Raw genomic sequence first — 57671 nt, 5'->3', positions numbered from 1 at the left:
TCAACACGTGAAAGAATGAGCTTGATTCTGGCCCAGCTGCAAGAATCTGGCGACGAAAGCGTGAATTTTGTAGATTTGTTTGATGTTAATGAAGGTAAAGCAGGGGTTGTAGTTAGTTTCCTTGCTATTTTGGAGCTTTTAAAAGAATCATTAATAAAGTGCATTCAAACTACCGCTTTTGGTACAATTTCGGTTAAACTAGTACGATGAAAAAAATTGATGATAAGCAAGTGGTTAAATTAATTGAGGCTGCAGTTTTTGTCGCTGATAAACCCTTGTCTAAAAATCAAATTAAATCAACGGTTTTGAGCCCTTATCAGGTAAGTGCTCAACAGTTTAACCGGGCAATTAAACAATTAATTGCTGATTACCAAGACCGAGGCATTGTATTTTTAGAAGTTGCTTCTGGTTATAGATTTCAAGCAATTGATGAAGTTGCTGAGGAATTATCATTACTTTTTCAAGAAAAAGCACCGAAATATTCTCGAGCATTACTTGAGACATTAGCGTTAATTGCCTATAAACAGCCTATAACGCGTGGTGAGATTGAAGAAGTACGCGGTGTTGCTGTGAGTAGTCACATTATGAAAACACTGCAAGATCGAGAGTGGATCAAAGTTGTTGGCAATAAAGAAGTGCCAGGTAGACCTGCGTTATACGCGACAACGAAAGCATTTCTCGATTATTTTTCGTTAACGTCGTTAGCTCAATTACCGGAGCTAATGCCAGTTCCTACAATGAACTTGGCAGATGACCTAACTCCCATTAAAGAGTCAGCAGACAGTGCCTAAGGTAAACACTACTGACGTAAGAGATTAAGACTATGTCTGAAAAGTTGCAAAAAGTACTCGCTAGAGCAGGTAAAGGTTCACGTCGTGAGATGGAATCGGTTATCAGTCAAGGCCGTGTAAGCGTTGATGGTAAAACTGCATTTTTAGGTGACCGAGTGGAAGGCACGGAGCAAATTCGTGTTGACGGTCATGTTGTAAATCTTCAATCTAAAGACCAAGAAATTTGCCGAATCTTGATGTATAACAAGCCAGAAGGCGAAATGTGTACACGTAAAGATCCTGAAGGTCGTCCAACTGTTTTCGATCGTTTACCAAAATTAGAAAATGGTCGTTGGGTTGCTGTTGGTCGTTTAGATATAAACACGCAAGGAATGCTACTTTTCACAACGGATGGTGAGCTCGCCAATCGACTCATGCACCCATCTCGCAAAGTAGAGCGTGAATATGCAGTGCGTGTTTTTGGTGAAGTTGACGACGCTATGCTTCAGCGTTTACGCAATGGTGTAAAGCTAGAAGATGGGCCCGCGAAATTCAATAAGATCACTTATCGTGGTGGTGAAGGCCGAAACCACTGGTTCCATGTTGTGCTAACGGAAGGACGAAACCGTGAAGTTCGTCGTTTATGGGAAAGCCAAGATGTGCAAGTGAGCCGTCTAATTCGTGTACGTTACGGTGATATTACTTTACAACGCCAATTACCACTTGGTGGGTGGGTTGAACTCGGTCTTAAGGACGTAAACTATTACCGTAAGCTTGTTCAGTTGCCACCGGAGACGCAATCAAAAGTCAAAGTGGATGAAAAAGCGATTGATAATGCGAAGAACCGTCGAATTCGTCGTTCGGTTAAAAAACATCACATGCGTCAACAACAATCAAATCGTAGACGCAGAAATTAAGCAAGGGTCTTTTTCCTGTCGTTGAGCATTACCTTGGTAGTGCTCATTTTCCCTAAAGCCCAACGTAAAAGTGTGTAACTTGATGGAACATCAAATTTTAACGGTAGAAAGCCAAGCTGACCTTATTGAACTGTGTGAACAGCTAAGCCACTCGGCGGTAATTGCGGTAGATACTGAGTTTGTAAGAACAAGAACGTTATTCCCCAAATTAGGTTTGCTACAAGTGGGTAATGCAGAGATAACTGCATGCATTGATCCAATCTCAGTAGACGATTTGACACCGTTTTGGCAATTACTGACAAATGAAAATATCTTAAAGATTTTACATGCTTGTTCAGAAGATTTAGAGGTTTTCTCTACGAGTGGCAACATTGTCATTAAGAACATGATTGATACTCAAGTGATGATGGCATTTTTGGGGCACGGAATTTCACTTGGTTATGCGGCGATGGTTAAGCATTTTACTGGCGTTGAGCTGGATAAAACTGAATCACGCACCGATTGGACGAAGCGTCCGTTAACCGATAAGCAAATCGAATACGCAGCGGCAGACGTATACCACCTTTATCGTTTATTTCCTAAACTACTGGCTGAAATTGAGCAACAAGGGTACTGGGTCGCCGTGCAGGAAGAGTCTCAAAACCTGATCAACAAGAAAGCAGCTGGTGTTCAACCTGAATTGCTTTATCAAGACGTTAAATTAGCGTGGAAACTTGCACCTAGTGCGTTAAATCGATTAAAACATCTTGCTATTTGGCGGTATGAACAAGCCGTAAAACGTGATCTGCCGATTAGTTTTGTCGCTAAAGATCCAACGCTTTATGCACTAGCGCTGCACGATCCTAAAAGTGTTTCTGCCATGTTAAGCCTCGAAGGTTGTGACATGCAAGATGTTCGCTATAAAGGCAAAGCAATGTTGGCTGTGCTGAAAAATGCGAAAGCCATTTCAGCCGATGATTACCCCCAAAAGATTCAACGTTTAGACACTGCAGCCGGTTATAAGCAGATATTTAAACGATTGAAGAACTTTTTATCTGAACAAGCTGAAGTTCATCATGTACCTATGGCTGTTCTAGCATCTAAAAAGCAGATGAATCAACTGCTTAAGTGGCAATTTAATCTTAATGATTATCGTCAAACAAACGACCGTGTCGATCTATTATCAGGTTGGCGCAATCGTTTAATAGGCGAGTCATTAGCGAAATTTATTGCCAATAATTACCAATAATTTATATTACATTTTCTATTTTACGCGAAAGGTTGTAGCCATGTTATGTGCGGTTTATAAAAGCCCAAAAAAAGCGCAGACTTATTTATTTGTTGAAAAAAGAGATGATTTTTCTCGAGTACCTGATCCATTACTTAATACTTTCGGTAAACCAGAATTAGTCACATTAGTTAATTTAGCGAGTAAAGAAAAATTAGCTTTTGCTGATATTGATAAAGTGAAATCAGAGCTTGTGGACAATGGATTTTATTTACAATTGCCGCCACCACAAGAAGATCTATTAAAAGAGCATTTAAAAGCCCAGGGTCGTTCAGAATATGAATAAAATGAATGCATTAGTTAAATTCGTTGCTGCTTCTGCAATCGGATTGAGTTTTTCTTTTTCTACGTTTGCCAATGAACAAAAGCCAACATTTGAGCAGTACATAGAGCAAATTAAACAAGAAGCATTGGCTAAAGGTTATAGTGAACAATTCGTTGATAATAGCTTTGCAAACGTTACCTTTCACAAACGTGCGGTTAAAGCCGATCGTAATCAACCAGAAACCGTCGAAACGCTCGATACTTACTTACCAAAACGCGTACCGGAATGGAAAGTAAATCGCGCACGAAAGTTGTACAAAGAAAACCTTGAACTGCTGACTAAAGTTGGTAATGAATATGGTGTGCAACCTCGTTTCATCGTCGCACTTTGGGGACTGGAAACAAACTTTGGCCGTATCATGGGCAACTACAATGTCATTTCTGCTTTGTCGACGTTAGCTTATGAAGGTCGTCGTGAAGCTTTCTTTAAAAAGCAATTGTTTGCTGCATTGCAAATTCTAGAAGAAGGCCATATCAAGGTTGAAAACATGAAAGGGTCTTGGGCCGGAGCAATGGGCCAAAACCAATTCATGCCAACGTCATTCCTTGCGTACGCAGTTGACGGTGACGGTGATGGGAAGAAGGATATTTGGGGCAATAAGTCAGATGTTTTTGCTTCAATGGCTAACTACTTAAAAACAGAAGGTTGGAACAAAGAATTAACCTGGGGACGCCAAGTTAAGTTACCTGAAGGCTTTGACATTGCGCATGCGGTTCCTCGTAACACGGGCAGTCGTAAAAATTGGCTAAATGCTATGGATACACACGCAAAAACGTTAGCGGAGTGGCAAGCTTTAGGTGTTCGTCGTGCTGATGGGCGTGATTTGCCGAAAGTTGATATTAAAGCAGCGATGGTATTTCCTGATGATGAAAACGGTCGTGTTTATTTAGCTTATGATAATTATAAATCACTCATGCACTGGAACTTTTCATACTATTTTGTGAGTTCTGTCGGTGTCTTGTCTGATCGCATCAAGTTTCCTGCGATCAAATAGAGTGTTGTAGATGGCAAAGAATAAAGCTCGTGCAAAACCAAAGGCGAAAGTATCTGCAATTTCGCCATTTTGGGAAACCAAATCACTAGAAGAGATGACTCGTCAAGAGTGGGAGTCTCTTTGTGATGGTTGTGCAAAATGCTGTTTGCATAAGTTTATTGATGATCCTGATGTGGACGAAGCAGACGAGCTCAAGCCAACAGATCATATCCAAGAGCATGAGCAGATGGTTCATAGCTCTATTGTGTGCCATTTGTTAAATGACAAAACATGTCAATGTACGCAATATGAAAAACGCACGGTATTGGTTCCCGATTGCGTTAGATTAACGCAAGATAACATTGATGATGTTTTCTTCATGCCACCAAGTTGTACTTATCGACGAATTAAAGAAGGCAGGGGAATGCCGTCTTGGCATCCATTGCTCCATGGTGGGAAAAAAAACAAGATGCACGCGGCGGGCATGTCTGTTCGCGGTAAAGTCGTTAAAGATAATGAAGTGTCATTAGATGACTTTGAAAAATATATTGTCACATGGCCACTTAACGATATCGATTAATTAAGAACGCTGAATTTATTCAGCGTTTTTTTTGATTCGTGATTTGCAACATGGTTTTGCCACACGCTTTTATCTTGTCGCGCCAAACAAATACACCTCGTGATTTTCTACCTTGCCGAATACCCCCAGAACGTTAGATGTTAACGCTTAGTTATTTTTAACAAATCTATCTTTTGTAAAAAACTTGATCTAAATCAAATGAAAACCATTCTCATTTGCGTTTGGGTTGTGTATGATGCGCGCCATAAAGTTGTAAATAACATGTAAAACCCTCCCATTATAAGGTCTGAGTATGAACAAGTCGTTGTCATTGCTTTATGTCGCAATGTTTGTAGCACCAAGTGTTTCTTTTGCCCAATCTCCAAGTACTAGCGCTTCTCAAGAAGCAGATATTGAAGTTATCGAAGTTGTTAATTTAAGAACTAAGCTCGAACAAGCGGGTCGATTAAAAGATGTCATCCAGCAAACAGAAGTGCTTGATGCGCTGAATATTGAAAAGAAAAACGCGTTAAACCTGACATCCGCAATTAATAATGAACCGGGCGTTAATGTTTCTAATGAATGTTCAATGTGTGGTGTAAAGCGCATAATGTTAAACGGCATGAAGGGCGAGCACACGACCATTTTAGTTGACGGTTTGCCGACACATACGCTGATTTCTGGCTTCTACGGTGTAGATGCTATCGCTACTACGGGTGTCGACCGTATTGAAGTTGCTCGTGGTGCAGGCGCATCACTCATTGCGCCTGAAGCCATTGGTGGTACGGTAAACATCATTACAAAACAAGCCTATGAAAACAAAGCGAGCTTTGATTATGCTGTTGGCTCACACGATTTTACGGCCATGAAAGGCCTTGGGACTGCAGTTTCAGAAGATGGTAAAACGGCGCTTACGTTTGTTGCCCAATACGACAAACAAGAACAGGAAGACCATGACGACAATGGTGTATCTGAAGCACCATTTATGGAAAATGTATCCGTATCTGCACTTGTAAGTCATGATTTAAATGACAGAAATAACATCCAAGTCCGTCTTGCACAAATTCAATCTGAAGTCTTTGGTGGCCCTGTTGTTGGTGACAATGTAGGTTCAATTGGTCAAGCTTTAGCGTCATATGACGGTGAAGAATCTGAGATGCTTTTTGAAGATAACGATGTAAGAAAACAATACATTGGTAAGGCTTGGGAAACCACGGAATGGATTGATACAACGCGTCAAGAAGCGTACGTAAAATGGCTAAATGAATTGACGGACTATACCACCGCTGAACTTGCCGTAAGTTACGCGAAGCATGAACAGGATTCATTCTATGAAGGGATTGATTATCAAGCAAAGGATACAATGACCTACGTTCGCGCAAAATTTGATACTGAGTTGAATGGCGAGCACTTTATTACTTATGGTGCCGATTTACGAACAGAAGAAATGCGTTCAAATACTGAAGCTTTAGCTGCCGTTGCAGCCTATCAATCTGATTCTTTTGACTATGACGTTTATGGCGTATTTATCCAAGATACATGGACACCGATTGATGAGTTCGAATTAGCTCTGGCTGTTCGATTAGATCAGGTAACGGCAGATTTTACAGATCCTGAAAAGGTTGGCACTGAAATCGATGAGGTGTTTGTTGCACCGCGCGTTGATATGCGTTATTTCCATAACGACGAGTTGACTTCTCGCCTTTCAGTAGGCCGCGGATATAGAGCGCCACTATCATTCTTCGAAACCGATCACGGTATTTTAGATGCAGAGTTAGGTTATCAAATTGATATTGACAGTCTTGAAGAGTCATTGTCTATTAGCTACTCACTAAACTATGACACAGACATGTTAGCCGCCACGTTATCTGCTGCGCATTCTCGCGTAGATAACTTAGCAAGCCTGGAAGAAACAGATGAAGGTGTGCCGTTGCTGACACAGCTTGATGATACAGCGCATGTAACAACGGTTGACTTTACGGTTGGTTATAACATTACTGAAAACTTAACGGTGAATGTTGGCGGTGAAGTCTTTAATTATGATGATAACTTTAAATCGTCGTATGCCATTGCGCCTGTTGAAAGTCGTGCGTCGTTCGAAGTTGATTACACAATAGGTGATTTGAACCTTTACTGGAGTACGGTGTGGTTCGGTTCGAAAGATTTATCAGAATATGGTTATGAAGGTTTTAATATCGCAAGTGACCCGAGCTCAGTTAAAACGTTGAGTGGTTCAGCATTTTCTTCATCTGATGTTAAAGCACAATATAAACTGACGACAAATGTCAAAGTATACGCTGGTGTTTCAAATATCTTTGGTTACACACAAGTTGAAGAAGGTGATACGCCATTGTTCTTTGATGCAGATGGTGGCTATGACGTTGCCTATATTTATGGCCCACTTCACGGTCGTGAATTCTATGCAGGCATCGAGGTTAAGTTATAGTGAAAGCGACAATCGCTTTACTACCAGCATTAGCGACATTGTTCGCTAGTGCGGTAGTTGCCAACAGCTTTTCACAAAGTTTGGTCGAAAAATACCACTTAAAACCGCTGTTGGCTCATCAAGCTCCATTGGCCAATGCTCAGGGGCGCTTTACTATTGCAATGGTGTTTCAACCTGATTGCCCTTGGTGCAAAAAGCAAGCATCTTGGCTTAACAACGCTCAAGCACAATGCAGTGATAAGCTAAATATCGTGTTGTTAGGCAACAATGGCAGTAATCGTGAGCTAAAACGAGAACTTAAACACTACCATAGTGACATTCCGGCCTACAAACCTAACCGTAAGTTATTTGTCGCTGTGGGTGGTATTGAAGCTTCACCAACCACCTTGGTTTTTGATGCAGAGGGTAAGTTACTTGCAAAGCGCCGCGGATATACCGACAGTGATACATTGTCAGTCGTTGCTAGCCAACTCACCCAAGGTAGTTGTGCAATTTAAATAGGCTTAAGATGCTGGGCAAAATGTTCGGCATTTTTTACATAATGACTGGCTGATAGTTGAAGTAAGCCTTTAGTTTTTTCATCGAGTGGCTTAACTATTTTAGCTGGTGAGCCTAGTACCATATGTCCATCAGGAATCTCCATTCCCTCTGTCACTAACGCATTGGCACCAATCAAACAATTTTTTCCTATTTTAGCGCCATTGAGTACTACCGCATTCATGCCGATAAGACTATTTTCACCGATCGTGCAGCCATGTAGCATCACTTTGTGACCAACGGTTACGTTTTTGCCAATCTCGAGTGGAAAATTCTCATCAACATGCAAAATGCTACCGTCTTGAATATTACTGTTCTCGCCAATGACGACGTCATCACAATCGGCACGAATGACAACGTTAAACCAAACACTGGCATTGTCTTTCAATGTGACTCGACCAATAACTGATGCGGTTGGCGCAATAAAGCAGGTTTCTGCGATGGTTGGGATATGGTTTGCAAGTTGAAAAATCATAACTTTCCTTTTTATTTTCATCGTAACGATTTGGCTGAACTATGTCACTTATAACCATATTTCATCAATAAATAGTGAAAATAATATAAGTTAAAACAAAATGCTGTATATAAAACAGACGTAAAGTGGTAAAACAATAATCACATGCGTACAACAATTACAATAAGAAACAAAGTACTTATCGAAGAATAGGTACTATCGCATGAACAATACCAATTGTTCCAATTGGTAAAGAATAATAATTTTCACAGGAACATAAGGTGCCTCATGAGAATAGGAATACCCAAAGAAACCACATCGGGGGAGAATCGCGTAGCAGCATCACCAACTTCAATCAAAGCGTTGATAAAGTTGGGTTTCGATGTTGTAGTTGAAAAAGGAGCGGGTCGAAAGGCAAGCTTCAATGATGCTGATCTTGTAGAAGCCGGCGCAACTATACTATCTACCGACGAAACATGGCAAAGCGATATTATTTATAAAGTTAATGCGCCGACAATCGATGAAGTCGCATTGATGAAAGATAATGCAACACTTGTCAGTTTTATCGCCCCAGCACAAAACAAAGACTTACTGGATGCGCTAGTAAACAAATCAATCAACACTTTAGCGATGGACATGGTGCCACGAATGACACGCTCGCAGTCACTCGACGCATTAAGCTCTATGGCTAACATTGCTGGTTATCGTGCAGTAGTTGAAGCAACTCACCATTTTGGCCGCTTTTTAACTGGACAGATTACCGCCGCAGGTAATTTGCCACCTGCAAAAGTGATGGTCATTGGTGCAGGTGTTGCTGGTCTAGCTGCAATCGGCACCGCTGGTAGTTTAGGTGCTGTTGTTCGTGCATTTGATACCCGACCAGAAGTAAAAGAACAAATCGAGAGTATGGGCGCTGAGTTCCTAGAACTTGATTATGAAGAAGAGGAAGATACCGGCTCTGGCGATGGCTATGCGAAAGAAATGAGCCAAGCCTTCATTGATGCGGAAATGGCATTATTTGCCGCGCAAGCTCAAGAAGTCGATATCATCATTACAACGGCAATGATTCCTGGTAAACCTGCGCCTAAATTAATTACGGCTGACATGGTTAAGTCAATGAAACCAGGCAGCATTATTGTTGATTTAGCGGCCGCTGGTGGCGGTAACTGTGAATTAACTAAGCCTGGCAAGGTGTCAACTGTTGCTGGCGTTAAGATCATAGGTTACACCGATTTAGTGTCGCGCTTACCAAATCAATCTTCAGCGTTATACGCAAATAACTTAGTTAATTTGACTAAACTTACTTGCCCTGAAAAAGATGGTGAGTTTGTTATTGATTTTGATGATCAAGTGATCAGGAATATGACGGTTGTTCATCAAGGTGAAGTCACTTTCCCACCACCACCAATTCAAGTCAGTGCAGCGCCTGCTCAACCGAAAGCGAAGCCTGAGGTTAAAGTAGAGGAAAGCGAGGCTGTCACTGAAAAAGACAAGTCGAAAAAATACTGGGCGATGACGTTAGCCGCTGGTGTATTTGGTTGGATTGCAAGTGTTGCTCCTGCTGACTTTCTGTCGCACTTCACGGTGTTCGTATTAGCTTGTGTTGTTGGCTACTACGTTGTTTGGAACGTTAGTCATTCGTTGCATACACCATTGATGAGTGTGACCAATGCAATATCAGGCATCATTATTGTTGGAGCGCTCCTTCAGGTAGGGAATGATAGTTTGCTGATTCAAGTGTTATCGGCCTTTGCCATTCTAATTGCCACGATTAATATCGTGGGTGGTTTTGTGGTAACAGACCGCATGTTGAAGATGTTCAGGAAGTAGGGGAGCACAATGGAAATTTCTCAAGGTTTAATTACCGCAGCATACATTGTGGCTGCCTTATTGTTTATTTTCAGCTTAAGTGGCTTGAGTAAACAAGAAACTGCACAAGAAGGTAACTGGTACGGCATCGTTGGTATGGCTATCGCTTTACTTGCGACGATCGCTGATCCTCGCGTTGACAATGTTGGGGTGATTATTGTTGCCATGCTCATTGGTGGCACAGTTGGCTTAAAGCTGGCTAAAAAAGTTGAAATGACGCAAATGCCTGAGCTGGTTGCTATTTTACATAGCTTCGTAGGTTTGGCAGCAGTATTAGTGGGTTATAACAGCTACTTTGAAATGAAAGATAGTATGCAAGTCACGTTAACTGACGCCCAGCACGTTGCTCATAACATTCATATGGTTGAAGTCTTTTTAGGTGTATTCATTGGTGCAGTAACCTTTACGGGGTCAGTTGTTGCTTTTGGTAAGTTAAGAGGCGTTATTAACTCTGCAGCGCTAATGTTGCCACATCGCCACAAGATGAATTTGGCAGCTGGCGTTATCAGCTTTTTATTGATGATTAGCTTTGTTAATCAAGGTGGTGCGAATACACCACTATTTATTATGACGCTAATTGCATTGGTATTTGGTTGGCACCTAGTAGCATCAATTGGTGGCGCTGATATGCCAGTGGTTGTCTCAATGCTTAACTCATACTCAGGCTGGGCAGCTGCCGCAGCAGGCTTTATGTTGAGCAATGACTTATTGATTATTACAGGTGCATTAGTTGGCTCGTCAGGCGCTATTCTTTCATACATCATGTGTAAGGCAATGAACCGCTCGTTCATTAGTGTAATAGCTGGTGGCTTTGGTACTGACGTCAAGGTGGATACTGACACTGATTATGGTGAACACGTTGAAATTCAAGCAGATGGTGTGGCTGAGCAATTAAAGAATGCTAAATCCGTGATTATCACGCCTGGCTATGGTATGGCGGTAGCGCAAGCGCAGTACCCTGTGCATGAATTAACCCAAAAGCTTAAATCGATGGGTGTTGAAGTACGATTTGGTATTCATCCGGTAGCTGGTCGTTTGCCAGGTCACATGAATGTACTGCTTGCTGAAGCAAAAGTGCCATATGACATTGTCTTAGGCATGGAAGAAATCAATGACGATTTCCCTGAAACTGATGTTGTGTTAGTTATTGGTGCCAATGACACGGTGAACCCAGCAGCAGCTGAAGATCCGAGTAGCCCGATTGCTGGTATGCCAGTATTAGAGGTGTGGAATGCTAAAAACGTTGTTGTGTTTAAGCGTTCAATGAATACAGGTTATGCTGGTGTGCAGAACCCACTGTTCTTTAAAGACAATACTCAAATGTTATTTGGTGATGCCAAATCTTCAGTAGAAGAAATTAGTAAAGCACTCTAACGTGATATCAATATTAAAAAAGCCCGCATGATGCGGGCTTTTTTATGCGTACTACATCAATAGCTAGTAAAAAAATTTATCAGTTATAACAACTTGGCTACATACCTCGGCAAAAATTTTGTTATGGTAGGGGGATATAAGCAAGTTAGGTTTTATTATGATTGAACAATGGGTTAATACCATTAACGGGTATTTATGGAATGAAATATTAATTTACGTACTAATCGGTTGTGGTATTTGGTTTAGTTATAGATTAAGAGGCATTCAATTTACTCGTTTCGGTCATATGTTTTCTGTCCTGAAAATGAGCACAAAAGCTTCTAGCCAAGGTATTTCTTCATTTCAAGCACTATGTACTACATTAGCTGCGCGAGTCGGTACCGGTAACTTAATGGGCGTAGCCGTTGCAATTACATTGGGTGGCGCAGGTGCCGTTTTTTGGATGTGGGTGATTGCCTTTTTAGGGATGGCGACGGCATTTGTTGAGAGTGCTTTAGGTCAACTTTACAAAGAAAAAGATGAGAAGGGTGAGTTTAGAGGTGGTCCAGCGTATTACATGCGCAAAGGCCTTAATAGCAAAGCGATGGCGATTACCTTTTCTCTGTGCTTGTTCTTTGGCTATGGATTCGTCTTTAGTGCTGTACAGGCAAACTCTATTGCCCAAGCATTTGAAGGTTCCTTTGGTTTTGAACCACTACATACCGGTATCGTTATTACCATTGTCGCCACGGCAATTATTTTAGGTGGTTTACGTCAAATCGCACGCTTTGCTGAGATAACTGTTCCTTTTATGGGCGTGGCTTATGTACTTGTTGTCGGAGCTGTCCTTGTGCTGAATATCGACCAAGTACCTGCGGTATTTTATAGCATTATTGCTTCTGCATTTGGTTTCGAAGAGGTTGCTGGTGGTGTTTTTGGCGCAGCGCTTCAAGGTATTAAACGTGGTTTGTATTCCAATGAGGCAGGTATGGGTAGTTCACCAAATGCCGCAGCTGCAGCTGTACCTTATCCGCCACACCCAGTATCACAAGGTTTTATTCAAATGTTGGCGGTATTTTTCGATACCATAATCATTTGTTCGTGTACTGCATTCGTTATTTTACTGTCAAAAGATGCGATTACCTCGGCTGAAGGCATTCAATTGACCCAACAAGCATTGTCTGCGCAAGTTGGTGGTTGGGGTACTGAGTTCATTTCATTGGCAATTTTAGTGTTCGGTTTTACATCTATCGTTGCTAATTTTGCATATGCGGATAACAACTTAAAGTATATCAATCTCGATAACTTTGCTGGTCGCTGGTTCTTACGCATTGGATTTTTGGTGATGCTTGTTGTTGGCTCGCAGGCAACATTAACTCAGGTAATTGCGCTGGCTGATATGTCTGTGGCGATGATGACTCTAGTCAATGTGACGGCTATTGTGCTATTGACTAAGGCTGTTGTGTATATCACTAAAGATTATGATAAGCAGTTAGCGTCTGGGAATATCCCAACGTTTAAGGTCAGTGATGAGCAAGAACAGGATCTGAAACTGACTCAAGGTATTTGGTCAAAGTAAGAATTATTTTTTTTTGTTGAATAGGTTGCGAGTTAATTCCTAAACCGACGTTTAGGTTAAATCTTGTGATTAGCACTACACTGTTAAGACTCAATAAAAATAATTTGAGGCTTGATAATGTTACAGGTAACTTTGCAACCTAACTACGGCATTGCCATTTTAGCACCGGATGGGGCATTGACAGAGGAAGATTTTTTGGCGGCGAAAGCCATTATCGATCCTTATATTGCCGAGACTGGCGGTTTAAAGGGAGTGATGATTTACACGCAGGACTTTCCAGGCTGGGAGAGTTTTAATGCGTTGCTCACCCACTTAAGCTTTGTCAAAGAACATCATAAGTATATACGGCGGGTGGCGTTAGTCACTGACTCTGTGATGGGCAATCTTGTCACGCCATTGCTTACGCACTTTGTAAGCGCGGAGATCCAGATTTTTCCTTATGATGACGCTGAAAGTGCCAAGGCATGGTTACTTGAACAATAATAAATAAGCACTATTTTGCTGATTGTTTGTTATAATCGCGCCGATTTTCATCTAGAGGTACAAACATGAGTGTTGATGCAATTGGTTTATCAGCTGATTTATTGAAGGCAGTAAAAGCCTGTGGTTATAAAAATCTAACACCAATCCAGCAAAAATCTATCCCACAAATTCGTAGGGGTGGCGACTTGCTTGCAAGTGCTCAAACGGGTACCGGTAAAACCGCTGCGTTTTCTTTACCATTAATCGATATTATCGCTGAGAAAAAAGCTAAGGGTAATGACAATGTTAAGGTCCTTATTCTGACGCCAACACGTGAGCTCGCTCAGCAAGTTCATGAAAATATCACTGCATACACTCAATTTATGCCAATAAATGTGGGTGTAGTTTATGGTGGTGGCGCTATGCCAAGTCAAACGAAAATGTTAAAACAGGGTGTCGATATTTTGGTTGCTACACCAGGTCGTTTGTTAGAGCATACTACGCTTAGTAACGTGAGTTTGTCGGGCGTTGAACACGTGGTTTTAGATGAAGCTGACCGTATGCTAGATATGGGCTTCTTAAAAGATATTGAGCGTATTTTTGATCTCATCAAACACACGCACCAAACACTTATGTATTCAGCCACGTTTTCAAGCAAAGTGAAAACGCTAGCGAATCAAATCCTCCACACACCAAAAACCATTGAGGTTGCGAAGCAAAACTCAACATCAGGTAAAGTAAAGCAAGCCGTATATATCGTTGCGGAGTCTCGCAAGCGAGAACTCCTTTCTGAGATTATTGGTGTGAATAATTGGCAACAAGTGCTTGTATTCGCTGGTACAAAAGAAAGTGCCAATATTCTTGCCAAAGAGTTAAAACTTGATGGTATCAAAGCAGCGTTGTGTCATGGTGACAAGTCTCAAGGTGCACGTAATAAAGCGTTAGAGCAATTTGCAGAAGGAAAGGTTAGGGTGCTGGTAGCTACCGATGTGGCGGCTCGCGGTTTAGATATTCCTGATTTACCATACGTGGTGAACTTTCACTTACCATTTCTTGCCGAAGATTATGTTCATCGTGTTGGCCGTACGGGACGAGCAGGTAAAAATGGTACCGCTATTTCACTGGTTTCACCAAAAGATGAGAAGTTCTTAGCCAATATTGAAAGCTTTGTTAAGCGTAAGTTTGAACGCATTGTGTTACCTGGCTACGAGATGACGGCGGCTCAGGAAGCTGAAAATTCGACAAAAGCTTTCGAAAAATCAACACAAAACCGTTATAAAACAACACAAGCTAAAAATCGCAAAATTGCGCAAAAGCGCAAACAAACTTCTCCTAAGGCGGGCCAAACTAAAGGGCGTGGCAAACGTCGTTAATGGACTTTGCAAACGAGCAACAAATAAAAACGATGATCGGTATTCCTTTTGAATACCGGCATGCCTGCTGGTTTTGCGCAGAGCCAGCAAATCGTTTGTTTTCATTTCCTCACCATAAACACCTTGTCATTAATTGTATTCATCCAGATCTTACGTTACCCAGTTGTGATGAGTGCTATACCTTTGCTCATGGCGCAAAAGTTGATGACATTTTTGCTGTTCGCAGTAGTGTCAAACAACAACTTATTAAGCATTATCGTAAAGACTTAGCTATTGGCCTAAATTGGACGAAACAAGAGCTTGAAGAGAGTGAATTTGACGGTGGAAATTTTGAGGGATTCAAACGCAGTGCTTGGTTTATGTATGAAGTTGCAAAAGATAGAGTAAATTTTAAGTCGTGGCCTATTGAAGTCAACGGTGTGGCGATAGAGAACTTCCTAACCGATCGCGAATTCACTTTTGACGGTATGTCGTTTCCTCATGTTGATCAGGCAATTTTACACTATGCGCGCGTGTTTCGGTTAGACAGGCACTTTCTCAAGCGACTGGTGTATCAACTATCGAGTGATAAGTTTGCTCGCGCAGTGAGTATCGCGAGAATTAATATTGACGCGACAGAGCAAGAAAAATCAGCGCTACTTAAACAACTTCTTTAGTGCTAAGAATATCGCCATATAAACCGCCCACAAAATCGAGAAAGGCACTCACTTTAGGTAACTTGGCTCTATTTTTAGGATAAAGAGCAAAGACATCAATATCTTCCATTCCCCAATTGGGTAAAACATTAACTAATTGCCCTGATTGAGTATGCGGACGCGCCATGTAGTCAGGCAGTATACCAATGCCCAAACCCTCTATAATCGATTGTTTTAAAATGGAAAAATCATCAACAAGTAACCTTGGCGTACTATTTAGGATGTAAGCTTCTTTGTCGATGGAAACAAGTGCTATCTTAGTGTCATTATTAACGGCATTCATCACCAAATGTTGATGCGCCTTTAATGAATCAATTGTTGATGGCATACCATGCTTGGCGATGTAATCAGGACTGGCGTACAAACTTCGGCTAATTGAACCAAGTTTCCTAGCGATTAGAGACGAGTCATTAAGTTTGCCAATACGAATCAGTAAATCATAACCTTCTTCAATTAAGTCGACTCGGCGATTAACGAGGTTGAGTTGAACATTTAGCTCGGGGTATTGATGCATAAATGTGGCGAGAGCAGGGCGCAATATTTGTTGACCTGTTGATACTGAAGCGCCAACCTTCAAGTGTCCTTTAACAGTACTGAGGAGTTCGGAAACGCAGCTAGCAGCTAGATCCAACTCTTCATGGATACGCTTACAATGCATAAGGTAGCGCTTGCCTGCTTCTGTTAAATGTTGAGATCGTGTCGAACGCTCAAGTAAGGTAATGTTTAATTGTTTCTCTAATTTCGAAACCTTACGGCTGACATTCGCTTTTGGTATGCCTAAGCGGTCTGCTGCTAGGGTGAAACTTCCTGTTTCAACAACCGCTAAGAACACCATCATGTCGTTTAAATCTTGCTCCATAGTCCCACGCTTTACCAATGTAATGATTTATTGTTGTTGAAAATGAAACTATGTTATCAATAAAGTTGCATTTATCAAGCTAATCATTGCGCTTAAGATAGTCTCATCGAATTGAAAAACGACATAAATAAGAGAGAATCACATGCAAGTATTAAGCAGAGCATCACTACCACTTGGCGGATTTGCAGGGTTAACGGAACACCGTTTTGTCATGGATAAAAGAGTATTTGGTCACAGAAAAGCACCAATGACATTTGATGGCATAGGCAACTTCGTCTATTTAGCCGACGCACAATTTAACCCTAAAGGGGAAACTCATATGCATCCCCATCGTGAGATTGATGTTATTTCAATTATGATGGATGGTCGTATTAGTCATGAAGGTTCACTTGAGCACGGGCAAAGCCTGCATGCAGGTGAAGCACAAGTTCAAAGAGCTGGTGGGGAGGGTTTTTCACACAATGAAGTAAACCCAGACAACCAAAAAAACAGAATGCTGCAACTGTGGGTTTTACCAGATGAAGCAGGCCAACGAGCTGGCTACAAGCATTACACGATAAAAGAAAATGGGGTGACACGTATTTACGGTGGTGACAAACTACAAACGGAGTATTTTGACAGTGCCACAACCATTGATATCGTGCGACTGAACACCGGTGAATCTATTTCTTTTGAGGAAGAGTTTCTCGCCTACATAAGCAAAGGTGGCGCAGAATTTTCAGACCCAAGTAATGTCTTTACGGCAATGGAAGGCGACTTACTCAGAGCGTATCAGACAAAAATTACTGCAAGCGATGACACAGAAATCGTGGTTATTAGGCAGTAGCCAGATTCATCAGTCACTGATGAATAAGACGGTCAGATTAAATGGGCATCTGACCGTCGTTATATATTTGTTTACTTGTTGATTTTGTAGCTATATTTACAACATAGCCTGATAGACTTTATTGACGACATCTATTGAAATATTGTTGTTTTGATAATTTCCAACAATGCGATGTACGGGCAAGTTTTCTTGTCTAATAAAGTTGATAAATGCTTTCGTATAGCTGGGAATGACTTTCGGAATCGTATTATCAAAGGCTATTCTCATAAAGTCAGCTTGGAAAATAATATTTTCATTTTCAAAGAAGGCAAAGCTTTGTCTCTTGGCATGCTGACTTTCTAAAACATAATATTTTACTCCATTGATAACTTGCTTGTTTTCAATAGGTTGAAATTTAAATGCATTAATGTCGTTGGCAAAGCCCGGAAATGCTTTTATGCCTTCAATTGTATATTGGTCTGCAATGACGTTGATGCCTTTGTCGGCATAAACGTTAAGGCCAGCTATATCTCTCGCTTGTGGGTGCGTCACGTAGATTCCGCTAATGGTTTTATTCGGAAACTGTGTTTTTATCAGTTTAATTGTTTTTTCAGCGAACGTGCTGTTACCTGCTGCGCCAAATACAGTAATGTTGTCGCCATGTACTTTGAACATGCTGTTTCGCCAAGCGCCTGAGTCTGTTACTAAGTACAAGTTATTAGTAAGCTCTTTCGCAACGAGAACACCATCACTTGGTAAAATTTCTGGGCCATAGCCAGCGGGTAACTTGAGTTTGGAGGCATCAACTTGATCTATCAAGGCAAATTTATCATTGAAACTGATGTAAGCAGGAACAGATTCTCCGTTGTAATACTTATTAACCGAACGTGCAAAGGTGATACCACGCGTAGTTTGATAATCGCTATAAATGTAAACTGCCTTTCTGGTAACGTTGTGTATTTTGACTAATTGGAGTGAGTCTTGAGTAAATTCATAATCAACGAGTTGGTCTGCTGAATTTTTGTGGCTCAGAATAACGCTATCATCTGTCTTGCGCAGGCTTATTGCGCTATTGATATTTGGTTCTGTGAGCAGTGGACGAATCGCCAGAAAGTCGATATTCATTCGATGATAGCCCATGAATCGGTCAAAATTCTCTAAGCCTTCGTTGAAGTATCGTTTCCCCAGGTAATTACCATTTCGCTCATAGTAATAACTGTGCGTATCGTTCTGAAATTGTGCTCTATCGAGGATTTCTCCCCCTGGACCATACAGGATATCGTTGTCGTAGAAATGTTTATTGACGGTATCTACTTCTACCATGCGCACTGACAACACACGATTTGGTATCTCGTAGTCCCAGTAATTACGAGCGCGATACTGCTTGTTATAAAAGTGGTAATTTAGGGAGTATTTTTTTATCGAAAGCGTGTCTTGATAGTGCGTTTTTAACGTGGTGACAAACTCCTCTACTTCTCCTGCCCAACTTGTTGCACACAGCAGTGAAGAGATGAACAGTAGTGATTTTACAACTGTGATCAAATAAGACAAGTGCAGCTTGATTCTATACATACCTGTATCTTCCTTTTTCCATGAAGTGGCAAGCAAACGGCCAGATGAAATGACTATAAATTAGTTTTTTATTTGTAGATCAAATAATCGATGATAGGTGTGTATTTTACGTTCAGCTACAGCTTATTCTCCACCGCAACCACTGTCACCGCCACCAGCAAAAAATCCAGAGTCACCATGAGTTTTGTTATTTGCATACATTAATAATGAATCGATATTAAAGCGAGGCCAGTTTTCAAAACAGACTTTGGCGATATCGTGGCGAAGGTGTTGGTAGTTTAGTTCGGGAAAAAACGCATCAAATTCGCTCTGCGAGCACAGCATAGCAAAAGCGTATGCCATATTATGTTCTGACTTAAATGCTTGATTAAACAATTGCTTAACGTTTTGAGCAGAGTATGCATCTTGTTTATCAAATGATTCAACCATGAGTATCGGCAGAACCCTTGCTATTTGGTTGATTGAGTTTTTATTATTTAGCATCTCGAATGTCCTTATTCTATGTTGTTGCCATTTGACCGGTTAACCGAGGCGCATAGCCCAATTACCATTGTGCTGTTTATCGCAATTTTCCTCTGTATCAAAGAGGATATGATTGGCGAGATTCTTGAGCTTGATATCCATTTTATCAAGTGCCGTCTTTATTGACGTATGAAAATAGGTTTTAGTTTCCGCATGCAGATAATCACTAAGGTTTGTATTCGTGTCAAACACACAGATGATTTTTAAACTTCTTGGAAAGTCGTCATAATTGACCACATGGGTTAACCATTCAAAACCGTTAACCTCTTCGAGTGCAGATTCACAAACGTCGGTCAGCAAAACTCGGAGTTGATTATCAATTTTTTTGTCGGTCTTTCGCATATATTCATTGGATGGGTATTAAAAACAGTTGGCGCTAATGTAGCCTTGAATTACGTTGATGCCAACTGTTTTTATACGGCTCGTTATTCGTTTTATTAATGATCTAGGCTAATCGGTAAGTAGATGTCGGTTCTCAAGCGCGACGCTGCTACTTGTTCAGGATCATCAAGATAATGAAAAAGTATTGGCGCATTTTCAACACGTGTATCGTGTTGGCCTAACGCGTATTGATATAGCTTGTCGATTGACTCATCAAGCTTATCGTAAGAGCCCGAGTGTCGAGCACGCAGGTAACTTGCTGAGGGGGATACTTTTGTCATATGCGCTTCGTTGTCCTCAAGAATTAAACCGCACTCGAACTCGGCTCCGCTAGTTATTAAATTAGGTTGGTTACCCAAGCTGAAGCCAATAATCGCGGCAACATTGCTTGGGTCGCCAGCTTGAATAAATAACTGCTCATAGATGCTGTTAAGCTGCTCGTAGGGTAGACTGGTTTGATGGGCAATATATTTAATCGGTTCAAGCTGAGTTAATTCAATACTTATTAGGCCCTTAGATTGTTCTGCTGGTATTTTAAGTTGTGCAATTGTTTCAGAAAGCTTTTCTGGGTCTTGCTGCAATTGCGTGGCGGTATGTCCTGTTTCTCGTTTAAGTGCTTTAGCTAAGGCTTGACTCGAACTATACGATGCATTCATGGCTGCCATTGTTACACTCCCGCGCTCATTCGTTAAGGTATTTGCAGCGATTGCCAGTTTGATTCTAGCAATGGTTTGCTGACATGTTTCGCCGGTGACTAGTCTGTAGATACGATGGAAATGGAATTTGGACAAGTTAGCTGCGGTTGCTATATCAGCTAACTCGGGCTGTTCGTTGTTAGATAACGATTCGACGATAAAGCTTAACGCTGTATCGATATTATGTAGGTAATACTCAGTTGTGTTGTTCATAAGTTACGCTCCTTTTTTACCTACTTTAAGTGGGTTTCTCACACGATGCGTGTCCGCTCTTGCTGTATTTCTTGAAACGACAAAGGTTATTTTAACAGTCGATAAATTAAATCGAAGAAACTTAAATGATCGCAATACGCCATAACGCCGAAAACACTATGCATAGTGCAATTCCATAATGGTTTCGTCGAATTCATCTTGTTCAACAACTTTAAAATTAAAGCGTTCAAAAAAGCGCTTCATCATGTCATGCCCTTCAACATAACAGATAGACACAGCGTTAAACCCCGTTAATTGTTTAATCTCAGCTAATATTAATTCGATTGCCGCTGTCCCGTAGCCAATGCCTTGGTAATTTTTATCTATGATTAGCTGGTCGATGAAAATTTCATTTGGCTTATTGTCTGCCAAGTTAGGATAGTATTGTATAAAGCCTATCGGTGTTCCGCTCAAGTAAACGCCTCTATTGATATAGTGATCGTAAAATTTTGAAGCCGCTATTGCTTCAGACGGCAATGCGACGTAATTTTCTTGCTCTTTAGTAATTTGTAGCTCGATCATGTCGAGCCAGTTATCTTTTGTGATGTCTCGAATTTGGATATCCATCAGTAAATCCTTTTAGTTTTTATCGTTTAAGTCGATTGGCGCGATGTGTATTTATTACAATGCAGAAGTTTGCAGTGCTTTGGTGTCTTTGTAGCCTTGGTTGAACCCTTTGAGTAAGTTTGCCCGCAAGCAGTTTAACGTTGGGTGAAAAGTGAAGACTAGCAGAGCAAAAGACTATTTTAATATCTTTAACATCAGTGACTTAGAACATCAAAAATGTGATCAATGTACCAATCGCTGAGCCAAGTGGGGGGGCTAAAATAGCTAAGTAACAAGCTAATTTGTCTCTGTGACTTTTGGGTTTTGATGACCACCATGTCTTAATAGCTGACGAGATCGTCTGATAGCAGATTGAATGTTCCATATTCATTTGGCTTTCCTTGAATAGCGTAAGTACTAATCATCTTTATACTGAGTATGATGACCAATATTGAATAAGTGGGGGATGATTGCGTGCTTTTCAACCGCAGAAAGGCTATTTTATGCCAAACAAAATCGATTTTGTTTCTGTTACACCGTTACCTCTTGTTCTGAATAGATCGTTTTACAGACTTTTACATGACACCCTTTAAGCGTACAAAGCGTTAGACTCGACGTTGACGAATCTGAACTGTGAGCCAGCTCGCCTTTGGCATTCCAGATACTATTATTACCGCAACCTTGCCACCCACCAGTTTCACTAATGTGATTAGCTAGGAGTACCGGAAACTTGTGCTTTGTTGCAATATCCGACAAGATTTTTGCATCAACTTCAAAGCCTTTATCAGTGATCAGGGCGCTTACCAAATAGATTTCTGCTTCAAGTATTTTTGCTTTTTCCGAATGCAATGGTTCGGTAAAGTCAGCACAAACCGCTAGGCCAATTTGGTGGCCTTTCACATTAAAAACATAATCACTTAGCCCGGTAGCACAGTATTCTTCTTCACCTGTATGCAGGTATTGCTTAGAGTAGAAATTGACTTTGCCATTAGGAAAGCAAATCACAGCGCCAATGGTTGGCTTAGTTAACTGTTTGAGCTTTAGTGGACACCCAGCAATGACAACCACATTGTGGTTTACAGCAGCTTGTGAGAGTGCGCCAAAATGCTCGGCTTCATCAGGAATTGCTAATTCTCTAGCAAGTTCGAGTTCATAGCCAGTTAAAGAGAGTTCGGGAAAAACAACAATGTCAGCACCTTGTTTTGAGGCTAGCTTGATCATTTCAAGGTGGTGGTAGGTATTTTTCTCTATATTTCCGTTACTGACAACGGTTTGTGCTAACCCTATTGTAATATCCATATTCAGTGCTCCTTGTTAAGTTATACCGGTGATTTGCGTATGTCGATTACTGAGCGTCTATTTTTTCCCTTTGCAATATCAAAGTTAATCGCTGCGCTAGCTCATCAGCCAAACAGTACCCGTGTGTTAGTGGTAAAGCATGATTTGCGTTATTAACATAAAATAACGTAGGAAAACCCGTTGCGCCAAGTTGCATTGCAATGTGCAAATGTTGCGTTAGCTGTTGTTGGATTTCATTCGAGTTCATAAGCGCTGCAAACAGGTTATCATCGAGTCCAATAGACTTAGCACATTCTATGAGCGTTTTATCTAATGAAGGGTTTTGTGCTTTTTGGTAATAAGCCGTTTGGATCGCTTTAACCATTGCATCAGCGCTACCTTCTATCAATGTATTTGCTGCAATTACTGCTCTACATGCTTGATATGTTGAGCGATAGGGCGTATTGATGCGCCAATAATCGTGATTGAATTCTACATCCGTTTTAGCTTCAATTTGGTGCCAATAGGCGGAAATGGTTTGTCTCATTTCCATAGTCATCGGTGAGGTGTTATCAGGCGCTAAACCGCCCATTACCCATTCAATGGTAGCAGAGGGCATGCGATTTAGTAGCGCGTCTAGTTGTGGCTGGAAGCCATAGCACCAGGCACACATAGGATCCACTACATAAATCAGTCGCATGATATTCCCTTTGCGGTATAGTTGCGTTGGCCTTGTCTCGCTATTTCGATTGGCTCAACCCGTTAGTATTTAATATGTTAACGTAAAAGCGATTATAAAGGCTAAACAAAATGCGATGATTGTTGCTTTAACCTCCAGAGTACCTATGTTAAAAAGTGGTCGAACTGAGGATGTTGCATTAGCTAAAGGTTCTTCTTGAGACGCTTGCGGTATGAGCAGGTCGGTAACATTGATGTTATAAGCAGCACAAATTGCTTTAGTTGATTCAGGTGATGCGATACCTGACTTTTCTATTCGCTGAATCGTTCTTAAACTAATATCTGCGACTTCTGCAAGATGGGATTGACTCCATGCGTGCGACTCTCTTAATTGTTTTAACTTTGTTACGTTTAATTGCATATCCATAATAGCTTCCTTATCAGTAATTTCTCGTTAATTATCTGAAGAAAGCGCCTAATTTAATACGTCATCTTTATGACATTGTAGCGTCTTGGCTATATTTTACGTGTTTTCTACATCAGGTTAGCGCTACGCTAGTTCTTAGTAAACAGGCTGGGATAAGTGAAGAGTGGTTTACACCCAAACATTATTTTCAGCGGTTAGTTCACTTTCTAAGTCGCCAGTATTTACGACACCTTTGGGTTCGATAATCATAATTTGACACTCGTTTTCTGCGAAGGGTTTATGCTCGATGCCTTTCGGGACAACAAACATTTCACCTTGATTGAGCGATACAGTCCCATCCTCAAAAGCAATCTTTAGCTCACCGTCAACAACAAGAAAAACTTCGTCAGTTTCAGGGGGATTATGCCAGACAAATTCACCCTGTACTTTGGCGAGTTTGAATTGGTAGTCGTTCATTTGTGCAATCACACGCGGAGACCAATGATCAGAAAATTTTGTGAATTTTTCTTTGAGATTGATTGCTTTATGATTCATAGCCATTCCAGATAATGAAAGTAGATGGGGTTAATCATACGATCATTGAACGCAAAAATCTTAGCTAAAGTATTTTGCCAAACAATCATTGCTGACAAAATAAAGTGAAAACTCGCCAATAATCGTTGCTAGCTGGATTATTGGCGAAATTATCAGGTCGTTACACGATACGAAAAGGTGTTCTTGGCTGTGAGACTTTTTGCTTATATAAGCCTTGATCTGCACGGTTGAAGAAATTAGCTTCATTGTCATTATTATGAAGAAATGAGAAACCAATGCTTGTACTCACATCATATTTAGCAAGCAATGAATTCATCTGAGTTTTGTGATGGATTCGTGCTTCAATGTTACTGACTGCTTTCGTATCAGCACCTTCAATAATGACGGCAAATTCATCACCACCAAAACGATAGGCAGTATCGTAATCACGGATTGAAGCCGCTAGAACACGAGAGAATTCTTTCAATACTAAGTCACCGATATGGTGTCCATGAGTATCGTTAATTTGTTTAAATTTGTTTAAATCTAAAAGCATTAGACTTAATAAATTATTATTTCGCTTCGCATGATTAATTGATTTTTTCAATTGATCGTCAAAGAAACGGCGGTTATTCAATCCGGTTAAATGATCATGCATCGCTAGCTGATTCGCTTGATGTAGCATCACTGCATTTTTAAGCGGGTATGCCAAGAAGCGATGCAATTCCTGTAGGCAATTGAAAGCTTGTGCGCTGAACTTTGTGTTTACGTGGTAGGTTAATACACCGATTAACTCTTCATTGATTTTTAATTCTATTTGCTCTTTGTGCTTACCTGGGCGACTACCTCGCATGTTTGCGATGCCATCGTGGTATTGGAAACTTAGCCCTGAAAACTCAGCATACTTCGATGCTTCCATTGCGAAGCGATTAATAAGGTTGTCAAAACACATTGTGCTTTGTAATTGTTCCACTAAATTCAACAGACGCTCTGCTGAAATTAACGTATTTTCATTAAATAGTTGAAAAGCGTTAAAGCTCGAAGACGAATTATCAATAATATTTAATGTTTGCATGCTTGCACCCCTATAACTAGCTAGCTTAGCTGGGAATATAGGTTGCAAAATTCGCGCCGTTTGTATTACTAATTATAAGTTTGTCTATTACCTTATGTTTTTTATGGGAATTTTTGCTAAGCTTAATAAAGAGACTGATAATTTTCCTCGCTCGCCATTTATCTGGCAATCAAGTATTGCCGCTGCCGTCATAATTTTGCCACGCAGAATGCGTGAATTTTAACGTTGTGCCATGATTTTTATTGTCAGTTTGATATATTGGAGCTAGGTAGCAAAGAATGTAAGGAAGCTTAGTGGGTTTATATTTAGAAGTTGTCATCATTTTAGCAAGTGCTGTTTGCTTGGTTTGGTTGTTTCGAAAACTCAATATGCCTGCCATTCTCGCTTATTTGGTTGCCGGGATGCTCGTCGGTGAGCATGGGTTGAATTTTACTCACAGTAATGTCGATTTAGAGCATTTTGCTGAATTGGGCATTGTCTTTCTGCTTTTCACACTTGGTTTAGAGTTCTCACTGCCAAAATTAATGGCAATGCGAAGGCTTGTGTTTGCTGTAGGTAGTGCTCAAGTCGCTATATCGATGCTTCTTTTCACGATTATTGCCATGTTGTTGGGACAGTCTTTTAGTAGTGCCTTTGTTATTGGTGGTGTATTAGCGCTTTCCTCAACTGCTATTGTTATTCGTCAGTTAAGTGAAACAGGTGCGATGAAGCGAAAATCTGGTCAATTGTCTGTGGCAATTCTATTGTTCCAAGACATCGCGGTAGTACCTTTACTCATTATTATTCCGTTACTCGCACAGCCAAGTGAAACGTCAATGATCTTTGCGTTGGCGTTTGCCTTAGTTAAAGGCGTGTTTGTTGTTGGGCTTCTGCTACTTGTTGGCAAATGGGTGCTACCTAGGATTTACAATTTGGTTGCCCAAGTAAGAACCGATGAATTATTTGTTCTAACAACGCTGCTTGTCACGTTAGTAGCATCATCATTGACACTATGGTTTGGCTTATCGATGGCCTTAGGTGCATTTTTAGCCGGGATGATGTTGGGTGAAAGCCAATATAAATATCAATTAGAAGCTGATATACGACCATACCGAGATATCTTACTTGGTTTGTTCTTTGTGACGGTCGGGATGAAATTTGATGTCAGTTATTTGTGGAATAACCCAGTTGATATGTTCGTTTTATTGGCCGCGTTTATGTTATGTAAAGTGGCTATTATTCACTACTTAGCTAAACGGGCAGGGGAAAATGCCAAAGACGGCCTTGCCAGCGGTATTATGCTCTCTCAAATGGGGGAGTTTGGCTTTGTTTTGATTGCTCTAGCACGTCAAGTTGATTTAATTCCAGTCGACGTTGGCTCGATTTTAATTGGCGTAGGTGTTATCTCTATGGCGATGACGCCATACTTGATTGAGAATGCGCGTGGCTGGTCAATCACGTTAACGAAAGAAAAGAAAGAAAGTTACAGCGAATTACAAGACCTTCCTGAGAAAGCTAAGCTTGAAGACCACGTGATAATTTGTGGTTTTGGGCGAGTAGGTCAAACGATAAGCCGATTCTTGAAGCAAGAGGGCATGGACTTCGTCGCGATTGATATTGATCCACTGCGAACCACTAAAGCGAGGGAAGCGGGTGAAAATATTTTATTCGGCTCATCGCGTCAAACGGAATTGCTCCACGCTGCGAAAATTGAACGTGCGAAACTTGTTGTTATTACGTTCGGTGAAGACAAGCAGTCAGCAGATGCGATTCAACGCGTAAGAGCCCTGTCACCTGATGTGCCAATCCTTGTTCGCACGCGAAATGACGATCAGCTTGAAATGTTAAAGTCTGCCGGTGCGAATGAAGTTGTGCCTGAAATACTTGAAGGAAGTTTAATGCTTGTATCACAAGTACTCTCACTATCTGGTGTATCTTTTTCTCGTATTATTCGCTTGATGCAAAAGGAACGAAAAAGCCACTATAACCATATGCATGGCTTTTTTCAGGGTGAGCAAACGGATATGAGTCAGAATGTTATCGAACAACGAGAGTTCGCTCACGGCATAACCTTGACTGAGAATTCCTATGCGGTGGGTAAGTCGATTCGAGATCTTAATTTTTCGTCGAAGCGTATCGACATTTTAACGTTGCGCCAAGGAGATGGCGAAATTGATTTGCCGGACGAAGATATCGTATTACAAAATCAAGATACGTTAGTAATCCGCGGTAAGCCAAGAAGAGTCGAATGGGCTGAGCACTTTATTCATGAAGGTGAATAACGGCTTTGTTATCAAGCGTTGATATTTCTAATAACCCATTTGTTCGTCCAGAACTATCGGCTTTAGTTAATGGTTTACGCTGGATTCGAAATCCTGATAATAACTATCCAATTCGGGGAATGCACCGTTAGGTATAAATTAACGGCTTGTAGCTGCACTTGGGCGGCAAGCCTTTAATTTATTGCTCGGGCATAACAGAAGAGTGGTGTTCAATAATTTTCCATTGAGAATCGATTTTTTTGTACACGAAACTATAGCGAGCCTGGGCAGTTGAACCGTCGTCAAAACTAAAGGCATAAACGCCGGAGTTAATCGCGATTGTGTCGATAACTCTAATGTTTTCCTCTAGAAGTTCGCCAATAGGTCCGCGAGGTAGAAATAGGGCAAAATAGTCTTCAATTTCGGCGTGATTATGACGAACAATATTAGATATCGTTGGGAGAAGTGTTGCATCGCTCGCGTATAGCGCTGTTACGACCTTTGGGTCTCGAGTTTGAATCGCATTATTCCATTGAGTGAATAAATCACTTACTTCACTTGTATTCATTAAGTCCCTCTGATGGTTGTTTGGTGCAAAAAAATGTCGTTCTTCATTGAACGACATTTTTTGTTTTATTGCTAGAAATAAAAGTATTTAATTACTTTTTAAAACCTTTATTTATCAATAAAGCATCAGTTGACGGTGCACGACCTCTAAACGCTTTGTATGCTTCTTCGTAATTTAGTGTATCACCTGTACTAAATACAAAGTTGTATAGCTTTTGCGATGTTTCTTTATCAAAAATGTTACCTGCTTCGACAAAGGCATTAAAACCATCAGAATCTAAAATTTCTGACCACATGTAAGCGTAATATGCTGAGTCGTAACCACCGGCGAAAATATGGCCGAAGTGTGTACTACGGTGACGCATGATGATTTCTTCTGGCTTACCGTAGTCGCCTAAGATCTTGTCTTCGAATGCACGAACATCGATCTTATCAACTTCAGTCATTTTGTGGTATGCCATATCAACTAACGCTGATGCAGTGTATTCCACCGTCGCAAAACCTTGGTTAAATGTTGCCGCAGCTTTGATGCGCTCAAGCAATGCTTCAGGCATAGGCTCATTCGTTTCATAGTGACGAGCAAATTGCTTTAACATGACTGGTTGTGCAATGTAGTGCTCGTAGAATTGAGCAGGGAACTCAACCCAGTCACGTGACACACTTGTACCAGCAAGAGTAGGGTAGGTTACATTTGACAATAAACCGTGTAATGCATGACCAAACTCATGGAATAACGTCACAGCATCAGAGTAGCTCATTAATGTCGGCTGACCTTCTGCTGGTTGGTTTAAATTCATGTTGTTAATAATTAAAGGTTTTACGTCGCCAGCTAGTTTTTGCTGCGATCTAAACGCGCTCATCCATGCACCTGAACGTTTCGTTGAACGTGCGTAGTAATCACCGAAGAATAAACCAATTGAATTACCGTTTGCGTCTTTTACTTCCCACACACGCACAACATCGTTGTAAACAGGGATATCTGTACGCTCAGTAAACGTTAGACCGAATAATTGCTTAGCTACATAGAACTTTGCTTCAATCATATTGTTTAATTCAAAGTACTGAGCAATTTCGCCTTGGTCTAGGTCAAACTTCGCTTTTCTTACTTTTTCTGCGTAGAAGCGCCAATCCCAAGCGGCTAACTCATGGTCAGCACCGTCAGCTTTCATTTGCTCTAAGATCCACTCACGCTCTACTTGTGCTTGTGCAACGGCAGGCTTCCAAACTTTCATTAGTAGATCCATTGCAGCTTCTGGAGAAGATGCCATGGTATTTGAAAGTACGTAATCAGAGTGATGCTTGTAACCTAATAATTTAGCACGCTCAGAACGCAACTTAACGATTTCTTCTACGTTTGCTTTGTTATCATATTCGTTGTCATTGTCACCACGCAATGCCCAACCATTGAATGCTTGTTCACGCAGGTCACGACGCTCAGAGAACTGTAGGAAAGGCTCTACACTTGAACGTTGTAATGTAATTAGGTATTTGCCTTCTAGGCCTTGTGCTTTTGCACTCGCTGCTGCTGCGTCAATCATTGATTGAGACATACCAGCTAAATCACTTTCTTCAAGCACTAATTTGAAGTTACGGCTATCGTTCAGCATGTTTTGACCGAACTCAGTCGTTAAGCTAGAGATACGCTCATTAATTTCAGCATATCTTTTTTTATCTTCACCTGAAAGGTTCGCACCAGAACGAACAGATTCGTTGTATAAACGCTCAACTAGTCGAATTTGTTCGGCATTTAAGTTGCTATCATTACGTGTTTCATAGACTGCTTTTACGCGTTTGAACAGTGCTTCGTTTAACGTGATTTTACTGCTATGACGTGTAAGCTTAGGAGAGATTTCACGTTGTAATGCTTGCATTTCATCATTTGACTCAGTACCCGTTAGGTTAAAGAACACTAATGCAACGCGTGTTAAGTCAGCACCTGACAGTTCTAGCTGCTCAATCGTGTTTTTAAAGTTAGGTACGCTGTCGGCATTGGCAATTGCTTCGACTTCTTCTAAGTGAATCGCCATCGCTTTGTCAAAAGCAGGTAAAAAGTGTTCTGTTTTGATTTCACCAAATGGAGGAGCACCAAATGGTGTATTCCACGGTTTGAAAAATGGGTTTTCAGCAGTAACTTCACTAGCCTGTTTAGCTGGCGCTTCAGCTTGAACTGCAGTAGACGTAGCTTTTTCTTCTTGTTGTGAACAGCCCGTCGTCATCAGAGCAAGTGAAACAGCACTTGCCGTAGCGAGTGCAGCGAATCGTTTTTTGTACATTTTAAGTCCTATGAAACGTTAATAGTTATAATGTCGTTTTAATAGATTTAGTGAATGATTAGAATCACTTGGTTAAACATTCTAATCTCTATTGAAATGAAGTGCCATAGCCGTTGAAGCATCAGCAAAACCAGTCTCGTTAAAAACTTGTTTACCGTTAACAAAGGTTGCCATTATCTTATGGTTAAAGGTAACCCCGTTAAATGGTGTCCATTGGCAGTGATAATGTGTGTTGTCATGGCTAATAGCTGTTGTTTGGTTCGGATCAACCAACACCAAGTCCGCATAAAAACCTTCCTCAACATAACCTCGCTTGTCAATTTTATAACGAATAGCAGGGTTGTGAGATACCTTTTCGACTGCTTTTTCTAAGGTAAACGCACCGCGTTTTACTTGTCCTAAAACAGAGAGTAAGGCATGTTGAACAAGTGGCAAGCCAGCAGGTGCTTCCATGAAATCAACGCCTTTTTCCTCAAAGGTATGAGGAGCGTGGTCAGTTGCAATTATATCAATACGATCCTCATTAATCGCTTTGATTAACGCGAGTCTATCACTCTCAGCTTTGATTGCAGGGTTACATTTGATTAAATTACCTAAAGTCGGGTAATCGTCTTGATTAAACCATAAATGATGCACGCAAGCTTCTGCTGTGATTTTTTTATGGGCAATCGGGCCGGCTTCGAAAAGCGCCATTTCTTTTGCTGTTGTTAGATGTAACACATGTAAATCAGTACCATGACGCTTAGCTAAGTCAACCGCATATGAGGATGACTGGTAACAAGCCTCGGTATCCCGAATAATAGGGTGGTGAGACGGCGTAAAGTTAGAGGTGGTTAATTGCAGTTTTTCAAGGTTTTGTGCAATTACGTCACCTTTTTCACAGTGAGTAGTAATTAGCGTTGGACATTCTTTGAATATGCGCTCAAGCGCCGCAGGGTGGTCAACTAATAAGTCACCGGTTGAGGCACCCATAAATACTTTCACACCACATACCCAAGTTGGGTCTACACGTTTAATTTCTTCGATATTGTCGGGTGTAGCGCCAAGATAGAAGGAGTAGTTTGCGAGTGCATCCTTTTTGGCTATGTCATGTTTCTCTTTTAGCGCTTCAATGGTTGTTGTTGATGGTTTTACATTAGGCATTTCCATGAAGCTTGTAATTCCACCGGCAACCGCGGCTCTGGATTCTGTATAAATAGAGCCCTTATGTGTTAAACCTGGCTCCCTGAAGTGTACCTGGTCATCAATCATACCTGGCAGCAATAGCATGCCTTGGGCGTCAATAACGGTATCCGTTGCTGAAGGTGTAATATTGGAATCTATTGCGTGGATAAACTCCCCCTTTATTGCGACATCAGCTTCAATGATTTTACCATTTGTCACAACTTGGGCGTTTTTTATGATTTGCATGTGTAAGAATTCACTAATTGTTTTGTTATATTATCACAATAATATATCATTTTTATTTGGTTTTGTTCAATCCGTTGTGTGATGTTGTAACGGTTGTGAGTGGGTGGAGAGATAATGCTAACGGGAGAGGGGCATGACACTCAATATTACCATTGAGCGCCATATTTGTTTGGAAGAAACAGTATCTTTTTTACTTAGCCCCTTTATAGGCGATGAATGCTGGTGGAATTGCCGTAACAAACGCCATCGCGATGATTATCGAAATTAAAGGGGTGATAGCACCGTATGACAAGCTAGTTTCTAAAGCGACACCAAACTTTTCCAGCACGACACTTTTTGAAAGTAACAAGCCGAATTGAAGCAATAATAGGGCGGAAAGGGTGCTAACCATTGCTATTATCATGGCTTCTAATTCGATAAACCAATAGACAAAGCTAGGTCTAGCTCCCATCATGCGCATCAACGAAATCTCTTTCGAGCGCTCTTTCATCGACGCGATTAATATGGCCATTAAACCAAACAGCGCGGAAATATAAACAAGAAATGCTATGAGTCTAAGTGTGTTTTCAAGGATATTCATCGATTGCCACAATTCAGCAAGTACGACACCGGGTAGAATTGCCATTAGTGGCTCACTACGATATTGATCTATTTTACGCTTAAAGTGAAAAACCATCCCGCGAGATTTTAGCCCAATAAACGTGGCAGTAATGGATGTAGGCTGCAACTGCATTGCGATTGGTGAATCTAGTTTAGTTTTAGGTTGTATCGCTTGTTTGGCTTTTTTGCTCGGCAAATGCACTGCCTCTAAGCCCTCTAAACTGACATGTAAAGTTTGATCAACAGGTGTCCCCGTTGGCGTTAAAATACCGGTGACAGTAAAAGAAAGCTCCTCATGATGAGTAAAACTCGTACTCCCAATGCCATGTGAAAGTGTAATGTTATCGCCAATGTTATAATTTAGTCTTTTTGCGACTTCAAACCCTAGTACAACATCTAGCACATGAGCAAATTTGTTACCTTGTTGAAACGTTAGTGCTTGCTTCTCTCCATATTTAAAATGGTCAAAATAGTTGTTATTAGTACCTAACACTCGGTAACTGCGATGTGAGTCTCCCAATGCGATTGGAATCGTCCAGTTAACGGCTCTGTCTTTAGCTAGCGTGTTATAAGTTTTCCAACTCATGTTTTGAGTAGGGGACCCCATTCTAAATACAGAATATAACAATAGGTTTAAACTGCCGCTGCGACTGCCAACGATTAAATCTGTGCCTGAGACACTAGATGAAAAGCTGTTTTTGGCTTGTACACGAATATGATCGACACCGAGGATAACGACAATACTAATTGTCATTGCGATTATCGTCAGTAAAACCGATGATTTTCTATGTAGTAAGCTCTTATAGGCAAGGTTTAAAAACATGATTAAGCCCTCACAACTTTATTGATGTCTGACAGTGCTTCAATATGATCAAACTGTGTTTTTAAACGCGAATCATGGCTAACAAATATCACGGTTGGTTGTGTTTCTTGGCATACGTTTGATAGTAGCTCGATAAATTTATTTTTGGCGTTTTCATCTAAAGATGAGGTAGGCTCATCTGCCAGTAATAATTGAGGCTTGTTGATTAATGCACGGGCAATTCCTATGCGTTGCTGTTGCCCTATACTTAGCTCAGTAATTGGCCGATACCAGTCACTCTCCTTAACCGACAGTTTATTCAGTAGTGTTTTCGCATCAGTTTCATGGCGACTCATTTTTGATTTTCCTGCCAGGTAGGAGGCAAGGTTAATATTATCAATTGCACTAAGGTAATCGATTAGGTTGAATGCTTGAAACATGTAACCAATATTGTTCGCTCTAAAAATATCTCTTTGCTTAGTCGACATCTTATCTATGCGTTCACCCAGGATAGTGACTTCACCTGATGTGGGGAGTCTTAAGCCACTAAGAATATTTAGCAATGTTGTTTTTCCGCTGCCTGATGCAGCGTGCAAGAAACATTTTTGCTGAGCATTTAATTGCCAATGTGGAATATCTAAAACTAAATTATTTGGCTGGCTTACATAGGAAAATTGGAGATTGGTTATTTCTATCGACATAAAGACTATCTATAAAATACGATTGAGCTATGTTATAACATAACTAGTTATCACGCGGAATTCTTTATCAATCATTGTTATTGGTTGTTTCGCATAAATTATTTCCCGAATTTGGGTGAGTTTTATTGGAGCGTTTATGCGACAGTTGTTTATCGCGCTATTTGCTTTATCGTTATTTGCATGTGAAAAACAATCAGTTAATCAAGCGACAGATTCGACGGTGAACGTTGAACAGTCAAAAGTTAGTAAATCCCGCGATACAAATAAGTCATTTGAAACCATCGAATGGGTGCAACTCATTCCAGCAGACGACTTAGAAATCTTATTGAATCCACCGGAATACCTCATGAATATTCCTGACGGATCGTTTGAAGACCAAATAAGTAGCTCAATTCAAAATGCTATGATAGCTCAAGATGGGTCAAATGAACGATATGAGCAGGCATTAATGTCTACACGTGTTATCCCCGAAATGGACGGAAAGGATATTAAAATTCCTGGGTTTGTCGTGCCTGTTGAAGTCAATGAAGAGCAAAAAATTACTAGCTTTTTCTTAGTGCCATTCTTTGGTGCTTGTTTGCATGCGCCACCACCGCCGCCAAATCAAATTATTTACATTGAGGCAACGGAAGGCGTTGAAATAGTTAACTTATACGATGCTGTGTGGGTATCAGGTAAGTTATCTGCCGAAATGTTTGAAGACCAGATTGCTACATCGGCTTATACGATGCAATTGGATAACTTCGAATACTTTTATGAGCCAACACCTTAGCGCTTATTCTTTCACAATCGTTGCTAGGATATCTTCGTGCCATTTTTCATCGAGAGCTGTTGCGATAATCTCAATACGGCTATCTTGTGCATGATTTAACTCGATGTGACCCGTTTCATTGGGGGTCTTATTAAATGAAAACGCTTGATTGTCCGATTTGATGATAGCTTTGATTCGTATTGCTTCTATTCGCGATAGGACACTTTCGATAGCTGGCCATTCAAAGGTGATATTGGGTGAAAATTTCCAGCCAATACTGAAAAAACCTTCCCCCTTGTTGACTGCTTTAATATAACTTCCATGACCAATTGGTATTTCACTCGATATACCGGTGTCGGCGTCTGCAGCTCCATGAACGTGGTCATGGTCATGGCTATGACTATGATCGTTGTCATGGTGGTGCTTACAGCCACTATCAACGAGATTCTTTTCGACACTTCCTGTCAACATGCTGATTGACAATTTACCATGTTCGGTATAAGTGATGGGAAGTGACGTGAGTGCTTTAGTTGCCAAAAAGTTGGTTAAGATTCTGCGATCTGATGGTGAGTAAAGATCTGATTTGTTAGCAACAATAACATCGGCGAGTGATAACTGTTGATTAAAGGTTTCGTTGGTTGTGTAACGTTCATCTGAGAGCACACGTGCATCAATTAACGTGATGGTTTTCTCTAGTTTGATGACATCGTGATAATACTCATTACTCAAAATATCAATAACTTCTTTCGGGTGCCCAAGACCAGTAGGCTCGATTAATAATCGGTCCGGATTTGCCTCTTTGAGTAATTTATTTAATGCGACTTGCATAGGGACATTAGACGCACAACACATGCAACCACCGGGCACTTCTTGAATGAAAACCCCTGAATCACTGTTGATAAGCCCAAAAAAATGACTCCCATCGATGCCAATTTCACCAAATTCATTTACCAACACTGCCCACGTTTCGTTATCTGGCTTTTGACTGAGTAAGTTGGTAATGGCCGACGTTTTTCCTACCCCAAGAAAACCTGTGATGATATTAGTGGGTACAGCGGAAATTTTTGTCATGATTACAAACCTGATAATTAGTATGAATGATGTCACTCATTTGAGCATTGATGGCAAATACAAGCCAGCTCTAATTGGGGTGAAGATAACATAAAACCATTGGAGTGTAGCGTTTGAGATATCGTTTCTAAACTCGTGATTGGCATTGCGATTTCATCAACCTTTTGGCATTTGTCACAAAATAACAATTGTGGAAATGTATGTTTAACGGTTTCGTTGATTTGATTGCAGGCAACATATTTATTCGCAATATTGAGCTTATGCGCAAGATGCACGCTCTCCAAAAACTCCAAAATGCGATACGCTGACATTGGTGTTAGCGTTTCATCAAACTGTTCAGAGAAATGGTCAATTAACTCATATGCAGATATCGCTTTTTCTGCTTGCAGAAGGATAGTGAGTACCTTTTGACGTTTAGCGGTAAGTTTACCTCCGCGCATCTCGCACAGTCGTTTGGCTCTGCTGATTATCTCCTGAATCGATACATCGTTCATCTTTGTTGCCACTCCAGCGTGTTGGCGTGGCTTGTCAGTGTTTGAACGCCTTGTTTGTTCCCAATTAGCCAGACGGCATCAATTTTTTCTAGTTTTGGGAAATTGGAGAAGAATTTGACAGTCATACCCGTCAAGTTTGTCATGTCATTACAGGTATAGCGATAACTTGCAATTACTTCTGCGTGATTAGTCAAATTATTTTCATCGTGATGCTCGTGGTTGGGCTCATCGTGATGCTCGTGGTTGGGCTCATCGTGATGTTCATGACTGTGCTCATCGTGATGTTCATGACTGTTCTCATCGTGATGTTCATGACTGTGCTCATCGTGATGTTCATGACTGTGATCATCGTGATGTTCATGACTGTGTTCATCGTGATGTTTATGTTCACCATGAGCATTTTTGTCAATCATTAGTCCTGAAACGTCAATATCATGGGAATAAGCGACGCACGTGCTACCAATGAACGTAAATAGATTTTTCGTTTGTTTTAACCAAGAAACTGATGCTTTAACTTGCGCTATTTCTTTTTCCGATTGAGCAACATGCTCAAAACCTGTGATGCTGTCAGCTGGTGAAATAAAGTCGATAAAAAGGTGACTTCCCTCCTGTGCAATCGTCATTTGTGCCTGGCCATGAACATGAGCCCCATAGTGTCCTGATTCTTCTGCATGGCAATTGAATGAGACTATAACAGCTAGTACTGTGGTAAATTTATTCGGTATTTTTTTTACACTGAACATGTAAATTCTCTAATCTATGAAATCTAAGGTTAACAGTAATCTTTGCTTGGTTTTTAACAAAGCAGGCGAGCGATGAACGATGCCATTGCCTTCATTGTTGAACCAACCTTCGCCTTTTAAAAGTGCAACATCACCCACCGAAAGCTGCTGAATATCGCTTTCTTTTTGATATACGCCTGATTCATGATCTGGAAGCCCTAGACTACCCGCACCAAGCTTTGTTCGGTCAACCACATTCGAAGGTAACCATTGTGTTGTGTCGCCAACAAAGGTGGTTACTAAGCGGCAGGGTACTTTATCAACGTGAAACTTGGGGCACATTGCGTGTGACAAGGCGGTCAACCTGAGACCAACACGCTTTAATTCAAAAAGTGTGCAGAACACGTCGACAAGTAAAGCGACGTGTTCACATAACGCTTTGTGGTCTTCTAAATAAACTGAGCTATCTAACAAGCTCTCAAGTGCTGATTCGGGCGTTACGGTTAAGACTAATTTAAAGTTTGGTGATTCTGTAATGAGTGTTTGAGCACTTGTTTCTATTACTTGGCTTTGTGAGTTTTGCCAAACCGCAATATTGACTGGCTCTTGATATATTTCAGTTAAGACTTCAGGTGACTCAGAGATGACAGCATTGTTTGCAGCAGCAAAATGATCATCAATTGATTCAATATTCGTCGCTATATTCATGGTTTTCATTCTTACTGACGTGTATAAATTAGGTTGAACAAAACTTTTATAAAAGTGTCAAAATTCTATGGCTAGATATGTTATAACATAACAAAAGGTATTTGATACTAATATTTTTATAGTCGTCTACGTTTGGAGAGCATAAATTGGATAGAAGACGATTTATTTCTAACTCAGGCAGCCTGGCATTTGCAGGACTGGCGTCGAGTTTATTTGGGGCTGTAGCGTTGGCTAAAGTAGGTCATGCTAAGGGTTATGGACCACTGGTCAAAGATGTAAATGGTATTCTTGATTTACCGGAGGGCTTCAGCTACCAGGTTATTTCTAGATTGGGCCAGCAAATGAGTGATGGATTTCACGTTCCCGATCGTGCTGATGGAATGGGATGTTTTGGTCTGGATAAAGAGCGAGTTGTGCTTGTTAGAAATCACGAGATACATCCGAAAAATAGAAAAGATCAGCCTGATAGTATTCAGCAGCATAAAACGTCATTGAGTTATGACACCTATGCTGATGGTGTTGCATTACCTGGCGGTACAACGAACCTGATTTACAATTTAGTCACCAAAGAAGTTGAGAAAGAGTTTGTCAGCTTGGTGGGTACGATTAGAAACTGTGCAGGCGGTGTTACCCCTTGGGGAACATGGCTTACTTGCGAGGAGTCGGTAGATAAGGCTGATGGCAATATAAAGCAAGATCACGGATATATTTTTGAAGTACCATCTACAGCTACGGGGTTAGTCGAACCAAGTCCGCTAAAAGCAATGGGTCGTTTCAATCATGAAGCTGCGGCAGTAGATCCAACAACTGGTATTGTTTATCTCACCGAAGATAGGGGAGATGGTCTATTTTACCGTTTTGTACCAAAAGTTTACGGTAAACTGGAACAAGGTGGCCAATTACAAGCGCTTGTCATAAAGCAGAAACCCAAGTTTGATACAAGAAATTGGCAAGACGCCAATATGCCAAAACATCACTGGTATGATGCCATTTGGATTGATATTGAAAACCCTGAAAGCCCAAATGATGACTTACGTAAACAAGGTTTCGGCAACGGTGCCGCATTATTTGCTCGTGGCGAAGGCATACATTGGACTGATAACGAGCTATATTTTTGCTGCACTAATGGCGGTAAGAAGCAATTAGGTCAAATTATGCGATATCGACCAAATGCTGTAAACGGGCGCCTAAAAGAACAAACAGGTCAGTTACAATTGTTCTTGGAAAGTGAAGATAAAGATACCTTTGATTTTGGCGATAATCTAACGGTTATGCCTAATGGCCATTTACTCGTTTGCGAAGATCAATATTCTGCGGTCGTTGATAACCATATACGCGGTGTTAATCAGTCGGGTGAAGTATACGCATTTGCAAAGTTGCGACTTCAAACGGAATCTGCGGGTGTGTGTTTCTCACCTGATGGTTCTGTTTTATTCGTTAATTTATACTCTCCTACTCAAACGCTGGCAATTACCGGTCCTTGGTAATAGTCAGCGCAACTAAAGTGTTACAACCTCAACGTGAGTCGTTGAGGTTGTTAGATCACTTATCAAGCTTATCTTGTGTTCTTAGTTCAAAATCTGACTTATCATGACGCTCAATTAATTGCTCAGACGGTTCTCCCCATGCGCGATTAACCATACGGCCACGCTTAACAGCCGGTCGTTGTCCGATAAGTTGACTCCAGCGATTTACATTCAGGTAGCTTTTAACATCTAAGAATTCGGCTGCTTCGTACAATTCACCGTTAACCAATGCACCGTACCAAGGCCAAATCGCCATGTCGGCTATCGTATATTCATCGCCGCACATGTATTTATTCTGAGATAAATGTTTGTCTAATAAATCAAGCTGACGTTTTACTTCCATCGTAAAGCGCTCGATAGGGTACTCAAACTTTTCAGGTGCATACGCGTAAAAATGGCCAAAACCGCCCCCTAAAAATGGGCCTGCACCGACTTGCCAGAATAACCATGACAAACATTGACTTCTCCCTAGTGGATCACTGGGAATAAATTGGTCAAATTTTTCAGCAAGGTGCAATAAGATAGCACCTGATTCGAATATTGCGATCGGTTTACCTGCCGATTTGTCAACGAGCGCGGGAATCTTAGAGTTTGGGTTCACATTGACAAAACCACTCGTAAATTGGTCGCCCTCCATAATGTTAACACTATAGGCGTCGTACTCAGCTTCTTGTATACCTAATTCCACCAACTCTTCAAACATAATCGTTACCTTGACACCATTAGGCGTCGCTAACGAATATAGTTGAAATGGGTGTTTCCCAGACGGCAGATCACGCTCTTCGCGAGCGCCGGCAGTCGGTTGATTAATATTAGCAAATTTGCCACCGTTACCCGGTTTCCATTGCCAAACTTTATCAGGTGTGTATGGTTGATTTGCCATTGTAGTATCCCTGTATTTATAAATTTAAAAATTCTCTTAACTGATCTTCATGAGCCAAGCCATCTTCGTAGCCAATCTTCATAAGTTTTTTGGTAAAACTGTTTTCGAATAATAGATAACTGATCAAGCTGGACTCGGAGTCATTTGTGATGCCAATACTACGTAATAGGATACGCACTGAGATGGGTAATTCATCAAAATGCTCAACCGCAATTGAGTTAAAGTCTTTACTAGGGTTTATTACCATAGTAAAGACTTGTCTTAGCCCTTGATCAGATTTGATACCGTGTGCCTCCATTAGCGCAAGCGAATCATTGACACGATGGAGTCGTTCTAAATCACTTTGCAGCGTGTCAGCAAATATTGAATCTAACATGTGACCAGCTATGGTAGAACTCGTCGGCGGGTGCGGGTTGTTTTCGTGGGTAAAAAGTGGTTCACGAGGTTGATCAACGCCGATTATCAATATTTTTTCTGCCCCTAAGTGTATCGCTGGACTTAAAGGTGATAACTGGTGAATTGAGCCGTCTCCATAATGTTGATTATCAATTGCTATGGATGGGAAAACTAAAGGTATCGCGGCTGATGCCATAAGATGCTCGGTATTAATCTGGCAAGGTTGGCCTTTGCGTTTTGCACGCTGCCAAGGATCTATATAGTCCGCTGATTGATAGAAACTAATTGAATCTCCAGTTGTATAGCTCGATGCAGTCACAGAAACTGCGGTTAAATATCCTCGTAAAATATTGTCATCTATTCGTTTAAAGTCGAAGACTTGTTTGAGTAATTCACGTAACGGTGCATTATTGAGTAAGCTATGAGAGCGCTTTATCGAGTAGTCGGCTTGAAAGCTTGCCAAAACGCCACTACCTAGGTAACCAAAAGCACCCCAAGGGTCACTCTCATATACGTTTTTTGTGCGTAAATTTTTCCAGACCCACTCGAGTTTTTTTACTCCAAGATGAAAGCATGATGCATAACAAGCCATCGCGGTTGAATTAATTGCGCCTGCAGAAGTACCACAAATTATTGGGAATGGGATACCGTGATTACGGGGCATAAAGCGAGTGATAGCGGATAATACGCCTACTTGGTATGCCGCTCTCGCGCCACCACCAGTCAGTAATAATGCTTGCCTATTACCCTTGTAGGTTTTTTTTGACGGCATAATTTTTTATCGGGAGAAAAGTATTGGAAAAGGTAATAATAAAACAATATTACAAAGTTGTTGCTTTATAAAGAAAAAAAGCCAGCAAAAGCTGGCTTTTTTAGTTCTATTAGACAAAAGGATACTTAGAAAACATTATTATTAACGTCCACTAAGGAACCTTAACTGCTTACACGTTTGTTAGCAGCGTCGAATAAAGGTGTACCTGACTGGATTGACGCTAAGTTAGCAGAAACAGTAGATTTTGGTAACTTTGAAATCATCAAAGAACCTGTTTTCACTGAACCACGACCCGCGGCAAATTCCAACAAGTTCTTACCATTACATTGAACACCATCAAAAATACTACGTATTTTTAATTTGTTCGATTTTAAATAAGAACGCATACGCTTCTTGTCATCAGCAGCAACAAATTCACAAATATTTTGAGCAATATTTGAAGCTTGTGCGTTAGGTGCCACGAAGGCAGACGTTAAAGTTAAAACAGTAATAGTAGAAGCTAGTAATAATTTTTTCATTTTTTATGACCCTATGATAATAATTGAGCTTAAAAAAGAAAAAACCACTGGTTTTACCTTATAGGTAACTCCGCTGTCGTAGGCTTTCGCCCTTAGACCGGTGGCTTTGCGTAGTACACTTTCATGTACCTTGCCTTTTCTTTGTCAACGTCAGATTAACAAAACTGTACGTTATTGCAACAGTTAATGTGAGATATTTCGCACGCTTGAGGCGATATTGACTATTAATTGATAGGTAACTTAAAGATTTTGTTATGAAAATAGAGCGTAAAGAAGTAAAAAAATTTTAGTGACAATTAAAAACGAGGGCGGATGCCCTCGTTAAATTAAAGATATGTACTAGCAATAAAACGTCGTTATCTAGAAAGACATCTCTGGTACGTTATCAGGAATCACTAACTCACCTTCAGTAAGCTTAGCAATCTCTTCAACACTAACGCCCGGTGCACGTTCTAATAAATGGAACTTACCGTCTTTGATTTCGATAAATGCTAAATCAGTTAATACTTTTTTGATACAGCCTTTACCCGTTAAAGGTAATGTACAATTGCTCAGTAATTTTGATTCACCATGCTTTGAAGCATGCGTCATTGTTACAATGATATTGTCCGCACCGGCTACTAGGTCCATAGCGCCGCCCATTCCTTTGATTAATTTACCAGGAATCATGTAAGAGGCGATATTTCCGTTTACGTCTACTTCAAACGCACCTAACACGGTAAGATCGACATGACCACCGCGAATCATGGCGAATGATTCTGCTGAATCAAAAATTGAAGCGCCTGTAACGTGAGTAACTGTTTGCTTGCCTGCATTGATTAAGTCAGCATCAATATCCTCTTCAGTAGGAAATTGTCCCATACCTAACAAGCCATTTTCCGATTGAAGCATCACTTCCATGCCTTCAGGCACATAGTTAGCGACTAGGGTAGGGATACCAATACCTAAGTTTACATAGTATCCATCTTGTAGCTCTTGAGCGACACGCATTGCGATTTGTTCACGAGATAATGCCATTGCTAATTCCTTATCCTTGTGTGTCGTTTGAAGGTCTTACGGTGCGATTTTCGATGCGTTTTTCAAAGGTACCTTGAATTAAACGATCAACATAAATGCCCGGCGTATGAATTTGATCAGGATCTAGTTCACCTGGTTCAACAATTTCTTCCACTTCAACCACTGTAATTTTGCCTGCTGTTGCAGCCATTGGGTTAAAGTTGCGAGCTGTTTTGCGATAAACAAGGTTGCCGTATCGGTCAGCTTTCCACGCTTTAACAATCGCAAAATCACCTTTGATCGCTTCTTCTAAAATGTAGTGGCGTCCGTCGAACTCGCGCTCTTCTTTGCCTTCTGCTACTGGTGTACCGTAACCTGTTGCGGTATAAAAAGCAGGGATGCCTGCGCCACCAGCACGCATTTTTTCTGCCAGTGTTCCTTGTGGTGTAAGTTCTACTTCTAATTCACCACTCATCATTTGACGTTCGAACTCACCATTTTCGCCAACATAAGATGCGACGATTTTCTTAATTTGGCGATCGGGTAATAAAATACCTAAACCGAAATCATCAACGCCACAATTGTTCGAAACAACCGTCAGACCCGTTGTGCCTTTACGTTTGATTTCTGCAATTAAATTTTCAGCGATACCACATAAACCGAAACCGCCTGAAATAACAGTCATGTTATCTTCTAGGCCGGCTAGGGCCTCTTCATAACTACTGACAACTTTGTCAAAACCTGCCATTGTGTTTTCCTCTTAAAGGTTAATCCTTTGATTCTTGTTTTTATTGCTCTAGCTTTGCGCGCATTGCTTGCGAGACTTTAGAGATTGGAGCGCGATTTAGCTTGTCTGAAATAAACCAGCCTGCCTCGAGTAGCTTGTCAAAGTTCACGCCACTTTCGATACCAATACCATTTAACATATACACAACATCTTCCGTTGCAACATTGCCTGAGGCGCCTTTAGCATAAGGGCAACCACCAAGGCCTGCAACGGCGCTATCGATGACACGAATACCTTTGCTTAAAGCAGTGTAAATATTGGTTAACGCTTGTCCGTACGTATCATGGAAGTGAACCGCCAGTTTTTCCGCAGGGACAACGGCAAGCACTGCGTCAAGCATTGCTGACACTGACGCTGGTGTACCAACACCAATCGTGTCACCCAAGGATATTTCATAACACCCCATATCTAGCAATTTCTTAGCAACGCTTGCGACAGCTTGAGGAGCAATGTCACCCTCATATGGGCATCCAACCACACAAGACACATAACCTCGTACTTTTATTCCTTTGCCTTTTGCTGCGACCATAATCGGTGCAAATCGTGCTAAGCTTTCGTCAATTGAGCAGTTTATGTTTTTTTGACTGAAGCTTTCAGATGCCGCACCAAAAATGGCGACCTCATCAACATTTACCGCCATAGCTGCTTCGAAGCCTTTCATATTTGGCGTTAAAGCAGCGTAGGTAACACCTGAGACTTTATTTAGCTTGTCAAAAATCTCCGAGGATGTGGCCATTTGCGGTACCCACTTTGGAGAGACAAAACTGCCACTTTCGACATAACTCAACCCTGAGTTTGCTAACATATCGATTAATCTTAGTTTGTCATCAGCGTCGATTAAGGTCTTTTCGTTTTGTAACCCATCACGAGGGCCGACTTCTACGATTTTGACGCTGTTAGGAAATTGTTGCTGTGCGATAAATGACATGAGTTACTCCTCGCTAGCTTCAAAACCGATAAGTTCTGCGCCACCATCAACCATATCTCCTGCACCAAAATAAATGTCGGTTACTGTACCTGCACTTGGTGCTTTAATGGTGTGTTCCATCTTCATTGCTTCCATAATCATTAATGGTTGCTCTGCTTCCACCACATCACCTTTTTGAACAAGGACAGTCACCATGGTGCCATTCATTGGTGCTGTTAAACCACCTTGGTCACCCGAGGTATCATCACATCCTAGATCAGGTAGGATTTGGAAGAAGTTAAACACCCCATGTTGGCGGAATAAACTAATTTGCTCTCCGTTTTGTGCTATCGTTGCAGCACTGCGGTATCCGTTAATGTTCGTGGTTAACACATCACCATCAATTTGCCCCTGGCAATCGTATGACTTTCCGTCCACCTCAATATTAAAGCCATGTCGTTTTTGCTCTACAACAACATCATATACTGCTTCGTTGTGGCGCAAACCAACATGGTGAACGTGAGGTTCATTTAGTCGCCAAGCATTTGTTTGGTTCCATGGCGAATATGGATCAGTTGATTCTTGCGCTTTCGCTTTTGCATTTTGCTCATTGGCTAATACAAGGTAAAGTGCAGCCATAGGGAGCTCTTCTGCTAATGATTGCTCGTCATTATGAAAGATTTTATCCTGATGTTTTTCAATAAAACCAGTATCAAGCTCTTCATCAACAAATGGCTGACAAGTCGCTAGATTGTAGAGAAAATCGATATTGGTAGTGACACCATTAATACGATATTCACTTAACGCTTTAGCCAAACGTTGTAACGCTTTACCTCTATTTTCATCCCAAACAATCAATTTAGCGATCATCGGATCATAATAAACACTGACTTCGTCACCTTGACGAACACCCGTATCAACACGAACAAATTCTGACTCTAATGGCGTCGACAAATATTCAAGTGTACCCGTAGCAGGTAAGAAGTCATTATCAGCATCTTCAGCGTAAATACGAGCTTCAAACGCATGACCATTGATCTTTAATTCATCTTGTGTTTTTGGTAGCACTTCGTTTGCTGCAACACGAAGCTGCCACTCTACTAAGTCTTGTCCTGAAATAAGCTCTGTAACTGGGTGTTCTACCTGTAGACGAGTATTCATTTCCATGAAATAGAAAGAACCATCAACGTCAAGTAAGAATTCAACAGTACCGGCACCTTGGTAACCAATGGCTTTGGCAGATTTTATTGCTGCTTCGCCCATTTCTTGTCGAAGTGCTTCGCTCATGCCAGGCGCTGGTGCTTCTTCAATAACTTTTTGGTGTCGACGTTGCACTGAGCAATCACGTTCAAACAGGTAAACTGCATTGCCATGGTTATCACAAAATACTTGGATTTCAACGTGACGAGGTTGGGTTAAGTATTTTTCTACCAGCATGGTGTCGTCGCCGAAGCCATTCAATGCTTCGCGCTTCGCGGCAGCTAAACCATCGCTAAACTCAGCTTCAGACCATACTTGGCGCATGCCTTTACCACCGCCACCAGCTGTTGCTTTTAGCAACACAGGGTAGCCCATATCATCGGCCGCTTTTTTAATGACCGCCTCGCTTTGATCGTCACCATGATAGCCAGGTACTAGTGGTACCTGAGCTTTTTCCATGATTGACTTCGCCGCTGATTTTGAACCCATTGCTTCGATAGCGCCAACAGGAGGACCAATAAATACAATGTTATTTTGTTCACACAAACGACAGAATTCTGCGTTCTCTGATAGGAAGCCGTAACCTGGGTGAATGGCTTGAGCACCGGTACGTTTTGCTGCTTCAATAACTCGTTCGCTTAGCAAATAGCTTTCACGAGATGGGCTCCTGCCGATATGAACGGCTTCGTCGGCCATTGTCACATGCAACGCATCTGCATCAGCATCTGAATATACGGCTACTGTTAAGATTCCTAATTTGCGTGCTGTTTTGATAATACGGCATGCAATTTCACCACGGTTTGCTATTAAAATTTTATTAAACATGATGAGCTATTCCTCGCCTTCATTCTTGGTGTGCCATGCAGGCGCGCGTTTTTCGAAAAACGAGCTTAAACCTTCTTGTCCTTCTTCCGAGATACGAATTGCAGCAATGCGTTTACTCGTTTCTGTAATTAATGGTTGGTCGATTTTTTGATAGGCAATATCAAATACGAGTTGTTTTGCTTGGCGCATGGCAATAGGACCATTGGCGAGCAGGGTGTTGATCATATTGTCTACACTTTGATCAAGCTCGTCAGGTGATGTTACTTCATCCACTAAACCAAGTTGTTCTGCTTTTTCGGCAAAAAATCGTTCTGCAGTTTGAAAGTATCGACGTGCTGCTTTTTGGCCAATAGCGCCCACAACGTATGGACTAATAGTGGCAGGGATAAGGCCAAACTTAACCTCCGATAAACTAAAGCTCGCTTTAGCACTAGCAATTACGATATCGCAGCAACTGGCTAATCCTACGGCGCCGCCAAAGGCTGCACCTTGGATTTTGGCAATCGTTGGTTGTGGAATAAAATTTAATGCCTTAAGCATATTTGCAAGACCGTTAGCATCATGAAGGTTCTCTTGATAGCTATAGTTGGCCATACGTTTCATCCAACCCAAATCAGCTCCCGCACAAAAGCTTTTGCCGTTAGCTGCAAGCACCATGACACGGACTTTGTCATTTTCACTAATGTCTTTAAAAATGTTAGTGAGTTGCTCAATGATCTCATCATCAAAAGCGTTATGCTTTTCTGGGTTATTGAGTGTTACTGTCGCTACACCACGGTTATCAATATCAACTAATACTGAATCATTAGAAATTGTCATCACTACCTCTACATTCTGAAGACACCAAATTGAGTGTCCTCAATTGGTTTGTTTAGTGAGGCAGAGATCGCAAGTCCTAGCACTTGACGAGTATCTGCTGGATCTATAACACCATCGTCCCAAAGTCGCGCTGAAGCAAAGTATGGGTGACCTTGATGCTCGTATGTGTCGATAATTGGCTGTTTAAAGGTCGCTTGCTCTTCTTCAGACCAAGACTCTCCTTTTTTCGCTAGCTGATCTGTTTTTACTTGCGCTAAAACGCCAGCCGCTTGTTCACCACCCATTACTGAGATTCGTGCGTTTGGCCACATAAATAAGAAGCGAGGGTCGTAGGCTCGACCACACATGCCATAGTTTCCTGCACCAAAACTACCACCAATGAGTACGGTAAATTTAGGCACTTTGGCACATGCTACTGCCGTTACCATTTTCGCACCGTGTTTTGCAATGCCGCCGGCTTCATATTGTTGTCCAACCATGAAACCTGTAATGTTTTGTAGGAAGACAAGTGGAATTTTGCGTTGTGAGCAAAGCTCAATAAAGTGAGCACCTTTTTGCGCTGATTCACCAAACAAGATGCCATTATTAGCAACGATACCAACTGGGTAACCGTAAATGCGCGCAAAACCACAAACCAGGGTAGTGCCGTATAGAGCCTTAAATTCATCAAATTCACTGCCGTCAACAACACGGGCGATAACTTCTCGTACGTCATATGGTTGACGAGAATCTTTTGGAATAACACCATAAATTTCTTTTGAGTCGTAAGCTGGCTCGGATACTTGTTCGATATTCATTTGCACCGGCTTAACACGGTTTAAGTTTTTGACCGCGTTACGGGCAATATCAAGTGCATGATGGTCATTTTGTGCGTAATGATCTGATACGCCAGATGTACGGCAATGAACATCGGCACCACCTAAATCTTCGGCACTAACGACTTCACCTGTTGCAGCTTTAACTAACGGAGGACCTGCTAAGAATATTGTTCCTTGTTCTTTAACGATGATCGATTCATCAGCCATTGCAGGAACGTAAGCACCACCAGCAGTACATGAACCCATAACCACTGCAATTTGTGGAATGTTTTGTGCCGACATATTCGCTTGGTTAAAGAAAATTCGACCAAAGTGTTCTTTATCAGGGAATACTTCGTCTTGATTGGGTAAGTTTGCACCGCCCGAATCAACGAGGTAAATACAAGGTAGGTTGTTTTCTTGCGCAATTGTTTGAGCACGTAAGTGCTTTTTAACAGTTAATGGATAGTATGTACCACCTTTAACCGTAGCATCGTTTGCGACGATAACACATTCTTGACCACCGACGCGGCCAATACCCGTAATAATACCTGCTGCTGGAACATTGTCTTTATAAACGTCATGTGCAGCTAATTGAGAAAACTCTAAAAATGGTGAGCCATCGTCAAGTAGGGCGTTTACACGATCGCGTGGTAATAATTTGCCTCGTGATAAATGACGTTCACGCGACTTTTCACCACCACCTAACTTGATCGATTCGAGTTGGGCTTTTAGGTCATCAACTTGAACTTGCATATGCTCGGCATTGTCGAGAAAGTCTTGTGACCTTGTGTTGATTTTCGAAATGATCTTTGACACAGGGAAATCCTTTATTGATTGAGACGCTGCTCACAGTTCAAAGGAGCAGCGTTAGTAATGTTAAACGTGAAATTTCAGAGCGCTTAGTTGCTCTCGTTGAAAAGCTCACGACCAATCAACATACGGCGGATTTCAGAAGTACCTGCACCGATTTCGTATAACTTAGCGTCACGTAATAAACGACCCGCAGGGAACTCATTGATGTAACCATTACCACCGAGTAATTGGATTGCGTCCAAGGCCATTTTTGTCGCTAATTCTGCTGAGTATAAAATGACACCAGCCGCATCTTTACGCGTAGTTTCACCACGATCACATGCAGCAGCAACAGCATAGATGTATGATTTCGCAGCATTCATTTGAGTGTACATGTCAGCAATTTTCCCTTGTACCAATTGGAACTCACCAATTGACTGGCCGAATTGCTTGCGATCGTGGATATAAGGCACAACAAGGTCCATACATGCGTCCATAATGCCTAATGGGCCGCCCGATAACACTACGCGCTCGTAATCTAAACCAGACATTAAAACCTTAACGCCTTTACCTTCTGCACCTAAAATATTTTCAGCAGGAACTTCACAATCTTCAAATACTAATTCACAAGTATTTGAACCGCGCATACCTAACTTGTCTAGCTTCTGGTGGCGGCTGAAACCTGGGTAATCACGCTCAACGATAAATGCTGTGATACCTTTAGAGCCAGCATTTACATCTGTTTTCGCGTAAATAATGTAAACGTTGGCATCTGGACCATTCGTGATCCACATTTTATTACCGTTTAGGATGTATTTATCGCCTTTTTTCTCAGCACGTAATTTCATGCTTACCACATCAGAACCTGCATTTGGCTCTGACATAGCAAGTGCGCCAATGTGCTCACCTGAACATAGCTTAGGTAAGTACTTTAATTTTTGCTCGTGGCTACCATTTTTCTGTAATTGGTTTAAACATAAGTTAGACATTGCACCATAACTCAATCCTACAGATGCTGATGCACGGCTAATTTCCTGCATTGCTACCACATGTGCTAAATAGCCTAGACCAGAACCACCGTACTCTTCGTCAACAGTCATACCTAATAAACCCATGTCGCCAAATTTGCGCCATAAGTCGTTAGGGAATTCGTTATCAATATCGATTTGAGCTGCGCGTGGTGCAATCTCGTCACGAGCAAAGGCGTTAACCTGATCGCGAATCATGTCTACTGTTTCGCCTAAGTTAAAGTTTAATGATGAAAAATTTGAAATCATGATGTTTCCTCAACTTGCCTATTTATAGGCACACTGGTTGTAATCTTATTTTTTGTTGTGAATATTTTTTAATGTGGTTAAACAGTTTTTCTCTAGGTTGTCTAACTCGAGAAGCACCACATTAATGTCTTCTAATTGCTGTTTTAAATCGGCTTTCTTTTCGCTGATGATATTCAGTATGGTCGTTAATTGAGTTTCGCTCGATTTATCGACGTCATACAATTCAAATAACCTGCCTGTTTCAGCTAAAGAAAAGCCTAGTCGTTTACCACGCAATATAAGTTTTAGTCGAACTTTATCGCGAGGGTGGTAGATTCGTTTTTGACCTTCACGTACAGGAGAAATCAAGCCTTGATCTTCATAAAAGCGGATACTACGAGTGGTAATATCAAACTCTTTGGCCAATTCGCCTATCGTAAATGTCGGCTTAGCTGTCTTCATATTGATAGTTTTAGTCAGTATTAACTGGCTACAACATACTGGAAGTTTACGTAAAGGTAAAGTATGATTCTGGCCAATGTGGTTGATGAGTGTAAGCCTACGATTACAGCTTTTATCAGTTTTCGTATGGGAAATTAGTAGTAAAAGGCAGAAATTAACGTATCAATCATCTAAAGTAGCGTCACATTTATTGATAACCAGACGTAAAATTTTACGGCAAGTTTCAAAGTTGACGTATACGTTAACTAAATTACAGCAAGCGAAAATGGCTCGCATTTACGCGTTATAAAGATAAAAGTACATCAAAATAAGTACTCAATGTAGGTACAAAGAGGAATTATCATGTCAGATCCAATTGTTATCGTTTCAGCTGCCCGTACACCAATGGGTGGTTTTATGGGTGGCTTCTCAGCCGTAACTTCTCCAGAATTAGGTGCTACAGCGATTAAAGCGGCTGTAGAGCAAGCTCAGCTTTCTTCAACAGATATAGATGAAGTTGTCATGGGTTGTGTTTTACCTGCAGGTTTGAAGCAAGCTCCTGCTCGCCAAGCAGCATTAGGTGCTGACTTAGCGCTATCAACTGTTTGTACAACGATTAACAAAGTGTGTGGTTCAGGCATGAAAGCAGCAATGTTTGCTCATGACGCGATCGCAGCAGGTAGCATTGATATTGCGATTGCAGGTGGTATGGAGAGCATGACAAATGCACCATATATGTTACCAAAAGGCCGTCAAGGTATGCGCATGGGCCACAGTCAGGTAATGGACCATATGATGATGGATGGCTTAGAAAACGCTTATGACGGTGTTGCAATGGGGTGCTTTGCTCAAGATACAGCAGATGGCGAAGGCTTTACTCGTGAAGATATGGACGAGTTTGCATTGCGCTCATTATCACGTGCGAACGCAGCAATTGAATCGGGCGCATTTAAGAATGAAATTACGCCTGTTACGGTTAAGAACCGTCGTGGCGATGTCGTTGTAGATACTGATGAACAACCGGGTAATGCTCGCCCTGACAAAATCCCTTCATTACGCCCTGCATTTAAAAAAGATGGCACGATTACAGCGGCTAACTCAAGTTCAATCTCTGATGGTGCTGCAGCGTTGGTTATGATGCGTTTATCTGAAGCGCAAAAGCGCGGTTTAACACCTTTATGTAAAGTCGTTGGTCATGCAACACACGCGCAAGAGCCAGCAGAATTTACTGTTGCTCCTGTTGGTGCAATGAATAAGTTGTTAGATAAAGTTAACTGGAATGTAAACGACGTTGATTTATTCGAAATTAACGAAGCATTTGCCATGGTAACTATGCTAGCTGTTAAAGCACTAGAATTAGATATCGAAAAAGTAAACGTAAACGGTGGTGCTTGTGCACTAGGTCACCCAATTGGCGCGAGTGGTGCGCGTTTAATCGTCACACTTGTTCATGCGCTTAAAAACCGTGGTTTATCAAAAGGTGTCGCATCGCTATGTATTGGTGGTGGCGAAGCAACAGCGATAGCTGTTGAAATGCTTTAATCGCATCAACTTAATAAAGACAAATTATTACAACCGCTTATATCTCTAAGAAAAATAATAAATAGAGGTGTAAGCACTTTTCTTGCGCTCAGAAATGGCGTAAGCAGTGAGGAACTCTCGTGAATTTTGAACTAACTGAAGATCAGAAGATGTTTGCCGATATGGCAAAACAATTTGCTGATGCTGAATTTGCTCCACACGCTGCAAAGTGGGATGCCGAGCATATTTTTCCAAAAGACGTTATCGCACAGGCAGGTGAGCTTGGTTTATGTGGTCTTTACTCACCAGAAGATGCCGGTGGTTTAGGTTTATCTCGTCTAGATTCATCCATTATTTTCGAACAATTGGCTATGGGTTGTACCGCAACAACAGCCATGATGACAATTCACAACATGGCAACTTGGATGTTAGCTACGTGGGGTAAACAAGCGCTGAAAGATGAATGGTGTCCTGGTTTAGTTTCAGGTCAGCAATTAGCGTCATACTGTTTAACCGAACCAGGAGCGGGCTCAGATGCTGCATCTTTGCGCACCTCTGCCAAAAAAGATGGTGATTTTTACTTGGTAAACGGGTCAAAAATGTTCATCTCAGGTGCTGGTGAAACAGATATGCTGGTTGTAATGGTGCGTACTGGAGGCGAGGGTGCAAAAGGTATTTCGACATTGGCAATTCCGGCAAACAGTGACGGTATCATCTACGGAAAGTCTGAAGAGAAACTTGGTTGGAACGCACAACCGACAAAATTGATCACCTTTGATAACGTGAAAGTACCTGTTGAAAATTTACTTGGTGAAGAAGGTGAAGGCTTCAAGATAGCGATGAAAGGTTTAGACGGTGGCCGAATCAATATCGCCACTTGCTCAATTGGCACTGCACAGCAAGCGCTTAACACTGCAAGAGAGTACATGCAGGAGCGTGAACAATTTGGCAAGCCAATCGCTGCGTTTCAAGGGTTACAATTTAAACTGGCAGACATGGCAACTAAACTTGTTGCTGCTCGCCAAATGGTGCGCTTAGCAGCGTTCAAGCTGGATAATAATGATCCTGAAAAAACGGCATATTGTGCGATGGCTAAACAATTTGCAACTGATGTAGGGTTTGAGGTGTGTGACGCCGCTCTACAAATTCATGGTGGTTACGGTTACATCAAAGAATACCCTCTAGAGCGTCATTTCCGTGATGTGCGTGTTCATCAAATATTAGAAGGCACAAATGAAATTATGCGTGTGATCATTGCACGACGTTTATTAACTGAAGGTGCTGGTGAGTTAATTTAGGATTGGTTATGTCAGAGTATTTAAAATTAGAAAAGCAGAACAATACAGCGGTTATCACATTTAATAACCCGCCTGCACATACATGGACTGAGCAAAGCTTAACAGACCTCAAAAATATGGTTTTGTCGCTAAATGAAGACAAAGATATATATGCGTTAGTACTTACAGGAGATGGAGAGAAATTCTTTTCAGCAGGTGCTGATTTAAATGTTTTTGCTTCTGGTGATAAAAAAGTCGCACGTGACATGGCTGAGGTTTTTGGTCAAGCATTTGAAACATTGTCATCGTTTCGTGGTGTGTCGATTGCTGCCATTAATGGGTATGCGATGGGCGGTGGGTTAGAGGTAGCACTTGCTTGTGATATTCGTATCGCCGAAAGTCATGCTCAAATGGCTCTACCTGAGGCTACTGTTGGGTTATTGCCATGTGCTGGCGGCACGCAAAATCTTCATATTCTTGTCGGTGAAGGCTGGACGAAGCGTATGATCTTATGTGGGGAACGCATCAAAGCAGACAAAGCACTGCAAATTGGTTTGGTAGAAGAAGTTGTCGATTCTGGCAAGGGACTAGAGGCTGCATTAGCACTAGCGAGTAAAGTAGCTAAACAAAGCCCTGTGGCAGTAACGGCGTGTAAAGAATTGATCCAAATGAACCGTTCAATGCCAATTAGCGAAGCGTTGCCAAAAGAGCGCGATGCGTTTGTTGATCTGTTTGATAGCTTAGATCAAAAAGAAGGTGTTAATGCGTTTCTTGAAAAGCGCGCACCAGTTTGGCAAAACAAATAGGGAATCAACATGACAGACGTTGTTCTTTTTGAAGAGTTAATTTGTGATAACGGCAAAAAAGTTGGTATTGCAACGTTAAACTCACCAAAGTCATTAAATGCCTTAAGTGGCGACATGATTGACTTACTATATCCGAAACTTGTTTCATGGCATGAAAATAAAGATATTTCTGCTGTATTACTACAAGGTGCTGGTGAAAAGGCGCTTTGTGCGGGTGGCGATATCGTTAAGCTGTACAACGATATGGTAGAAGCCGGCGATGAATTTAGCCCTTCTATTGAAAGTTACTTTACTCGTGAATATAAACTCGATTATTTGATTCATACCTACTCTAAACCTTTTGTTGTTTGGGGCCACGGCATTGTAATGGGTGGCGGGCTAGGTCTTATGGTTGGGGCGAGTCATCGTGTGGTGACGGAGAGTTCGCGTATCGCAATGCCGGAGATTAGCATTGGGTTATATCCTGACGTAGGCGGTACGTGGTTTTTAAACCGTATGCCTGAAAATTGTGGGTTATTCCTAGGGTTAACAGGCGCGTCTATTAATGCATCTGATGCAAAATATACAGACATGGCTGACTTTTACATTCCTTCAGAGCATAAACAAACATTAATTGATTTGTTGAAACAGATAAACTGGGGTGAAACTACAGCGTTAAATCACGACAAACTTAATGATGCTATGCGTGATTTAGAGCGTCAACACATTAGCACCATGCCACCGACGTTTGTTAAGGCAAACCAATCACTCATCAATCAAACAACGCAAGGTGAAAGCCTTGCCGAGATTGTTGATTCAATCGTCAATGCTGAAGTTGAAGATAAATGGTTTAACCGTGCTCAAAAGTCACTGAAACATGGCAGTGCCTTAAGCGCACATCTTGTATACCAACAGTTAGCCAAAGGTTCAAAGCTTTCATTGGCTGAGTGCTTTCGTATGGAACTAGACCTTTCTGTAAAATGTGGACAGTTTGGTGAGTTCCAAGAGGGTATACGTGCGCTATTAATCGATAAAGACAACAAGCCACAATGGCGCTTTGATAGCGTTAATAGTGTTGATCAAGCAACGATAGCTTGGTTTTTTGAATCACAATGGCAAGAAGCAAAGCATCCACTTGGTGCTCTTGGTAAGTAAAAAACAAGTAAGGAAGAATTATGGCTAATATCGCATTTATTGGATTAGGTAATATGGGTGGCCCAATGGCTGCCAACTTAGTTAAAGCAGGTCATCAAGTTACTGTTTTTGATTTATCAAAGGACGCGGTTGATAACCTAGTCACTCAAGGTGCTCTAACAAAGCCAACAGCACAAGAGTGTGTTGTTGGTGCAGAATTTATAATTTCCATGCTGCCAGCGGGTAAACATGTATCAGCAGTGTACCTAGGTGAAAATGGTTTAGTTAATCACATTAGTAAAGGCGCATTGGTAATAGACTCATCGACTATTGATGGACAAACAGCTAAATTTGTTGGTAGTAAACTAGAATCATCGGGCATCGGTTTTATTGATGCTCCTGTATCTGGTGGTGTTGGTGGTGCTACAGCGGGCACGTTAAGCTTTATGGTTGGCGGCAGTACTGAGCAATTTGAAAAAGCGAAGCCCGTGTTAGAAAACATGGGTAAGAACATTTTTCATGCTGGTGATCTGGGTGCAGGCCAAGTCGCGAAAGTTTGTAATAATATGCTGTTATCTGTGCTGATGGCAGGTACGTCTGAAGCATTACAATTAGGGATAGCTAATGGCTTAGATCCTAAAGTGTTGTCAGATATCATGAGTAAATCTTCTGGCAGTAACTGGACCCTCGATGTTTACAATCCATGTCCAAACGTGATGGAAAACGTCCCATCTTCTAATGACTACCAAGGTGGTTTCATGGTCGACTTAATGGCAAAAGATTTAGGCCTAGCGATGGACACCGCTGTCACAAGTCAGTCTTCAACACCAATGGGCGCACTAGCTCGTAGCTTATATGCTATGCATGCGGCATCTGGTAATGGAACGAAAGACTTCTCAAGTATTTTTAATATGTTTGATCACAAAACTAAGTAGGATCAATTAATGAACGTAGAAAATAAAACAATTGTAATCACTGGTGGTGGTCAAGGACTTGGTCGCGCAATGGCGGTAAGTTTAGCGGAGCAAGGTGCTAATTTTGCACTTATTGACCTAAATGAAGAATTACTGTCTGAGTCAGTAGCTTTAGTTGAACAAGCCGGCTCAACCGCTAAGTTTTATGTAGCTAATGTAACAAATGAAGAAGAGGTTGAATCAACCTTCAAACAAATAAAAGCAGACTTTGGCTCAATTGATGTGTTAGTCAACAACGCAGGTATTCTTCGTGACGGTATGCTGTTAAAAGCAAAAGATGGTGAAGTTGTTAAGAAAATGCCTTTATCGCAATTTCAATCGGTCATTGATGTTAATTTAACAGGTGTCTTTCTATGTGGTCGTGAAGCAGCTGTTCACATGGTTGAAAATGGTACAAAAGGCGTCATCATTAATATGTCGTCGATTGCTCGCAATGGTAACATGGGCCAAACCAACTATGCTGCTTCGAAAGCCGGTGTTGTTGCGATGACAGTTACATGGGCTCGTGAACTAGGTCGCTATGGAATTCGTGTAGGTGCGATTGCGCCGGGTGTTATCCGCACCGCAATGACCGATGCAATGAAGCCAGAAATGCGTGAGCGTCTTGAAAAGATGAAACCTGTAGGCCGTTTAGGTGAAGCAGATGAAATCGCGCATACGGTAAAGTATATTTTGGAAAATGAATTCTTTACCGGCCGTGTGGTAGAAATTGACGGTGGACTATCGATGTAAATGATACATTTAGTATCGTTAACGTAAAAAGACGAGCATAGCTCGTCTTTTTGTATAACTAAAATAAAGGTTTGATGTATAAATGGCGGATAGAGCACTCTTTTTGGATCGTGACGGAGTAATCAACGTTGATCACGGTTATGTATATCAACAAGAATCATTTGAATTTATTCCAGAAATATTCGAACTGTGTAAGAAAGCGCAAGCAGCAGGTTATCGTATCTTCGTTATCACTAATCAAGCAGGTATTGCGAGAGGGTATTATTCTGTTGATGATTTCAATGAACTTACCTTTTGGATGGTAGAAGAGTTTCAACAACGCGGGATTGTTATTGATAAAGTTTATTTTTGTCCACACCACCCTGACAAAGGCAATACAGAGTTGACAAGGCAATGTAATTGTCGAAAGCCCGAGCCTGGAATGATTTTGCAAGCTCAATCTGAATTCAATGTCGATATCACTAACAGCATCTTCATTGGAGATAAAATCTCTGATATGCAAGCAGCAAATGCCGCTGGCATAAAGAAAAAATACTTATTGGCTAGCCGTTATGACGAGGACGAGTCGATCTCAGCTACTCGCATAGCTAATCTGTCAGAAGTATTGGATGTGTTTGAAAATGCATAAATCAAGCACTTAGCGTTGAACTTGTATTTAATTTGAGCAAACGAAAATTTATTTTGAAATAAGTGTTGACGTGGGAAATAAAATCCCTAAAATGCGCATCCACTTCAACGGGGCAGCTCGACGAAGTCACAAGATAAGTTTTAGAAATAAGGCTTATCCTTTCATCTAAGAATGAAAGATA

59 protein-coding genes, 1 pseudogene and 1 riboswitch (1 of these 61 running past the window's edge) are annotated in these 57671 nt (G+C 41.2%); of the genes and pseudogenes, 27 read left to right on the top strand and 33 right to left on the bottom strand.

Annotation, left to right across the window (positions count from 1 at the left end; translation table 11 throughout):
• The 9 genes from QQK05_RS16030 to QQK05_RS15990 all read left to right on the top strand — a co-directional run.
• Positions 1-210 carry the 3' end of a segregation and condensation protein A gene (locus QQK05_RS16030; RefSeq protein ID WP_284300459.1) on the top strand. 618 nt of this gene lie to the left of the window's left edge, so only the last 210 of its 828 coding nucleotides appear in the window; the start codon falls outside the window, past its left edge; its stop codon occupies positions 208-210.
• Positions 207-791 (top strand): SMC-Scp complex subunit ScpB, encoded by a 585-nt coding sequence (gene scpB, locus QQK05_RS16025; protein WP_284300457.1) that lies wholly within the window; start codon positions 207-209, stop codon positions 789-791. Before QQK05_RS16030 ends, scpB begins: the two co-directional genes overlap by 4 nt.
• A 32-nt stretch (positions 792-823) precedes the next feature.
• The gene (gene rluB, locus QQK05_RS16020) at positions 824-1687 is read left to right on the top strand and encodes a 23S rRNA pseudouridine(2605) synthase RluB (RefSeq protein WP_284300455.1); all 864 of its coding nucleotides are present in this window, start codon (positions 824-826) and stop codon (positions 1685-1687) included.
• Positions 1688-1769: 82 nt separating this feature from the next.
• The gene (rnd, locus tag QQK05_RS16015; protein ID WP_284300453.1) at positions 1770-2915 is read left to right on the top strand and encodes a ribonuclease D; all 1146 of its coding nucleotides are present in this window, start codon (positions 1770-1772) and stop codon (positions 2913-2915) included.
• Positions 2916-2955: 40 nt separating this feature from the next.
• Positions 2956-3240 (top strand): YcgL domain-containing protein, encoded by a 285-nt coding sequence (locus QQK05_RS16010; RefSeq protein ID WP_284300451.1) that lies wholly within the window; start codon positions 2956-2958, stop codon positions 3238-3240.
• Between the two features lies 1 nt (position 3241).
• Complete coding sequence (locus QQK05_RS16005) at positions 3242-4273, top strand: lytic murein transglycosylase (RefSeq protein WP_284300791.1); 1032 nt, start codon at positions 3242-3244, stop codon at positions 4271-4273.
• Positions 4274-4283: 10 nt separating this feature from the next.
• On the top strand, positions 4284-4832 hold the full coding sequence (locus QQK05_RS16000; RefSeq protein ID WP_284300449.1) for a YcgN family cysteine cluster protein: 549 nt from the start codon (positions 4284-4286) through the stop codon (positions 4830-4832).
• Between the two features lie 292 nt (positions 4833-5124).
• On the top strand, positions 5125-7257 hold the full coding sequence (locus tag QQK05_RS15995; RefSeq protein ID WP_284300447.1) for a TonB-dependent receptor plug domain-containing protein: 2133 nt from the start codon (positions 5125-5127) through the stop codon (positions 7255-7257).
• A complete protein-coding gene (locus QQK05_RS15990) occupies positions 7257-7754 on the top strand; it encodes a TlpA family protein disulfide reductase (protein ID WP_284300445.1) in 498 nt (165 codons plus the stop codon). Before QQK05_RS15995 ends, QQK05_RS15990 begins: the two co-directional genes overlap by 1 nt.
• Here QQK05_RS15990 and QQK05_RS15985 read toward each other — a convergent pair.
• Positions 7751-8269, bottom strand: coding sequence for a gamma carbonic anhydrase family protein (locus QQK05_RS15985; RefSeq protein WP_284300443.1), 519 nt, complete (start codon positions 8267-8269; stop codon positions 7751-7753). The genes QQK05_RS15990 and QQK05_RS15985 overlap by 4 nt on opposite strands.
• 267 nt (positions 8270-8536) lie before the next feature.
• On the opposite strand from QQK05_RS15985, the gene QQK05_RS15980 reads away from it, so the two are divergent.
• The 6 genes from QQK05_RS15980 to QQK05_RS15955 all read left to right on the top strand — a co-directional run bounded on the left by QQK05_RS15980 (position 8537) and on the right by QQK05_RS15955 (position 15540).
• On the top strand, positions 8537-10078 hold the full coding sequence (locus QQK05_RS15980; RefSeq protein WP_284300441.1) for a Re/Si-specific NAD(P)(+) transhydrogenase subunit alpha: 1542 nt from the start codon (positions 8537-8539) through the stop codon (positions 10076-10078).
• A 15-nt stretch (positions 10079-10093) separates the two neighbouring features.
• Entirely contained in the window at positions 10094-11491 is a 1398-nt protein-coding gene (gene pntB, locus QQK05_RS15975; RefSeq protein WP_284300788.1) for a Re/Si-specific NAD(P)(+) transhydrogenase subunit beta, read from the top strand.
• A gap of 157 nt (positions 11492-11648) precedes the next feature.
• Positions 11649-13049 (top strand): alanine/glycine:cation symporter family protein, encoded by a 1401-nt coding sequence (locus QQK05_RS15970; RefSeq protein WP_284300438.1) that lies wholly within the window; start codon positions 11649-11651, stop codon positions 13047-13049.
• Positions 13050-13166: 117 nt separating this feature from the next.
• A complete protein-coding gene (locus QQK05_RS15965; protein ID WP_284300436.1) occupies positions 13167-13532 on the top strand; it encodes a SpoIIAA family protein in 366 nt (121 codons plus the stop codon).
• A gap of 65 nt (positions 13533-13597) precedes the next feature.
• On the top strand, positions 13598-14884 hold the full coding sequence (locus QQK05_RS15960; RefSeq protein WP_284300434.1) for a DEAD/DEAH box helicase: 1287 nt from the start codon (positions 13598-13600) through the stop codon (positions 14882-14884).
• Positions 14884-15540, top strand: a complete 657-nt coding sequence (locus QQK05_RS15955; protein WP_284300432.1) for a hypothetical protein — start codon at positions 14884-14886, stop codon at positions 15538-15540. Before QQK05_RS15960 ends, QQK05_RS15955 begins: the two co-directional genes overlap by 1 nt.
• On the opposite strand, the gene QQK05_RS15950 is transcribed toward QQK05_RS15955, so the two are convergent.
• Positions 15524-16438 (bottom strand): LysR family transcriptional regulator, encoded by a 915-nt coding sequence (locus QQK05_RS15950; protein ID WP_284300430.1) that lies wholly within the window; start codon positions 16436-16438, stop codon positions 15524-15526. The two genes, QQK05_RS15955 and QQK05_RS15950, sit on opposite strands and share 17 nt — an antisense overlap.
• Positions 16439-16580: 142 nt before the next feature.
• On the opposite strand from QQK05_RS15950, the gene QQK05_RS15945 reads away from it, so the two are divergent.
• Positions 16581-17264 carry a pirin family protein gene (locus tag QQK05_RS15945; RefSeq protein WP_284300428.1) on the top strand — a complete coding sequence of 228 codons (684 nt, stop codon included), beginning with the start codon at positions 16581-16583 and terminating at the stop codon, positions 17262-17264.
• Positions 17265-17360: 96 nt separating this feature from the next.
• Here QQK05_RS15945 and QQK05_RS15940 read toward each other — a convergent pair whose 3' ends face one another.
• The 11 genes from QQK05_RS15940 to QQK05_RS15890 form a co-directional block, all read right to left on the bottom strand.
• Entirely contained in the window at positions 17361-18815 is a 1455-nt protein-coding gene (locus QQK05_RS15940; RefSeq protein ID WP_284300427.1) for an MBL fold metallo-hydrolase, read from the bottom strand.
• Positions 18816-18938: 123 nt separating this feature from the next.
• Complete coding sequence (locus tag QQK05_RS15935; protein ID WP_284300425.1) at positions 18939-19298, bottom strand: DUF6559 family protein; 360 nt, start codon at positions 19296-19298, stop codon at positions 18939-18941.
• A gap of 39 nt (positions 19299-19337) precedes the next feature.
• Positions 19338-19679, bottom strand: a complete 342-nt coding sequence (locus tag QQK05_RS15930) for a Fis family transcriptional regulator (RefSeq protein WP_284300423.1) — start codon at positions 19677-19679, stop codon at positions 19338-19340.
• Positions 19680-19774: 95 nt separating this feature from the next.
• Positions 19775-20626, bottom strand: coding sequence for an AraC family transcriptional regulator (locus QQK05_RS15925; RefSeq protein ID WP_284300421.1), 852 nt, complete (start codon positions 20624-20626; stop codon positions 19775-19777).
• A gap of 156 nt (positions 20627-20782) precedes the next feature.
• Complete coding sequence (locus QQK05_RS15920; RefSeq protein WP_284300419.1) at positions 20783-21232, bottom strand: GNAT family N-acetyltransferase; 450 nt, start codon at positions 21230-21232, stop codon at positions 20783-20785.
• 202 nt (positions 21233-21434) lie between these two features.
• Positions 21435-21602, bottom strand: a complete 168-nt coding sequence (locus QQK05_RS15915) for a hypothetical protein (protein ID WP_284300417.1) — start codon at positions 21600-21602, stop codon at positions 21435-21437.
• Positions 21603-21742: 140 nt separating this feature from the next.
• The gene (locus QQK05_RS15910) at positions 21743-22510 is read right to left on the bottom strand and encodes a carbon-nitrogen hydrolase family protein (RefSeq protein WP_284300415.1); all 768 of its coding nucleotides are present in this window, start codon (positions 22508-22510) and stop codon (positions 21743-21745) included.
• Positions 22511-22556: 46 nt separating this feature from the next.
• Complete coding sequence (locus QQK05_RS15905; RefSeq protein ID WP_284300414.1) at positions 22557-23189, bottom strand: DsbA family protein; 633 nt, start codon at positions 23187-23189, stop codon at positions 22557-22559.
• Positions 23190-23258: 69 nt separating this feature from the next.
• Positions 23259-23594, bottom strand: coding sequence for a helix-turn-helix transcriptional regulator (locus QQK05_RS15900; protein WP_284300412.1), 336 nt, complete (start codon positions 23592-23594; stop codon positions 23259-23261).
• Between the two features lie 168 nt (positions 23595-23762).
• The gene (locus QQK05_RS15895; RefSeq protein ID WP_284300410.1) at positions 23763-24128 is read right to left on the bottom strand and encodes a cupin domain-containing protein; all 366 of its coding nucleotides are present in this window, start codon (positions 24126-24128) and stop codon (positions 23763-23765) included.
• Positions 24129-24288: 160 nt separating this feature from the next.
• On the bottom strand, positions 24289-25182 hold the full coding sequence (locus QQK05_RS15890) for a GGDEF domain-containing protein (RefSeq protein WP_284300407.1): 894 nt from the start codon (positions 25180-25182) through the stop codon (positions 24289-24291).
• 293 nt (positions 25183-25475) lie between these two features.
• On the opposite strand from QQK05_RS15890, the gene QQK05_RS15885 reads away from it, so the two are divergent.
• A complete protein-coding gene (locus tag QQK05_RS15885; RefSeq protein WP_284300405.1) occupies positions 25476-27443 on the top strand; it encodes a monovalent cation:proton antiporter family protein in 1968 nt (655 codons plus the stop codon).
• A gap of 20 nt (positions 27444-27463) precedes the next feature.
• Positions 27464-27574, top strand: a pseudogene (locus QQK05_RS15880) (thioredoxin peroxidase); the annotation flags it as partial.
• Between the two features lie 47 nt (positions 27575-27621).
• Here QQK05_RS15880 and QQK05_RS15875 read toward each other — a convergent pair.
• The 5 genes from QQK05_RS15875 to QQK05_RS15855 all read right to left on the bottom strand — a co-directional run bounded on the left by QQK05_RS15875 (position 27622) and on the right by QQK05_RS15855 (position 33775).
• On the bottom strand, positions 27622-27990 hold the full coding sequence (locus QQK05_RS15875; protein WP_284300403.1) for an SgcJ/EcaC family oxidoreductase: 369 nt from the start codon (positions 27988-27990) through the stop codon (positions 27622-27624).
• Between the two features lie 91 nt (positions 27991-28081).
• The gene (locus QQK05_RS15870) at positions 28082-30262 is read right to left on the bottom strand and encodes a M3 family metallopeptidase (RefSeq protein ID WP_284300401.1); all 2181 of its coding nucleotides are present in this window, start codon (positions 30260-30262) and stop codon (positions 28082-28084) included.
• A gap of 81 nt (positions 30263-30343) precedes the next feature.
• The gene (locus tag QQK05_RS15865) at positions 30344-31672 is read right to left on the bottom strand and encodes a dihydroorotase (protein ID WP_284300399.1); all 1329 of its coding nucleotides are present in this window, start codon (positions 31670-31672) and stop codon (positions 30344-30346) included.
• Positions 31673-31862: 190 nt separating this feature from the next.
• A complete protein-coding gene (locus QQK05_RS15860; RefSeq protein ID WP_284300397.1) occupies positions 31863-33095 on the bottom strand; it encodes an ABC transporter permease in 1233 nt (410 codons plus the stop codon).
• A gap of 2 nt (positions 33096-33097) precedes the next feature.
• The gene (locus tag QQK05_RS15855; protein ID WP_284300395.1) at positions 33098-33775 is read right to left on the bottom strand and encodes an ABC transporter ATP-binding protein; all 678 of its coding nucleotides are present in this window, start codon (positions 33773-33775) and stop codon (positions 33098-33100) included.
• A gap of 136 nt (positions 33776-33911) precedes the next feature.
• Here QQK05_RS15855 and QQK05_RS15850 point away from each other — a divergent pair, with 136 nt between their 5' ends.
• Positions 33912-34547, top strand: a complete 636-nt coding sequence (locus QQK05_RS15850) for a DUF3299 domain-containing protein (protein WP_284300393.1) — start codon at positions 33912-33914, stop codon at positions 34545-34547.
• 3 nt (positions 34548-34550) lie between these two features.
• On the opposite strand, the gene QQK05_RS15845 is transcribed toward QQK05_RS15850, so the two are convergent.
• From QQK05_RS15845 to QQK05_RS15830, 4 genes are read right to left on the bottom strand one after another with little or no spacing between them, the layout of a single operon-like run.
• On the bottom strand, positions 34551-35597 hold the full coding sequence (locus tag QQK05_RS15845; RefSeq protein ID WP_284300391.1) for a CobW family GTP-binding protein: 1047 nt from the start codon (positions 35595-35597) through the stop codon (positions 34551-34553).
• A gap of 32 nt (positions 35598-35629) precedes the next feature.
• Positions 35630-36091, bottom strand: a complete 462-nt coding sequence (locus QQK05_RS15840; protein ID WP_284300388.1) for a Fur family transcriptional regulator — start codon at positions 36089-36091, stop codon at positions 35630-35632.
• Complete coding sequence (locus QQK05_RS15835) at positions 36088-36834, bottom strand: ZrgA family zinc uptake protein (RefSeq protein WP_284300386.1); 747 nt, start codon at positions 36832-36834, stop codon at positions 36088-36090. Before QQK05_RS15835 ends, QQK05_RS15840 begins: the two co-directional genes overlap by 4 nt.
• A gap of 9 nt (positions 36835-36843) precedes the next feature.
• Positions 36844-37521 (bottom strand): DUF1826 domain-containing protein, encoded by a 678-nt coding sequence (locus QQK05_RS15830; RefSeq protein ID WP_284300384.1) that lies wholly within the window; start codon positions 37519-37521, stop codon positions 36844-36846.
• Positions 37522-37667: 146 nt separating this feature from the next.
• Here QQK05_RS15830 and QQK05_RS15825 point away from each other — a divergent pair, with 146 nt between their 5' ends.
• A complete protein-coding gene (locus QQK05_RS15825) occupies positions 37668-39008 on the top strand; it encodes an alkaline phosphatase PhoX (RefSeq protein WP_284300382.1) in 1341 nt (446 codons plus the stop codon).
• A 55-nt stretch (positions 39009-39063) separates the two neighbouring features.
• On the opposite strand, the gene yghU is transcribed toward QQK05_RS15825, so the two are convergent.
• From yghU to QQK05_RS15770, 11 genes are all read right to left on the bottom strand, one after another.
• Positions 39064-39930 carry a glutathione-dependent disulfide-bond oxidoreductase gene (yghU, locus tag QQK05_RS15820; RefSeq protein WP_284300380.1) on the bottom strand — a complete coding sequence of 289 codons (867 nt, stop codon included), beginning with the start codon at positions 39928-39930 and terminating at the stop codon, positions 39064-39066.
• Positions 39931-39946: 16 nt separating this feature from the next.
• Entirely contained in the window at positions 39947-41098 is a 1152-nt protein-coding gene (locus QQK05_RS15815) for a patatin-like phospholipase family protein (protein WP_284300378.1), read from the bottom strand.
• Between the two features lie 161 nt (positions 41099-41259).
• Positions 41260-41616: a DUF3718 domain-containing protein gene (locus QQK05_RS15810; protein ID WP_284300376.1), complete on the bottom strand. Its 357-nt coding sequence runs from the start codon at positions 41614-41616 to the stop codon at positions 41260-41262.
• A 60-nt stretch (positions 41617-41676) separates the two neighbouring features.
• Positions 41677-41761: riboswitch (cyclic di-GMP riboswitch) on the bottom strand.
• A 215-nt stretch (positions 41762-41976) separates the two neighbouring features.
• On the bottom strand, positions 41977-42633 hold the full coding sequence (locus tag QQK05_RS15805; protein WP_284300374.1) for a 3-oxoacid CoA-transferase subunit B: 657 nt from the start codon (positions 42631-42633) through the stop codon (positions 41977-41979).
• Between the two features lie 10 nt (positions 42634-42643).
• A complete protein-coding gene (locus QQK05_RS15800; protein WP_284300356.1) occupies positions 42644-43360 on the bottom strand; it encodes a CoA transferase subunit A in 717 nt (238 codons plus the stop codon).
• A 40-nt stretch (positions 43361-43400) separates the two neighbouring features.
• The gene (locus tag QQK05_RS15795; RefSeq protein ID WP_284300354.1) at positions 43401-44327 is read right to left on the bottom strand and encodes a hydroxymethylglutaryl-CoA lyase; all 927 of its coding nucleotides are present in this window, start codon (positions 44325-44327) and stop codon (positions 43401-43403) included.
• A 3-nt stretch (positions 44328-44330) separates the two neighbouring features.
• Complete coding sequence (locus QQK05_RS15790) at positions 44331-46331, bottom strand: acetyl/propionyl/methylcrotonyl-CoA carboxylase subunit alpha (protein ID WP_284300352.1); 2001 nt, start codon at positions 46329-46331, stop codon at positions 44331-44333.
• 6 nt (positions 46332-46337) lie between these two features.
• The gene (locus QQK05_RS15785) at positions 46338-47150 is read right to left on the bottom strand and encodes an enoyl-CoA hydratase/isomerase family protein (RefSeq protein ID WP_284300350.1); all 813 of its coding nucleotides are present in this window, start codon (positions 47148-47150) and stop codon (positions 46338-46340) included.
• An 8-nt stretch (positions 47151-47158) separates the two neighbouring features.
• On the bottom strand, positions 47159-48766 hold the full coding sequence (locus tag QQK05_RS15780; protein WP_284300348.1) for a carboxyl transferase domain-containing protein: 1608 nt from the start codon (positions 48764-48766) through the stop codon (positions 47159-47161).
• Between the two features lie 83 nt (positions 48767-48849).
• Positions 48850-50019: an isovaleryl-CoA dehydrogenase gene (locus QQK05_RS15775; RefSeq protein WP_284300346.1), complete on the bottom strand. Its 1170-nt coding sequence runs from the start codon at positions 50017-50019 to the stop codon at positions 48850-48852.
• Between the two features lie 45 nt (positions 50020-50064).
• Positions 50065-50460: a MerR family transcriptional regulator gene (locus QQK05_RS15770; RefSeq protein WP_284300344.1), complete on the bottom strand. Its 396-nt coding sequence runs from the start codon at positions 50458-50460 to the stop codon at positions 50065-50067.
• Positions 50461-50802: 342 nt separating this feature from the next.
• Here QQK05_RS15770 and QQK05_RS15765 point away from each other — a divergent pair, with 342 nt between their 5' ends.
• The 7 genes from QQK05_RS15765 (at position 50803) to gmhB (ending at position 57490) form a co-directional block, all read left to right on the top strand.
• Positions 50803-51981 (top strand): acetyl-CoA C-acyltransferase, encoded by a 1179-nt coding sequence (locus tag QQK05_RS15765; RefSeq protein WP_407704900.1) that lies wholly within the window; start codon positions 50803-50805, stop codon positions 51979-51981.
• Positions 51982-52100: 119 nt separating this feature from the next.
• Entirely contained in the window at positions 52101-53258 is a 1158-nt protein-coding gene (locus QQK05_RS15760; RefSeq protein ID WP_284300342.1) for an acyl-CoA dehydrogenase family protein, read from the top strand.
• Positions 53259-53266: 8 nt separating this feature from the next.
• The gene (locus QQK05_RS15755; protein ID WP_284300340.1) at positions 53267-54043 is read left to right on the top strand and encodes an enoyl-CoA hydratase; all 777 of its coding nucleotides are present in this window, start codon (positions 53267-53269) and stop codon (positions 54041-54043) included.
• 9 nt (positions 54044-54052) lie between these two features.
• Entirely contained in the window at positions 54053-55177 is a 1125-nt protein-coding gene (locus QQK05_RS15750) for an enoyl-CoA hydratase/isomerase family protein (protein WP_284300337.1), read from the top strand.
• Between the two features lie 20 nt (positions 55178-55197).
• Positions 55198-56091: a 3-hydroxyisobutyrate dehydrogenase gene (gene mmsB, locus QQK05_RS15745; RefSeq protein ID WP_284300334.1), complete on the top strand. Its 894-nt coding sequence runs from the start codon at positions 55198-55200 to the stop codon at positions 56089-56091.
• A 9-nt stretch (positions 56092-56100) separates the two neighbouring features.
• On the top strand, positions 56101-56862 hold the full coding sequence (locus QQK05_RS15740; protein WP_284300332.1) for an SDR family oxidoreductase: 762 nt from the start codon (positions 56101-56103) through the stop codon (positions 56860-56862).
• A gap of 82 nt (positions 56863-56944) precedes the next feature.
• Entirely contained in the window at positions 56945-57490 is a 546-nt protein-coding gene (gene gmhB, locus QQK05_RS15735; protein WP_284300330.1) for a D-glycero-beta-D-manno-heptose 1,7-bisphosphate 7-phosphatase, read from the top strand.
• The last annotated feature ends 181 nt before the right edge of the window (positions 57491-57671 follow it).

It is taken from the genome of Thalassotalea loyana, assembly GCF_030161435.1.
GTDB lineage: Bacteria > Pseudomonadota > Gammaproteobacteria > Enterobacterales > Alteromonadaceae > Thalassotalea_G > Thalassotalea_G loyana.
Note: the sequence above shows the minus strand (reverse complement) of the source record. Positions and strands in the feature narration are given on the sequence as shown.

Bases quoted from the DNA above. Each gene is read 5' to 3' on its own strand.
- rluB (WP_284300455.1), top strand. From the start codon at position 824: ATGTCTGAAAAGTTGCAAAAAGTACTCGCTAGAGCAGGTAAAGGTTCA.
- yghU (WP_284300380.1), bottom strand. From the start codon at position 39,930: ATGGCAAATCAACCATACACACCTGATAAAGTTTGGCAATGGAAACCG.
- QQK05_RS15895 (WP_284300410.1), bottom strand. From the start codon at position 24,128: ATGAATCATAAAGCAATCAATCTCAAAGAAAAATTCACAAAATTTTCT.
- QQK05_RS15750 (WP_284300337.1), top strand. From the start codon at position 54,053: ATGACAGACGTTGTTCTTTTTGAAGAGTTAATTTGTGATAACGGCAAA.
- QQK05_RS15850 (WP_284300393.1), top strand. From the start codon at position 33,912: ATGCGACAGTTGTTTATCGCGCTATTTGCTTTATCGTTATTTGCATGT.
- QQK05_RS15790 (WP_284300352.1), bottom strand. From the start codon at position 46,331: ATGTTTAATAAAATTTTAATAGCAAACCGTGGTGAAATTGCATGCCGT.
- QQK05_RS16010 (WP_284300451.1), top strand. From the start codon at position 2,956: ATGTTATGTGCGGTTTATAAAAGCCCAAAAAAAGCGCAGACTTATTTA.
- QQK05_RS15985 (WP_284300443.1), bottom strand. From the start codon at position 8,269: ATGATTTTTCAACTTGCAAACCATATCCCAACCATCGCAGAAACCTGC.
- QQK05_RS16000 (WP_284300449.1), top strand. From the start codon at position 4,284: ATGGCAAAGAATAAAGCTCGTGCAAAACCAAAGGCGAAAGTATCTGCA.
- QQK05_RS15890 (WP_284300407.1), bottom strand. From the start codon at position 25,182: ATGCAAACATTAAATATTATTGATAATTCGTCTTCGAGCTTTAACGCT.
- QQK05_RS15900 (WP_284300412.1), bottom strand. From the start codon at position 23,594: ATGGATATGCAATTAAACGTAACAAAGTTAAAACAATTAAGAGAGTCG.
- QQK05_RS15860 (WP_284300397.1), bottom strand. From the start codon at position 33,095: ATGTTTTTAAACCTTGCCTATAAGAGCTTACTACATAGAAAATCATCG.
- QQK05_RS15830 (WP_284300384.1), bottom strand. From the start codon at position 37,521: ATGAATATAGCGACGAATATTGAATCAATTGATGATCATTTTGCTGCT.
- QQK05_RS15755 (WP_284300340.1), top strand. From the start codon at position 53,267: ATGTCAGAGTATTTAAAATTAGAAAAGCAGAACAATACAGCGGTTATC.
- QQK05_RS15810 (WP_284300376.1), bottom strand. From the start codon at position 41,616: ATGAAAAAATTATTACTAGCTTCTACTATTACTGTTTTAACTTTAACG.
- QQK05_RS15740 (WP_284300332.1), top strand. From the start codon at position 56,101: ATGAACGTAGAAAATAAAACAATTGTAATCACTGGTGGTGGTCAAGGA.
- QQK05_RS15770 (WP_284300344.1), bottom strand. From the start codon at position 50,460: ATGAAGACAGCTAAGCCGACATTTACGATAGGCGAATTGGCCAAAGAG.
- mmsB (WP_284300334.1), top strand. From the start codon at position 55,198: ATGGCTAATATCGCATTTATTGGATTAGGTAATATGGGTGGCCCAATG.
- QQK05_RS15935 (WP_284300425.1), bottom strand. From the start codon at position 19,298: ATGCTAAATAATAAAAACTCAATCAACCAAATAGCAAGGGTTCTGCCG.
- QQK05_RS16005 (WP_284300791.1), top strand. From the start codon at position 3,242: ATGAATGCATTAGTTAAATTCGTTGCTGCTTCTGCAATCGGATTGAGT.
- QQK05_RS15795 (WP_284300354.1), bottom strand. From the start codon at position 44,327: ATGTCATTTATCGCACAGCAACAATTTCCTAACAGCGTCAAAATCGTA.
- QQK05_RS15865 (WP_284300399.1), bottom strand. From the start codon at position 31,672: ATGCAAATCATAAAAAACGCCCAAGTTGTGACAAATGGTAAAATCATT.
- QQK05_RS15925 (WP_284300421.1), bottom strand. From the start codon at position 20,626: ATGAACAACACAACTGAGTATTACCTACATAATATCGATACAGCGTTA.
- QQK05_RS15775 (WP_284300346.1), bottom strand. From the start codon at position 50,019: ATGATTTCAAATTTTTCATCATTAAACTTTAACTTAGGCGAAACAGTA.
- QQK05_RS15980 (WP_284300441.1), top strand. From the start codon at position 8,537: ATGAGAATAGGAATACCCAAAGAAACCACATCGGGGGAGAATCGCGTA.
- QQK05_RS15765 (WP_407704900.1), top strand. From the start codon at position 50,803: ATGTCAGATCCAATTGTTATCGTTTCAGCTGCCCGTACACCAATGGGT.
- QQK05_RS15970 (WP_284300438.1), top strand. From the start codon at position 11,649: ATGATTGAACAATGGGTTAATACCATTAACGGGTATTTATGGAATGAA.
- QQK05_RS15800 (WP_284300356.1), bottom strand. From the start codon at position 43,360: ATGGCAGGTTTTGACAAAGTTGTCAGTAGTTATGAAGAGGCCCTAGCC.
- QQK05_RS15840 (WP_284300388.1), bottom strand. From the start codon at position 36,091: ATGAACGATGTATCGATTCAGGAGATAATCAGCAGAGCCAAACGACTG.
- gmhB (WP_284300330.1), top strand. From the start codon at position 56,945: ATGGCGGATAGAGCACTCTTTTTGGATCGTGACGGAGTAATCAACGTT.
- QQK05_RS15845 (WP_284300391.1), bottom strand. From the start codon at position 35,597: ATGACAAAAATTTCCGCTGTACCCACTAATATCATCACAGGTTTTCTT.
- QQK05_RS15960 (WP_284300434.1), top strand. From the start codon at position 13,598: ATGAGTGTTGATGCAATTGGTTTATCAGCTGATTTATTGAAGGCAGTA.
- QQK05_RS15905 (WP_284300414.1), bottom strand. From the start codon at position 23,189: ATGCGACTGATTTATGTAGTGGATCCTATGTGTGCCTGGTGCTATGGC.
- QQK05_RS15870 (WP_284300401.1), bottom strand. From the start codon at position 30,262: ATGTACAAAAAACGATTCGCTGCACTCGCTACGGCAAGTGCTGTTTCA.
- QQK05_RS15920 (WP_284300419.1), bottom strand. From the start codon at position 21,232: ATGGATATCCAAATTCGAGACATCACAAAAGATAACTGGCTCGACATG.
- QQK05_RS15965 (WP_284300436.1), top strand. From the start codon at position 13,167: ATGTTACAGGTAACTTTGCAACCTAACTACGGCATTGCCATTTTAGCA.
- QQK05_RS15815 (WP_284300378.1), bottom strand. From the start codon at position 41,098: ATGCCGTCAAAAAAAACCTACAAGGGTAATAGGCAAGCATTATTACTG.
- QQK05_RS15955 (WP_284300432.1), top strand. From the start codon at position 14,884: ATGGACTTTGCAAACGAGCAACAAATAAAAACGATGATCGGTATTCCT.
- rnd (WP_284300453.1), top strand. From the start codon at position 1,770: ATGGAACATCAAATTTTAACGGTAGAAAGCCAAGCTGACCTTATTGAA.
- QQK05_RS15855 (WP_284300395.1), bottom strand. From the start codon at position 33,775: ATGTCGATAGAAATAACCAATCTCCAATTTTCCTATGTAAGCCAGCCA.
- QQK05_RS15835 (WP_284300386.1), bottom strand. From the start codon at position 36,834: ATGTTCAGTGTAAAAAAAATACCGAATAAATTTACCACAGTACTAGCT.
- scpB (WP_284300457.1), top strand. From the start codon at position 207: ATGAAAAAAATTGATGATAAGCAAGTGGTTAAATTAATTGAGGCTGCA.
- QQK05_RS15995 (WP_284300447.1), top strand. From the start codon at position 5,125: ATGAACAAGTCGTTGTCATTGCTTTATGTCGCAATGTTTGTAGCACCA.
- QQK05_RS15805 (WP_284300374.1), bottom strand. From the start codon at position 42,633: ATGGCATTATCTCGTGAACAAATCGCAATGCGTGTCGCTCAAGAGCTA.
- QQK05_RS15940 (WP_284300427.1), bottom strand. From the start codon at position 18,815: ATGTATAGAATCAAGCTGCACTTGTCTTATTTGATCACAGTTGTAAAA.
- QQK05_RS15950 (WP_284300430.1), bottom strand. From the start codon at position 16,438: ATGGAGCAAGATTTAAACGACATGATGGTGTTCTTAGCGGTTGTTGAA.
- QQK05_RS15910 (WP_284300415.1), bottom strand. From the start codon at position 22,510: ATGGATATTACAATAGGGTTAGCACAAACCGTTGTCAGTAACGGAAAT.
- QQK05_RS15945 (WP_284300428.1), top strand. From the start codon at position 16,581: ATGCAAGTATTAAGCAGAGCATCACTACCACTTGGCGGATTTGCAGGG.
- QQK05_RS15785 (WP_284300350.1), bottom strand. From the start codon at position 47,150: ATGACAATTTCTAATGATTCAGTATTAGTTGATATTGATAACCGTGGT.
- QQK05_RS15875 (WP_284300403.1), bottom strand. From the start codon at position 27,990: ATGAATACAAGTGAAGTAAGTGATTTATTCACTCAATGGAATAATGCG.
- QQK05_RS15915 (WP_284300417.1), bottom strand. From the start codon at position 21,602: ATGAATATGGAACATTCAATCTGCTATCAGACGATCTCGTCAGCTATT.
- QQK05_RS15930 (WP_284300423.1), bottom strand. From the start codon at position 19,679: ATGCGAAAGACCGACAAAAAAATTGATAATCAACTCCGAGTTTTGCTG.